Source organism: Aestuariispira insulae (assembly GCF_003385955.1).
Classification (GTDB): Bacteria; Pseudomonadota; Alphaproteobacteria; order UBA8366; family Aestuariispiraceae; genus Aestuariispira; species Aestuariispira insulae.
The window spans coordinates 1-56346 of record NZ_QRDW01000001.1 but is presented as its reverse complement, the minus strand read 5'-3'; the positions used below and the strand labels follow the sequence as shown (position 1 = coordinate 56346).

57 protein-coding genes (1 of these 57 only partly in view) are annotated in these 56346 nt (G+C 53.3%); 43 read left to right on the top strand and 14 right to left on the bottom strand.

The window, feature by feature from the left end; translation table 11 throughout:
* A protein-coding gene (gene trpE, locus DFP90_RS00285) for an anthranilate synthase component I (RefSeq protein WP_115934434.1) crosses the window boundary here: on the bottom strand, window positions 1-223 show its 5' portion. It extends 1289 nt beyond the left edge of the window; the window shows 223 of its 1512 coding nt (coding positions 1-223); the start codon lies at window positions 221-223; the stop codon falls past the left edge of the window.
* Between the two features lie 40 nt (window positions 224-263).
* A complete protein-coding gene (locus DFP90_RS00280) occupies window positions 264-2144 on the bottom strand; it encodes a SurA N-terminal domain-containing protein (protein ID WP_181905114.1) in 1881 nt (626 codons plus the stop codon).
* 272 nt (window positions 2145-2416) lie between these two features.
* Between DFP90_RS00280 and tpiA the strand changes: the two genes are divergently transcribed.
* From tpiA to DFP90_RS00210, 14 genes are all read left to right on the top strand, one after another.
* Entirely contained in the window at window positions 2417-3175 is a 759-nt protein-coding gene (tpiA, locus tag DFP90_RS00275) for a triose-phosphate isomerase (protein WP_115934432.1), read from the top strand.
* Window positions 3176-3352: 177 nt separating this feature from the next.
* Window positions 3353-3679, top strand: a complete 327-nt coding sequence (secG, locus tag DFP90_RS00270) for a preprotein translocase subunit SecG (protein ID WP_115934431.1) — start codon at window positions 3353-3355, stop codon at window positions 3677-3679.
* Window positions 3680-3757: 78 nt separating this feature from the next.
* Window positions 3758-5398 carry a CTP synthase gene (locus tag DFP90_RS00265; RefSeq protein WP_115934430.1) on the top strand — a complete coding sequence of 547 codons (1641 nt, stop codon included), beginning with the start codon at window positions 3758-3760 and terminating at the stop codon, window positions 5396-5398.
* 31 nt (window positions 5399-5429) lie between these two features.
* Complete coding sequence (gene kdsA, locus DFP90_RS00260; RefSeq protein ID WP_115934429.1) at window positions 5430-6275, top strand: 3-deoxy-8-phosphooctulonate synthase; 846 nt, start codon at window positions 5430-5432, stop codon at window positions 6273-6275.
* A gap of 95 nt (window positions 6276-6370) precedes the next feature.
* Window positions 6371-7642 (top strand): phosphopyruvate hydratase, encoded by a 1272-nt coding sequence (gene eno / locus DFP90_RS00255; protein WP_115934428.1) that lies wholly within the window; start codon window positions 6371-6373, stop codon window positions 7640-7642.
* Between the two features lie 343 nt (window positions 7643-7985).
* A complete protein-coding gene (locus DFP90_RS00250) occupies window positions 7986-8309 on the top strand; it encodes an FtsB family cell division protein (RefSeq protein WP_115934427.1) in 324 nt (107 codons plus the stop codon).
* Window positions 8310-8771: 462 nt separating this feature from the next.
* Window positions 8772-9797: a pyruvate dehydrogenase (acetyl-transferring) E1 component subunit alpha gene (gene pdhA, locus DFP90_RS00245; protein WP_115934426.1), complete on the top strand. Its 1026-nt coding sequence runs from the start codon at window positions 8772-8774 to the stop codon at window positions 9795-9797.
* 33 nt (window positions 9798-9830) lie between these two features.
* The gene (locus DFP90_RS00240; protein ID WP_115934425.1) at window positions 9831-11207 is read left to right on the top strand and encodes a pyruvate dehydrogenase complex E1 component subunit beta; all 1377 of its coding nucleotides are present in this window, start codon (window positions 9831-9833) and stop codon (window positions 11205-11207) included.
* A gap of 24 nt (window positions 11208-11231) precedes the next feature.
* Window positions 11232-12524 carry a pyruvate dehydrogenase complex dihydrolipoamide acetyltransferase gene (locus DFP90_RS00235; protein WP_115934424.1) on the top strand — a complete coding sequence of 431 codons (1293 nt, stop codon included), beginning with the start codon at window positions 11232-11234 and terminating at the stop codon, window positions 12522-12524.
* A 31-nt stretch (window positions 12525-12555) separates the two neighbouring features.
* Window positions 12556-13968: a dihydrolipoyl dehydrogenase gene (gene lpdA, locus DFP90_RS00230; protein WP_115934423.1), complete on the top strand. Its 1413-nt coding sequence runs from the start codon at window positions 12556-12558 to the stop codon at window positions 13966-13968.
* A 108-nt stretch (window positions 13969-14076) separates the two neighbouring features.
* Window positions 14077-14322, top strand: coding sequence for a hypothetical protein (locus DFP90_RS00225; RefSeq protein WP_115934422.1), 246 nt, complete (start codon window positions 14077-14079; stop codon window positions 14320-14322).
* Between the two features lie 33 nt (window positions 14323-14355).
* A complete protein-coding gene (lipA, locus tag DFP90_RS00220) occupies window positions 14356-15309 on the top strand; it encodes a lipoyl synthase (RefSeq protein ID WP_218044539.1) in 954 nt (317 codons plus the stop codon).
* 34 nt (window positions 15310-15343) lie between these two features.
* A complete protein-coding gene (locus DFP90_RS00215; RefSeq protein ID WP_115934420.1) occupies window positions 15344-15784 on the top strand; it encodes a type II toxin-antitoxin system RatA family toxin in 441 nt (146 codons plus the stop codon).
* 168 nt (window positions 15785-15952) lie between these two features.
* Entirely contained in the window at window positions 15953-16675 is a 723-nt protein-coding gene (locus tag DFP90_RS00210; RefSeq protein WP_115934419.1) for a helix-turn-helix transcriptional regulator, read from the top strand.
* On the opposite strand, the gene DFP90_RS00205 is transcribed toward DFP90_RS00210, so the two are convergent.
* The 3 genes from DFP90_RS00205 to DFP90_RS00195 are packed head-to-tail and all read right to left on the bottom strand — an operon-like array spanning window position 16672 to window position 18789.
* Window positions 16672-17160, bottom strand: coding sequence for a CinA family protein (locus tag DFP90_RS00205; RefSeq protein ID WP_115934418.1), 489 nt, complete (start codon window positions 17158-17160; stop codon window positions 16672-16674). The genes DFP90_RS00210 and DFP90_RS00205 overlap by 4 nt on opposite strands.
* Window positions 17153-17644 (bottom strand): phosphatidylglycerophosphatase A family protein, encoded by a 492-nt coding sequence (locus tag DFP90_RS00200; protein ID WP_115934417.1) that lies wholly within the window; start codon window positions 17642-17644, stop codon window positions 17153-17155. Before DFP90_RS00200 ends, DFP90_RS00205 begins: the two co-directional genes overlap by 8 nt.
* Window positions 17641-18789: a bifunctional 2-C-methyl-D-erythritol 4-phosphate cytidylyltransferase/2-C-methyl-D-erythritol 2,4-cyclodiphosphate synthase gene (locus tag DFP90_RS00195; protein WP_115934416.1), complete on the bottom strand. Its 1149-nt coding sequence runs from the start codon at window positions 18787-18789 to the stop codon at window positions 17641-17643. Before DFP90_RS00195 ends, DFP90_RS00200 begins: the two co-directional genes overlap by 4 nt.
* Before the next feature lie 74 nt (window positions 18790-18863).
* Between DFP90_RS00195 and ccsA the strand changes: the two genes are divergently transcribed.
* The 14 genes from ccsA (at window position 18864) to DFP90_RS00125 (ending at window position 34865) form a co-directional block, all read left to right on the top strand.
* A complete protein-coding gene (gene ccsA, locus DFP90_RS00190) occupies window positions 18864-19676 on the top strand; it encodes a cytochrome c biogenesis protein CcsA (protein ID WP_115934415.1) in 813 nt (270 codons plus the stop codon).
* Window positions 19677-19762: 86 nt separating this feature from the next.
* Complete coding sequence (dusB, locus tag DFP90_RS00185) at window positions 19763-20776, top strand: tRNA dihydrouridine synthase DusB (RefSeq protein WP_115934414.1); 1014 nt, start codon at window positions 19763-19765, stop codon at window positions 20774-20776.
* 1 nt (window position 20777) lies between these two features.
* Entirely contained in the window at window positions 20778-21902 is a 1125-nt protein-coding gene (locus DFP90_RS00180; protein ID WP_115934413.1) for a two-component system sensor histidine kinase NtrB, read from the top strand.
* Window positions 21899-23347, top strand: coding sequence for a nitrogen regulation protein NR(I) (gene ntrC, locus DFP90_RS00175; RefSeq protein ID WP_115934412.1), 1449 nt, complete (start codon window positions 21899-21901; stop codon window positions 23345-23347). The genes DFP90_RS00180 and ntrC overlap by 4 nt, the downstream gene beginning before the upstream one ends.
* Window positions 23348-23350: 3 nt before the next feature.
* Window positions 23351-25642, top strand: a complete 2292-nt coding sequence (locus tag DFP90_RS00170) for a sensor histidine kinase NtrY-like (protein WP_342767777.1) — start codon at window positions 23351-23353, stop codon at window positions 25640-25642.
* Window positions 25632-27032, top strand: a complete 1401-nt coding sequence (gene ntrX, locus DFP90_RS00165; protein WP_115934410.1) for a nitrogen assimilation response regulator NtrX — start codon at window positions 25632-25634, stop codon at window positions 27030-27032. Before DFP90_RS00170 ends, ntrX begins: the two co-directional genes overlap by 11 nt.
* Before the next feature lie 79 nt (window positions 27033-27111).
* Complete coding sequence (gene trkA, locus DFP90_RS00160; protein ID WP_115934409.1) at window positions 27112-28488, top strand: Trk system potassium transporter TrkA; 1377 nt, start codon at window positions 27112-27114, stop codon at window positions 28486-28488.
* Window positions 28489-28533: 45 nt separating this feature from the next.
* Window positions 28534-29397, top strand: coding sequence for a D-amino-acid transaminase (locus tag DFP90_RS00155; RefSeq protein WP_115934408.1), 864 nt, complete (start codon window positions 28534-28536; stop codon window positions 29395-29397).
* Window positions 29397-30089 carry an HAD family hydrolase gene (locus DFP90_RS00150; RefSeq protein WP_115934407.1) on the top strand — a complete coding sequence of 231 codons (693 nt, stop codon included), beginning with the start codon at window positions 29397-29399 and terminating at the stop codon, window positions 30087-30089. Before DFP90_RS00155 ends, DFP90_RS00150 begins: the two co-directional genes overlap by 1 nt.
* Window positions 30090-30247: 158 nt before the next feature.
* A complete protein-coding gene (hfq, locus tag DFP90_RS00145) occupies window positions 30248-30490 on the top strand; it encodes an RNA chaperone Hfq (RefSeq protein ID WP_115934406.1) in 243 nt (80 codons plus the stop codon).
* Window positions 30491-30503: 13 nt separating this feature from the next.
* Window positions 30504-31832 (top strand): GTPase HflX, encoded by a 1329-nt coding sequence (hflX, locus tag DFP90_RS00140; RefSeq protein ID WP_425452123.1) that lies wholly within the window; start codon window positions 30504-30506, stop codon window positions 31830-31832.
* 93 nt (window positions 31833-31925) lie between these two features.
* Entirely contained in the window at window positions 31926-32729 is an 804-nt protein-coding gene (locus tag DFP90_RS00135) for an inositol monophosphatase family protein (protein WP_115934404.1), read from the top strand.
* A 43-nt stretch (window positions 32730-32772) separates the two neighbouring features.
* Complete coding sequence (locus DFP90_RS00130; RefSeq protein ID WP_115934403.1) at window positions 32773-33645, top strand: NAD(P)-dependent oxidoreductase; 873 nt, start codon at window positions 32773-32775, stop codon at window positions 33643-33645.
* Between the two features lie 17 nt (window positions 33646-33662).
* Window positions 33663-34865 carry an adenylate/guanylate cyclase domain-containing protein gene (locus DFP90_RS00125; protein WP_115934402.1) on the top strand — a complete coding sequence of 401 codons (1203 nt, stop codon included), beginning with the start codon at window positions 33663-33665 and terminating at the stop codon, window positions 34863-34865.
* A gap of 22 nt (window positions 34866-34887) precedes the next feature.
* Here DFP90_RS00125 and DFP90_RS00120 read toward each other — a convergent pair whose 3' ends face one another.
* The 3 genes from DFP90_RS00120 to DFP90_RS00110 form a co-directional block, all read right to left on the bottom strand.
* Window positions 34888-35604 carry a hypothetical protein gene (locus DFP90_RS00120; RefSeq protein ID WP_115934401.1) on the bottom strand — a complete coding sequence of 239 codons (717 nt, stop codon included), beginning with the start codon at window positions 35602-35604 and terminating at the stop codon, window positions 34888-34890.
* 2 nt (window positions 35605-35606) lie between these two features.
* On the bottom strand, window positions 35607-35837 hold the full coding sequence (locus DFP90_RS22635; RefSeq protein WP_147300889.1) for a hypothetical protein: 231 nt from the start codon (window positions 35835-35837) through the stop codon (window positions 35607-35609).
* Window positions 35838-36296: 459 nt separating this feature from the next.
* Window positions 36297-36650: a VOC family protein gene (locus DFP90_RS00110; RefSeq protein WP_181905113.1), complete on the bottom strand. Its 354-nt coding sequence runs from the start codon at window positions 36648-36650 to the stop codon at window positions 36297-36299.
* 97 nt (window positions 36651-36747) lie between these two features.
* Between DFP90_RS00110 and DFP90_RS00105 the strand changes: the two genes are divergently transcribed.
* Entirely contained in the window at window positions 36748-37443 is a 696-nt protein-coding gene (locus DFP90_RS00105; protein ID WP_115934398.1) for a helix-turn-helix transcriptional regulator, read from the top strand.
* 7 nt (window positions 37444-37450) lie between these two features.
* On the opposite strand, the gene mazG is transcribed toward DFP90_RS00105, so the two are convergent.
* A complete protein-coding gene (gene mazG / locus DFP90_RS00100; protein WP_115934397.1) occupies window positions 37451-38248 on the bottom strand; it encodes a nucleoside triphosphate pyrophosphohydrolase in 798 nt (265 codons plus the stop codon).
* 84 nt (window positions 38249-38332) lie between these two features.
* Between mazG and DFP90_RS00095 the strand changes: the two genes are divergently transcribed.
* The 3 genes from DFP90_RS00095 (at window position 38333) to DFP90_RS00085 (ending at window position 40749) form a co-directional block, all read left to right on the top strand.
* On the top strand, window positions 38333-38659 hold the full coding sequence (locus tag DFP90_RS00095; RefSeq protein ID WP_115934396.1) for an NIPSNAP family protein: 327 nt from the start codon (window positions 38333-38335) through the stop codon (window positions 38657-38659).
* A gap of 136 nt (window positions 38660-38795) precedes the next feature.
* Window positions 38796-39956 (top strand): homocitrate synthase/isopropylmalate synthase family protein, encoded by a 1161-nt coding sequence (locus DFP90_RS00090; protein ID WP_115934395.1) that lies wholly within the window; start codon window positions 38796-38798, stop codon window positions 39954-39956.
* A 79-nt stretch (window positions 39957-40035) separates the two neighbouring features.
* Complete coding sequence (locus DFP90_RS00085; protein WP_115934394.1) at window positions 40036-40749, top strand: DEAD/DEAH box helicase family protein; 714 nt, start codon at window positions 40036-40038, stop codon at window positions 40747-40749.
* Here DFP90_RS00085 and DFP90_RS00080 read toward each other — a convergent pair.
* Genes DFP90_RS00080 through DFP90_RS00065 form a run of 4 tightly spaced genes read right to left on the bottom strand, consistent with a single transcriptional unit; the run spans window position 40732 to window position 47031 of the window.
* On the bottom strand, window positions 40732-43122 hold the full coding sequence (locus DFP90_RS00080; RefSeq protein ID WP_115934393.1) for an MFS transporter: 2391 nt from the start codon (window positions 43120-43122) through the stop codon (window positions 40732-40734). The two genes, DFP90_RS00085 and DFP90_RS00080, sit on opposite strands and share 18 nt — an antisense overlap.
* Window positions 43119-44033 carry a TauD/TfdA dioxygenase family protein gene (locus DFP90_RS00075; protein WP_115934392.1) on the bottom strand — a complete coding sequence of 305 codons (915 nt, stop codon included), beginning with the start codon at window positions 44031-44033 and terminating at the stop codon, window positions 43119-43121. The genes DFP90_RS00080 and DFP90_RS00075 overlap by 4 nt, the downstream gene beginning before the upstream one ends.
* Window positions 44030-45847: a PP2C family protein-serine/threonine phosphatase gene (locus DFP90_RS00070; protein ID WP_115934391.1), complete on the bottom strand. Its 1818-nt coding sequence runs from the start codon at window positions 45845-45847 to the stop codon at window positions 44030-44032. Before DFP90_RS00070 ends, DFP90_RS00075 begins: the two co-directional genes overlap by 4 nt.
* Window positions 45844-47031 carry an ABC transporter substrate-binding protein gene (locus DFP90_RS00065; protein ID WP_115934390.1) on the bottom strand — a complete coding sequence of 396 codons (1188 nt, stop codon included), beginning with the start codon at window positions 47029-47031 and terminating at the stop codon, window positions 45844-45846. The genes DFP90_RS00070 and DFP90_RS00065 overlap by 4 nt, the downstream gene beginning before the upstream one ends.
* Before the next feature lie 163 nt (window positions 47032-47194).
* Between DFP90_RS00065 and DFP90_RS00060 the strand changes: the two genes are divergently transcribed.
* From DFP90_RS00060 to DFP90_RS00045, 4 genes are read left to right on the top strand one after another with little or no spacing between them, the layout of a single operon-like run.
* Window positions 47195-48322 carry a hypothetical protein gene (locus DFP90_RS00060; RefSeq protein WP_115934389.1) on the top strand — a complete coding sequence of 376 codons (1128 nt, stop codon included), beginning with the start codon at window positions 47195-47197 and terminating at the stop codon, window positions 48320-48322.
* Complete coding sequence (locus DFP90_RS00055) at window positions 48315-48767, top strand: ATP-binding protein (RefSeq protein WP_115934388.1); 453 nt, start codon at window positions 48315-48317, stop codon at window positions 48765-48767. The genes DFP90_RS00060 and DFP90_RS00055 overlap by 8 nt, the downstream gene beginning before the upstream one ends.
* The gene (locus DFP90_RS00050) at window positions 48754-49092 is read left to right on the top strand and encodes an STAS domain-containing protein (protein WP_115934387.1); all 339 of its coding nucleotides are present in this window, start codon (window positions 48754-48756) and stop codon (window positions 49090-49092) included. Before DFP90_RS00055 ends, DFP90_RS00050 begins: the two co-directional genes overlap by 14 nt.
* A 57-nt stretch (window positions 49093-49149) precedes the next feature.
* Complete coding sequence (locus tag DFP90_RS00045; RefSeq protein WP_147300888.1) at window positions 49150-51111, top strand: CASTOR/POLLUX-related putative ion channel; 1962 nt, start codon at window positions 49150-49152, stop codon at window positions 51109-51111.
* Here DFP90_RS00045 and DFP90_RS00040 read toward each other — a convergent pair.
* A complete protein-coding gene (locus DFP90_RS00040; protein ID WP_115934385.1) occupies window positions 51108-51488 on the bottom strand; it encodes a GFA family protein in 381 nt (126 codons plus the stop codon). The two genes, DFP90_RS00045 and DFP90_RS00040, sit on opposite strands and share 4 nt — an antisense overlap.
* A 236-nt stretch (window positions 51489-51724) precedes the next feature.
* Between DFP90_RS00040 and DFP90_RS00035 the strand changes: the two genes are divergently transcribed.
* The 7 genes from DFP90_RS00035 (at window position 51725) to DFP90_RS00005 (ending at window position 56054) form a co-directional block, all read left to right on the top strand.
* On the top strand, window positions 51725-52123 hold the full coding sequence (locus DFP90_RS00035; protein WP_181905112.1) for a toxin-activating lysine-acyltransferase: 399 nt from the start codon (window positions 51725-51727) through the stop codon (window positions 52121-52123).
* Complete coding sequence (locus tag DFP90_RS00030) at window positions 52120-52599, top strand: 3-hydroxyacyl-ACP dehydratase FabZ family protein (RefSeq protein WP_115934383.1); 480 nt, start codon at window positions 52120-52122, stop codon at window positions 52597-52599. Before DFP90_RS00035 ends, DFP90_RS00030 begins: the two co-directional genes overlap by 4 nt.
* On the top strand, window positions 52596-53879 hold the full coding sequence (locus DFP90_RS00025) for a beta-ketoacyl-[acyl-carrier-protein] synthase family protein (protein ID WP_115934382.1): 1284 nt from the start codon (window positions 52596-52598) through the stop codon (window positions 53877-53879). The genes DFP90_RS00030 and DFP90_RS00025 overlap by 4 nt, the downstream gene beginning before the upstream one ends.
* Window positions 53876-54604, top strand: a complete 729-nt coding sequence (locus tag DFP90_RS00020) for an SDR family NAD(P)-dependent oxidoreductase (RefSeq protein ID WP_115934381.1) — start codon at window positions 53876-53878, stop codon at window positions 54602-54604. The genes DFP90_RS00025 and DFP90_RS00020 overlap by 4 nt, the downstream gene beginning before the upstream one ends.
* Window positions 54601-54855, top strand: a complete 255-nt coding sequence (locus DFP90_RS00015; RefSeq protein ID WP_115934380.1) for an acyl carrier protein — start codon at window positions 54601-54603, stop codon at window positions 54853-54855. The genes DFP90_RS00020 and DFP90_RS00015 overlap by 4 nt, the downstream gene beginning before the upstream one ends.
* A gap of 40 nt (window positions 54856-54895) precedes the next feature.
* The gene (locus tag DFP90_RS00010; protein ID WP_115934379.1) at window positions 54896-55465 is read left to right on the top strand and encodes a toxin-activating lysine-acyltransferase; all 570 of its coding nucleotides are present in this window, start codon (window positions 54896-54898) and stop codon (window positions 55463-55465) included.
* Window positions 55466-55733: 268 nt separating this feature from the next.
* A complete protein-coding gene (locus DFP90_RS00005) occupies window positions 55734-56054 on the top strand; it encodes a hypothetical protein (protein ID WP_115934378.1) in 321 nt (106 codons plus the stop codon).
* Window positions 56055-56346: the final 292 nt, after the last annotated feature.

Here is a 56346-nt window from a genome sequence, read left to right as displayed (position 1 = left end):
ACCGCCATATCAAGTCCGGATGCATTCCGATAAAGGAATAGCGGCCTCGAATAGCGCCGCCTTCCACGGACTCCAGCAGGAAACTGTTTGCACGGCCTTCCGCCAGCTTCATGAAAGCAGAAACCGGCGTTTCAAGATCTGCGACCAGGCTGGTCCATATCACTTGGGATTCCCCGGACTCATATGTTGCCTGGAAAATGTCGAAATCCGGGAAGGAATCCATGCGCTTCGTCTCCGAGACGGGCCCAAGGGCCCGCCGCTATTTATTGCTGTTGTTGCGCCAGCAGTTGGCTGACCAGGGGTTCGTTTACGTTGATGCCATGTTTGCTGCGCAGAGCAGACAGATATTGCTCAAGCAAATCGTTGCGGATGCTGTTGCCGATATTGGCCTGCAGGCTCTCAATCTCTTCCTGGTGCTGGTCCAGCTCTGGCTGATGTATTTCTGCGACAGTTGCAATGGTTACCGTTTTGTCATCGACATTTGAAGTTGCTTGGCCTTTTGCAAGTGTAAATAAATCGGAAATCATCGGTGCAAGCAGCGGAACCGAATTACCGGAACGGTCCGTTTTCTTGGCGGCGATAAACTGCACACCACGGGCTGAGGCGATTTCTTCAATCTTCGCGCCGGTATTGAGGTCCTGTACGAGCTTTTCAGCCGTTGCGACGGCTGCGTCCCGATATTGTGCGTCTGTCCACAGGGCGTGAACTTCTTCACTCACCTCATCAAAGGTTTTGATGCGGGATTCTTCGATGCTGTCCACGCGCAGGATATAAAACCCTTCATTCCCATTGGACTGCATGAGGCTGTCGAGACCCTGTTCTGTCGTGAAGGCGAATTCCAGGAATTCGGAGCGGGCAGGTAGATCTTTTACTTCGGTGCCAGCGGCATCTTCGCCCCTGCGGTTCAATTTTTCAATTGTGCGAATGGGAAGATTCAAGGCACCGGCAGCTTCTTCAAAAGTGGCACCAGAACCGACCCGGTCGTCGAAGTCCTGGGACAGGTCGTAAGCGAGTTGACCGGCTTCTTCAATTGCCAGGGACCGCTTAAGCCCGTCCGCCACGTCCGCCAGCGGGGTCACGGATTCTTCAGACACTTCAGCGGCTTTCACGATGTACCAGCCAAAAAGCCCTTCCTTCGGTTCGGAGAAGCTGTTCTTTTCCAGGGAAAAGGCGGTTTCTGCCAGGCCTTCATCCGGGATGTCGCTCAAGCTGACAGATCCCAGAAGCAGGTCGCCTTCACCCAGGCCGGCAAATTCCTTGCCCACTTCGATGAAATCTCCGCCCTGTTGCAGGGCGGCATAGGCCTTGTCTGCGGTTGCTTTATCCGCAAGCGGCATCTGATAAATCTTGCGGGTTTCTTTCTTCGTGTACTGATCCAGGCGCTGGTCATAGGCCTCTTTTACCTGCTCTTCGGAAATTTCAATGCCAGAAGCGAGTTTGCTGGGCGTGATCTCGACGAAGGTAATGGACCGGTATTCCGGAGCGCGAAAGGCTTCCTTGCGCTCTTCATAAAAGGACTCGAGCATTTCCGGGGTCGCGGGTTCCAGGGCAATCGTGCGGTCGATCGGGAAACTAAGATAGTTAATGTCCCGGGTTTCGCGCAGGTATTTATATAGCGTGGAAGAGATCGTCTTGGGTGCTTTTGCGCTGCTGTCTACGGCGCCGATCAAGGAGGAAATCGCAAGTTCGCGTTTGCGGTTGTAGGTATAATAGTTCTCGTTCATGCCGGCCCGGTCCAGAATGGCCCGGAACACATCAATATCGAATTTACCGTCGGATCCGGCAAACTGTTCATTTTCATGTGTGTCGCGGATGTAAATTTCATCAGAGCTCGAGATTGACAGAGCTTTGGTTTCTGCTTCGAAAAGGGCCTGGTTTTGCAACTGACCCAATACCTGACCTGCGATTAATTCTTGGGGAAGGCGGCTGGTGTCGATACCCTGTTGGCGCAAAGCGGCTACGCGGGCACGGTAGGCTTGTACGAATTCGGTGGGGCTGACTTCCTGGTCACCCGCTTGAACGACAGCTTGGCCGGTTGACGAAAAATCAAACTGAATCCCCCAGATGGCAAAGCTGCCGACCAGCAGGAGCAGGATGATCTTGGCGGCCCAGGACCCGACGGAACTACGCAATGTTTGCAGCATGAAACACTCGATTCTTAAATCAATTTTACATTCTAAAACCGGAAGAAACTCCCGAAAGGCGCGGCATGATAGAAGGGGTGCACCGGGCAGGCAATAGCGAATTGGCATGAAACCCAGTGGGCCGTTAAGGAGGGGCTACCCGATTTCCCGAAAGGATACTACCCGGCTGTGTGGTTGGCTGTTGCAAGGTGACATGCTATTGAGCATTCAGCATTGATAAACCTACCTACGGCATTAATGTGCCGCTGCGGAACTATAAGGGAATATGGAACATGACAGAGCCGCGTCGTCCGGTGATTGCAGGGAACTGGAAAATGAACTGTCTGCTGGATGCGGGGCTGGATCTGGCTCAGGCGGTTGAGGACGGCGCTGGTGGTCGTGATTGCGAAATTGTCATCTGCCCGCCCCATGTTTTGCTGCATCCCGTGAATGTCGCATTGGAAGATAATCTGCTGGGTCTTGGTGCTCAGGACTGCCATGTGGCTGAGAAAGGCGCCCATACAGGTGATGTCTCGGCTGCGATGCTGGCGGATGCGGGATGTGGTTATGTCATTGTGGGGCATTCCGAGCGTAGGGTCGATCATGGCGAGAGCGACGATTTAGTGCGTGCCAAGGCCGAATCGGTTTTTGCGCAAGAGCTGGTTGCTATCATCTGCATCGGGGAAACCGAAGCCGAGCGTGACGATGGCCGTACAGAAGCCGTGCTGGCCAAGCAGCTTGATGGCAGTGTTCCTGCGGGCTCGAACGCGGCGAATACCATTATCGCCTATGAGCCGGTATGGGCGATTGGCACCGGCAAGACCCCCACAGCGGATGAGGCTCAAAACGTGCATTCCTTCATTCGCCGGTATCTGGCGGAGAAATTGGGGGATGACATCGCGTCTGGCATGCGGATCCTCTATGGCGGTTCCATGAAGCCGTCCAATGCGGCCGAATTGCTGGCGCAGGCGGATATCGATGGCGGCTTGATCGGCGGCGCAAGCCTGAATGCCGGAGATTTCCATGGTATTGTTGAGTGTCTGCCTGGTTGAGCGGCGCGCCGGTAACCGGTTTCGGCCTTTTTCATGCCAAATGAAAACGTGTATTATATAATTCATAAAATGGCTGGCCAAAGCCGGTCGAACGGATTAAAACCGTTCGGACCGCATGGAACTGTTCTTTGCGGTCCATCAGACATTGTTGAAAAGTAAATGGGATGAGGCCGGATTATGGAAGCGGTTCTGCTGGTTGTGCTTTTGTTGATCACGTTGGCGATGATCGTTGTCATTCTCCTGCAGCGCAGTGAAGGCGGCGCGCTCGGTATGGGTGGCGGCGGCGGCGGTGGCGCTGGCGGGGGCATGTTCACTGCCCGTGGCACAGCGAACCTTCTAACACGTACGACCGCTTTTCTCGGTGCGGGTTTCATGTTGACCTGCCTGGCGCTTGCGGTCCTGGCCAGCCAGACGAGGGAACCCACCTCGATTCTGGAGCAGGCACCGGTGACGGCACCGGCCGAACCCCAGACGGATGAACCGACAGTTCCGGTATCGGAATAACGGTTATCCAGCAAAGAAGGCGGCAGAATAGCCGCCTCTTTTTATGGATATTCCCTAAGTGAGGTACGTATAGCGGCTATGACGACGCGATATATTTTTATTACGGGTGGTGTTGTTTCCTCTTTGGGCAAGGGGCTGGCCTCCGCGGCATTGGGTGCGCTTCTTCAGGCGCGTGGCTATAAGGTTCGCCTGCGCAAGTTGGATCCCTATCTGAATGTGGATCCGGGCACGATGAGCCCTTATCAGCATGGCGAGTGTTTTGTGACGGATGACGGTGCCGAGACCGATCTGGATCTTGGTCATTACGAGCGTTTTACCGGTGTGCCGGCCCGCCAGTCCGACAATGTGACCACTGGCCGGATCTATTCCGATGTGATCGCCAAGGAACGCCGTGGCGACTATTTGGGCGGAACGGTTCAGGTTATTCCCCATGTGACCGATGCGATTAAGGCCTTTGTTTTGTCCGATGTTACGGATGAAGATTTTGTTCTTTGTGAAATCGGTGGCACCGTGGGCGATATTGAAAGCACGCCCTTCCTGGAAGCCATCCGTCAGATTCGCAACGAGTTGGGCCGTGACCGCACAGCCTATTTGCATTGTACGTTGATGCCCTGGATTGCTGCGGCCGGGGAGCTGAAGACCAAACCGACCCAGCATTCCGTGAAGGAGCTTTTGTCAATCGGTATTCAGCCGGACTTCCTGTTGATCCGAGCAGATCGTGAAATTCCGCGCGGCGAGCGCCGCAAGGTCGCATTGTTCTGCAACGTCCAGGAAAGCTGTGTCATTCCGGCATTGGATGTGGATACCATCTATGACGTGCCGAATTCCTATCATAAGGAAGGCCTGGATGTTGAGGTTTTGCGCTATTTCCACCTGATGAAAGAGGGTGAGGAAGATGCGGTTGACCTTTCCCGCTGGCATGAGGTTGTGCGCCGTTTCCGCATGCCGGAAGGGGAGGTAACCATTGGCGTGGTCGGCAAATATGTAGAGTTGCTGGACGCCTATAAATCCCTACATGAAGCAATCATTCATGGCGGCATTGCCAATAATGTGCGCGTGAAGATCAAATGGCTGGAATCGGAAGCGCTTGAAAAGGGCGACCCTGCAGAAGTTCTGTCCGGCTGTCACGGTGTCCTGGTGCCGGGTGGTTTTGGTGAGCGTGGCGCTGAAGGCAAGATTGCTGCGGCCAAATTTGCCCGGGAACGGAATGTTCCCTATTTCGGGATTTGCTTTGGCATGCAGATGGCGGTCATTGAGGCAGCTCGCAATATGGCGGGTATTGAAGGTGCCGGCTCTTCCGAATTTGGTCCCTGCAAGGAGCCGCTGGTCGGTCTGCTGACTGAATGGAAGCGTGGCAACACCGTTGAGGTGCGTGGCGAGGATGATGATAAAGGCGGTACCATGCGTCTTGGGGCATATCCCTGTAAACTCATGGAAGGCAGTCGTGTCCGCGAAATTTATGGCGAGGAAGTCATTTATGACCGTCATCGTCATCGCTTTGAAGTGAATATCGCTTACAAGGAAAAGCTCGAAGAGGCTGGACTGAAATTCTCCGGCATGTCGCCTGATGGCGTATTGCCGGAAATTGTTGAGATCCCGGAACATCCTTGGTTCATCGGTGTTCAGTTCCATCCGGAACTGAAATCCCGTCCCTTCGAGCCGCATCCGCTTTTCTCAAGCTTTATTGCCGCTGCGACCACGCATTCGCGCCTGGTCTGATTTAGGTCGATCGAGAGGATTTATAGAGGAGATGACAACAGTGCATCATGTGAAAGTCGGTGACTTGACCATCGGTAATGATCTGCCCTTTACCCTGCTGGCCGGGCCTTGTGCCATGGAAAGCCGGGATCATGCCATGGACATGGCGCAGGGGATTAAGGAAATCACCGACCGGTTGGGGATCGGCCTGATCTATAAATCCTCTTTCGACAAGGCGAACCGCACGTCAATCAACAGTCCGCGCGGCATTGGCCTGGAAAAGGCGCTGGCGGTATTTGAAGAAGTGAAAAACAAGGTCGGCATTCCGGTGGTGACAGACATTCATGAGCCCGGCCAATGTGCCGAAGTGGCGACCGTTGTGGATGTCCTTCAGGTGCCGGCTTTCCTGTGTCGCCAAACGGACCTGATTGTTGCCGCTGCTGAGACCGGCAAGGCGGTCAATGTCAAGAAAGGTCAGTTCCTGGCGCCTTGGGATATGGCCAATGTGGTCAAGAAATTCGAAGAAGTTGGCAATCCGGATGTGATGCTCTGCGAGCGCGGTGCCAGCTTCGGATATAACACGTTGGTCACCGATTTTCGTGGGCTGCCGACCATGGCGCAAACCGGCAAGCCGGTTGTGTTTGATGCAACTCATTCCGTACAGCAGCCGGGCGGGCAGGGTGGTACCAGTGGCGGCCAGCGTGAATTTGTGCCGGTGCTTTCACGCGCCGCTATGGCGGTTGGCGTGGCAGCTGTCTTCATGGAGGTGCATCAACAGCCGGAGATTGCCCCATCCGATGGCCCGAACATGATCCCGCTGCATAAATTGGAAGAATTGCTTTCCGTGATGAAGGCTTTTGATGGGCTGGCAAAAGCCCATCCCGTCTCCATTGCATAACAAAACCATAAAATAACAAGAATAGACTGCGGGGCTTCCTCACGCCGACTAGGTGTGAGGCCCATCTCAAGACCCTTACCTGGAGTGTGACGAACATGACCGCAATTGTTGATGTAAAAGCCCGTGAAATTTTGGATAGCCGCGGCAACCCGACCGTTGAGGTTGATGTGTTGCTGGAAAGCGGCGCATTTGGCCGTGCCGCAGTACCGAGTGGTGCTTCCACCGGCGCGCATGAGGCACATGAGCTGCGTGACGGTGGCGAACGTTACCTGGGCAAAGGCGTTCAGGAAGCTGTCAATAATGTTAATTTTGAAATGTTTGATGCGCTCTGCGGTCTGGATGCCACCGAGCAGGTTGATATCGACAATAAACTGATTGCGTTGGATGGGACGGAGAACAAATCCCGACTGGGTGCCAATGCCATCCTCGGTGTGTCTTTGGCGGTTGCCAAGGCCGCGGCGCATGATTGCGGCCTGCCGTTGTTCCGCTATGTTGGTGGCAGTTTTGCCAAGACCCTGCCGGTGCCGATGATGAATATCATCAATGGTGGCGAGCATGCGGACAATCCGATCGACATTCAGGAATTCATGATCATGCCGGTTTCCGCCGGCAATGTGAAAGAAGCCGTCCGGATGGGTGCGGAAGTGTTTCATGCCCTGAAATCCGGCCTGAAAAAAGCCGGTCACAACACAAATGTTGGTGATGAGGGTGGTTTTGCCCCGAATCTGGGCTCTGCGACCGAGGCGTTGGAATTCATCATGAAGTCCATTGAAGCCGCCGGGTACAAGCCGGGTGATGATGTGGCTCTGGCACTGGATTGCGCCTCAAGTGAATATTATAAGGACGGCAAATATGTGTTGGCAGGTGAGGGTAAGACTCTCGATGCCGCTGGTAATGTTGATTATCTCAAGGGACTGGTCGACGCATTCCCGATCATTTCCATTGAAGATGGCATGCATGAAGATGATTGGGACGGTTGGAAGGCTCTAACCGAAACCATTGGTGATCGTGTGCAGTTGGTCGGGGATGACCTGTTTGTAACCAACCCGGCGCGCCTGTCCCAAGGGATCGAAAAGGGCATTGCCAACTCCATTCTGATCAAAGTGAACCAAATCGGTACCCTGACGGAAACTCTGGCTGCCGTGGAAATGGCGCATAAAGCCGGTTATACCGCTGTCATGTCGCACCGTTCCGGTGAAACTGAAGACAACACCATTGCCGATCTGGCGGTTGCCACCAACTGTGGCCAGATTAAAACCGGTTCGCTGTCCCGCTCCGACCGATTGGCCAAATACAACCAGCTGATCCGGATCGAAGAAGAATTGGCGGATGCAGCCCAGTATGAAGGTCGTGGTATCCTGAAATAATCCACTGTCAGGATTGTTTTAGTAGTGTGTTGAGCCGGCTCTGCCTTGATTGGCAGGGCCGGTTTTCTTTTACAAATACTGAAGTTGCTTTTATTCAAGATATGGTTGCTTGAATACTTTGCCTGTGTAATAGAATACCGCGAAGCAAGTGTCTGTATAGTAAAAACAAGAAATCACCCAAATTAGTCATATTTCAGTGATACCCGCATTTTGGCAAATATAGTGGTTGGCGTTGGCTGCTATGGCAGATGTGGTGTTTTGGCCTGTTTCTTGCGTCCTCTCACTATTTCAAAGCATGCTTTTTATGATTGACCAGCCGATTCGGATGTGATTCGCTGCCCCTATGACAGTTCTTCGAGAAATACGCTATCGAGCCAGACAGGTGATCACTCCGGTAATCGGAGCCTGTGTGGTCGGCTATTTCGTTTATCATTCGGTTCAGGGAGATCGGGGGGTGCTGTCCTATCTGCGCTTAAATAACGAGGTTAAGCGTGCAGCGATCACACTGGCGGCCGTTAGCCAGCAGAGAGAAGATCTTGAGCAGAAAGTGGGGCTTTTGCATCCGCTTAGTCTCGATACGGATATGCTGGAAGAACGTGCGCGGCTCAGCCTCAATATCGCCGATCCGAATGATGTTGTGATCATGGGGGCGGCCTCGGCCAATTGATCGTCGGCACATTGGTCGTTATTCGGCGTTTCGTGTTTCTTCTCAAGAGATCTTATTCGTTTTTTTGATAATGCTTGGTTTGCTGCGTTGCAGCGAATTGGTGCTGTTGGTAATGCCTTTTTGAATCAAGCTGTTAAGCAATTGAAAACATGTGATAATTGATTTTTGCCCTGCGACATTACTGCAAGATCGATGTGTTTTTTGCAATAATTTAATAAAAATGATGCAATGACGTAATATAATTGCGCTCAATGGGTGTTTGTGCGGTGCGGCTTGCTTGAATTGCATTTTAACCATATATTGGTTAATATCAATTTTGTTGTTTTATAACAATAATATAGCTTGGATTGACTTGAGTGAGCATCCTGTGCGAAGAGTGTTATACAAGAATTCAGTCGATCATCGCTTTTCTGTCTGATGGTCAATTTGGTGCGTACCAACTCTCAATAAACGGGGACTCAGATGGTGAAATCACCTGCCAAGAGGAAAGCCGTGAAGCCTGCGGCGCGCAGAGCCTCTAATGTCAATCCGGAACAAACTCTGGAAGATTATCGAAACATGCTGTTGATCCGCCGCTTTGAAGAAAAAGCGGGCCAGCTGTATGGCATGGGTCTGATTGGTGGTTTCTGCCATCTCTATATCGGTCAGGAAGCTGTTGTTGTCGGCATGCAATCCTGCCTGAAGGAAGGTGATGCCAATATCACTTCCTACCGCGATCATGGCCATATGCTGGCCTGTGGCATGGACCCCAAAGGGGTCATGGCGGAGCTGACCGGCCGTGAGGGCGGATATTCCAAAGGCAAGGGCGGTTCCATGCATATGTTCTCCCGCGAGAACAACTTTTTCGGCGGTCATGGTATTGTCGGCGCCCAGGTGCCGCTGGGTACCGGTGTGGCCTTTGCGCAGAAATATCGTGGTGAAGATACTGTGTCCCTGGCTTATCTTGGGGATGGCGCGGTGAACCAGGGGCAGGTCTATGAAGCCTTTAACATGGCGGCCCTTTGGAAACTGCCGGTCATTTATGTGATCGAAAATAACAAATACGGCATGGGCACCTCTGTGGAGCGTTCGTCGGCCGGTGGTGCGGAACTGTTTAACCGCGGCAAGGCCTATGGCATCCCCGGTGTCGCAGTTGACGGTATGGAAGTGGAAGAGGTTCGGGCTGCCGGCGAAAAGGCGGTCGCACATTGCCGGGCGGGCAAAGGGCCCTACATCCTGGAAATGAATACCTATCGCTATCGCGGCCATTCCATGTCAGATCCGGCGAAATATCGCTCCAAGGAAGAAGTGAATACGGTCAAGCAGAAGCATGATCCCATTGATCATGTGAAGCAGATCCTGATCACCGGCGGTCATGCCAGCGAAGAGGATCTCAAGGTGATCGACAAGGAAATCAAGGCGATTGTTTCTGAGGCCGCAGATTTCGCACAAACCAGCCCGGAACCGGATCCGTCCGAATTGTGGACCGACGTCCTGATTGACGCGTGACACCGCCTAAGATTTCTCCAGAGGATTAAATTAATGTCTATTCAGATTTTGATGCCGGCGCTGTCTCCGACCATGACCGAAGGCACGCTTGCAAAATGGAACATCAAGGAAGGCGACACGGTCGCCTCTGGCGATGTGATCGCTGAAATCGAAACCGACAAGGCCACCATGGAAGTGGAGGCGGTTGACGAAGGTATTGTTGGCAAGATCCTGATCGGTGAAGGCACGGACAATGTGGCTGTGAATACCCCGATCGCGGTTCTGCTGGAAGAAGGTGAGGATGCCGCGAATATCGATGCGGACGCTCCCGCACCGGCGGCCCCTGCGGCAGATGCACCGGCGCCTGCGTCGGAAGCGCCGTCAGAGCCCGCAACCGCATCCGCGCCTGCCACCGCATCTGTTGCTGCCGAGCAGGAATGGACCGGTGCGACCGTCAACCAGACAGTGCGTGAGGCCTTGCGAGATGCCATGGCCGAAGAGATGCGCCGGGATGAGGAAGTCTTCCTGATGGGCGAGGAGGTTGCCCAATATCAAGGGGCCTACAAGGTGAGTCAGGGCTTGCTGGATGAATTTGGTGACAAGCGGGTCATCGACACCCCGATCACCGAGCATGGTTTTGCCGGTATCGCGGTCGGTGCGGCCTTCACCGGTATGAAGCCGATTGTCGAGTTCATGACCTTCAATTTTGCCATGCAGGCGATCGACCACATCATCAACTCGGCAGCCAAAAGCCTTTACATGTCCGGTGGCGCGATCAGCGCACCGATGGTTTTCCGTGGCCCCAATGGCGCGGCATCCCGTGTTGCGGCCCAACATTCGCAGTGTTATGCCAGCTGGTACGGCCATGTGCCGGGCCTTAAAGTGGTCAGTCCCTGGTCCGCGGCGGATGCCAAGGGCCTGTTGAAATCCGCGATCCGCGACCCGAACCCGGTTATCTTCCTGGAAAACGAGCTTATGTATGGCTCTTCCTTTGATGTGCCGGACTCAGATGACTGGACCGTCCCGATCGGCAAGGCAAAGATCGTGCGTGAAGGCACCGATGTCACCATCACCGCGTTCTCCATCATGGTCGGAAAAGCCTTGGAAGCTGCTGAAGAATTGGCCAAGGCCGGTATCAGCGCCGAGGTGATCGATCTGCGAACCATCCGTCCGCTCGATACCGAAACCATCGTGAAATCGGTTATGAAGACCAACCGTCTGGTTTCCGTCGAAGAAGGCTGGCCCTTTGCGGGGATTGGTTCTGAACTGGCGGCACAGATGATGGAACAGGCGTTTGATTGGTTGGATGCACCGGTGATCCGGGTCCATGGCAAGGATGTGCCGCTGCCTTATGCGGCCAACCTGGAACAACTGGCCCTTCCGCAGCCCAAGGATATCTTTGAAGCCGCTAAAGCGGCTTGCTATCGCTGATTTCGGTGAGAGGAGACACGGATTATGCCCGTACAGGTACTTATGCCGGCGCTTTCGCCGACCATGACCGAAGGCACCCTGGCCAAATGGCTGGTCAAAGAAGGGGATGAGGTCAATAGCGGTGATGTGATCGCCGAAATCGAAACCGACAAGGCAACCATGGAAGTGGAGGCCGTTGATGAAGGGATTGTTGCCAAGATCCTGGTGAGTGAGGGCACGGAAGGTGTGCCGGTTAACCAGCTGATTGCAGTCCTGGCGGAAGAAGGTGAGGATCCCGCGGATGCAGCTAATGCCGCAGGCGATTCTGCGCCGGCCCCGGCGGCTTCTGCCGCGCCGGAGAAAACCCCGGCGGCTGCAACCTCTGTCGAGCCTGCCGCCAGCCCGGCCCCGGCCGCACCGGTTGCGGAAAGTGGTGAGCGCATCTTTGCCTCCCCGCTGGCGCGCCGCATCGCAGCGGATGAAGATCTGGATCTCAAGCTTGTTTCCGGTTCCGGCCCGCGCGGCCGTATCGTCAAGGCGGATGTGGAAGCGGCAATCGCCGGTGGCACGGCTAAGGCTGGTGCAGCTGCGCCTGCCGCTGCCACAGCTGCCGACGCTCCGGCACCTATGTCGACCGAGAATCCGTTCGAGCCAGAATTCAAATTGCAGAGCCTGAACAATATGCGCAAGACCATTGCGCGCCGTTTGACGGAATCCAAACAGAATGTCCCGCATTTCTACCTGTCGGTGGATATCGAGATCGACAAGCTGCTGGAGATGCGCAAGGAGCTGAATGCCCGGGCCGACGGTTCTTTCAAGCTTTCGGTCAATGATATCGTGATCAAGGCGGTCGGTATTGCGTTGCGTAAGGTGCCGGCGGCCAACGCCTCTTGGGCCAACGAAGGGCTTAAGCTCTACAAACGTGCTGATGTCTCCGTGGCAGTCGCTATTGATGGGGGCCTGATCACCCCGGTTGTCCGCGATGCGGGCGGCAAGGGTCTGGAAACCATTTCTAATGAGATGAAAGAGCTGGCGGCTAAAGCCCGCGACGGCAAATTGCAGCCGGAAGAATTCCAGGGCGGCACTTTCTCTGTTTCCAATCTGGGCATGTTTGGAATCGATAATTTCCAGGCTGTGATCAACCCGCCGCAGGCCTGCATCCTGGCGGTTGGTGCCGGTAAACAGAAGGCTGTCGTGAAGGATGGCGCCCTGTCGGTAGCCACAGTCATGACGGCCACGCTCTCTGTTGACCATCGGGCGGTTGACGGTGCGGTCGGTGCGGAATTCCTGAAGGTCTTTAAGGGCCTGCTGGAAGAACCGCTGTCCATGATGCTTTAAGCGCCAACATTAAACGCAAGGGAAATGATCAATGGCTGATAGCTCTTTTGATGTTGTTGTTGTCGGCGCGGGGCCGGGCGGTTATGTCACCGCCATCCGTGCGGCTCAGCTGGGCATGAAAACCGCTGTGGTAGAAGCCAATCACCTGGGTGGGATTTGCCTGAACTGGGGCTGTATTCCCACCAAGGCGCTGCTGAGGTCGGCGGAAATCTACCATTACATGAAGAATGCAAAGGCCTATGGCCTGAGTGCGGAAAAGGTGGATTTCGATCTGGAGGCGATCGTCAAACGGTCCCGTCAGGTCTCTTCGCAGTTGAATAAAGGTGTCGGTGGCCTGCTGAAAAAGAATAAGGTCACGATCTTTGACGGCTGGGGCAAGCTGGCCGGTGGTACGGGCGGTGCCCGGAAGGTCACCGTCGAAAAAGACGGCAAGGTTTCGGATACCCTGACCGCCAAACATGTGATCCTGGCAACCGGTGCCCGCGCCCGTGAGCTTCCGGGCCTGGAGGCGGATGGCAAGCTGGTCTGGACCTACAAAGATGCCCTTGTGCCAAAAGAAATGCCCAAGAGCCTGCTGGTGATCGGTTCAGGCGCTATTGGCATTGAATTTGCCAGCTTCTTCAATACCCTGGGTGCCAAAGTTACTGTTGTTGAAGTGATGGATCGCGTGCTACCGGTAGAGGATGAGGAAATCTCCGCCTTTGCCAAGAAGAGCTTCGAAAAGCAGGGCATGACGATCATGGCCGGTGCCACGGTCAAAGGGCTGAAGAAATCCGCCAATAATGTCACCGTCACGGTGGAGCAGGGCGGAAAGAGCCAGGAAATTATTGTTGATCGGGTGATTTCCGCTGTCGGTATTGTCGGCAATGTGGAAAATATCGGTCTGGAAGGCACCAAGATTAAAGTCGATCGCACCCATGTGGAAATCGACGAATGGTGTGAAACCGGTGAGAAGGGGATCTATGCGATTGGCGACTTGGCCGGCCCGCCCTGGCTCGCTCATAAAGCTGAGCATGAAGGCGTTATTTGCGTCGAAAAGATTGCAGGCCTGAAAGATGTTCATCCGCTTAATATCCGCAATATTCCTGGCTGTACCTATTGCCATCCGCAGGTGGCCTCTGTCGGCTTGACGGAGAAGGCGGCCAAGGAAGCGGGCTATGACATCAAGGTTGGCCGTTTCCCGTTCATCGGTAACGGCAAGGCTATCGCGCTGGGTGAGCCGGAAGGGCTGATAAAAAGCATCTTTGATGCCAAAACCGGGGAATTGCTGGGTGCGCATATGATCGGTGCGGAAGTGACAGAGCTGATCCAGGGCTATGGCATCGCCAAGACCCTGGAAACCACAGAAGCCGAACTGATGCATACCGTATTCCCGCATCCGACATTATCAGAAATGATGCATGAATCGGTACTTGATGCTTTCGATCGTGTTATCCATATGTGATTGACCGACGGATAACCGGCTAATTTAAGTCTAATCCGCTTGAATTCACCCGGATATTGTGGAGGAATGGGATAAGCAGGGGCAAATTTGTTTTAAGGCGTCGTTTCTATGGAAATGGAAGCTGTGGAGAAGATGGCTACATTGCGTCATCCAAGGATCAGGAAAGTGGTCCGGCAACTGGAATGGGATGGCGGTGATTGGAAGCATATTCTTATCATCAAAACGGATTTGTCTCTGAATACCCAGTCGGCTGACTATGACAAGGAAGCTGTGAACCAACTGGTCACGGCGATCAGTACCACGTTAAAAAATGCCAAGGCAGGCTACCATAAGATCAAGATCGAAGAGGTCTGAGCCGTATCTGGCCTGGGTATGAAGGAAGTCTCAATGAGTGAAAATTCCGAAACGCGCCAATTCCGCCATCCTGAAAAACGGAATCGCCCAGATAATCCGATCCAGCGCAAGCCGGAATGGATTCGTGTGAAAGCACCGGTGAGTAAGGAATACAAGGCGACGGCGGGTTTGGTGCGCGAGCATAACCTCACGACCGTTTGTGAAGAGGCTTCCTGTCCCAATATCGGTGAATGCTGGTCCAAGCGGCATGCCACATTTATGATCATGGGGGAGATTTGCACACGGGCTTGTGCCTTTTGCAATGTTGCGACCGGCAAGCCCGGTCGTCTGGACCCGTTTGAACCTTTCCGGGTCGCGGATGCAACCGCCAAGCTTGGCCTGGAACATGTGGTGATTACTTCCGTTGACCGGGATGATCTGGAAGATGGCGGCGCTCAGCATTTTGCGGAGACCATCGCAGCGATCCGCAAGAAAGCTCCGGATACCACGATTGAGATCCTGACACCTGATTTCAAGGATAAGCCCGGTGCGCTTGAGGTTGTGGTAGAGGCCAAGCCTGATGTGTTTAACCATAATATGGAAACCGTGCCACGCCTTTATCCGACAATCCGTCCAGGTGCGCGCTATTACCATTCCCTTAATCTGCTGGACCGCGTAAAACAGCTGGATCCTTCCATCTTTACCAAATCCGGTATCATGGTCGGGCTGGGTGAGGAAAAAATCGAAGTCCAACAGATCATGGATGATTACCGGGCGGCTGATGTGGATTTTCTGACGATTGGCCAATATCTGCAGCCGACCCCGAAACATGCGGCGATTGACCGGTTTGTCACTCCGGAGGAGTTTGACGCATACGCGGTCATGGCGCGGTCAAAAGGCTTTCTGATGGTGTCTTCGTCACCGCTGACCCGGTCAAGCTATCTCGCGGGCGATGATTTTGCCCGCTTGCGCGAGGCTAGACAAAAGCAGCTCGCAAATGCTAGGTGAGCCCGGTAACGGACCATTTTAGTGAGTTAGCGCTTTGCCTACCCATGCAAAGATAGAATTTGTCCCCCATAGCCCGGAACAGCTTTTCGATCTCGTTGCGGATATCGAACGCTATCCCGAATTTCTGCCCTGGTGTTGCGGTGCGCGTATTCGTAAGCGCGTTGAGGATGTCGTGGTGGCGGATTTGATCATCGGATTTAAGGGGATCAACGAGCGCTATACCAGCCGGGTGCATTTGGACAAAGAGAATCTCATAATTGATGTTCAGTATGAGAATGGTCCGTTCAAGCATCTGAAAAACCATTGGAAATTCTTGCCTGCAGATGGCGGATGCAATATCGATTTCTATATCGATTTTGAATTCAAGTCACGAATCTTGCAGGCGCTTATTGGGGCACTTTTTAACGAAGCTGTTCATAAAATGGTCTCGGCTTTTAAAGCGCGCGCTGATCAGTTATATGGGTGCGAACATTAAAAAACTTCATTTGTAGTTATGATTTGAGGTGATTCGAATCGGCTGCGAATCGAAATCTGAGTCTTGTGTTCGTCGAATTTCTTCCTACCAAATCTCGTGTTTCATTCATCCCGAATTTGATATAAAACTGACTCTATTAGGTTTTAAGCGTAATTTCGGGATGGGCGAGTGATCACCTCTGCACAAATCAGGGCCGGACGCGCCTTGATCAATGCCAAGCAAAGTGAGCTTGCCAAGGCGGCAGGCGTCTCGCTCGCGACGCTCAATAATATTGAACGTGGCCTTGGTGATCCACGGGCCAGCACCCTGGAAGCAATCCAGCGTGCCCTGGAATCTGCCGGGGTTACCATGGAAAGCGACGGCGTTCACGAAACCGTCTCCTTGTCGACCTTATTGCGGCCCACCACTTACGACACTTATGCAGCCAGCCAACGTGTGTTGGAGCTTCTCACCCAGGATAAGCTGTTCAAATTGGACCGGCTGCTGTTTTTTGTGCGCTGGGCGCATAATGTGCATGAAGGGGATGAGCCGCACCGCATCTGCCTTCTAGCAGAAGGGAAAAGCCGGTCGATCCTGTTTGATCAGGTTGATTTCAACCTTTCCGGCGGCGCCCGCGTTGCCGAGGTTGCTGGAATCATGCTGGTCGCATTTGCGAAATATGGCGCTGATTTGGAATATATCCCCGACATTCTGGATGATACGACGATCAATCCAGCGGATGAGGTGGCGGCTAGGTTGCGCAATGCTGATCGGATGGTACTGTCACATCCCAAGGACCTTGTCGATCTGATTGGCAATTGGGAGGGGCTGGTTGCCCATTTTGGTGACCGGCAGGGCCATCCAATGCAAAATCTGGTGCAATTCCTGAAAGTGACTGGCCGAACGGGTTAGAGACTCAGTCTTTCAAGAGTTTGGCTCAAGGCCTTCCTGACGGTTGCGAGGCGAACGTCGGAACGATCGCCTGTAAAGTTACTTTTTATCACCGTGCATAAACCGTCGCGGGTTGCGATCCCGATATAAACCAGACCGGTGGGCTTGGCCTCGGACGCGCCGGGTCCGGCAACTCCGGTCACGGAAATGCTGATATCGGCGGCAGAATGCGTTAGCGCGCCAAGCGCCATTTCATGGGCCACCTCATGGCTGACGGCCCCTACGGCGGGAAACAAATCTTCCGGCACGTCCAGCATGTCGATCTTGGCGTCGTTGGAATAGGTGTTAAAGCCGCGGTCAACCACATCAGAGGATCCGGCGATTTCTGTGAGTGCGCCACAGATCAATCCGCCGGTACAGGATTCCGCTGTGGCTAGCTTCCAGCCTCGCTGGCGGCAGGCTTGAAGAACGTCTGTTGCTAATTGCAGTATGGTCTCGTCAAACATAGGGAAGCCAGCCGTAATCATTGATGTAATAGAGGGCTATACCGGCATAGAGGCCGGCAATCATATCGTCGGTCATAATCCCGATGCCGCCGGGAAGGCGCTTGTCTGCCATATTGGCAGGAAAGGGCTTCACGATATCCATGATCCGGAACAGGAAAAAGCCGACCACCAGTGATGATAAAGAGAGCGGGATAGCGGCCAAAGTCAACCAAATGCCGGCCACTTCATCAATGACGACTTCACTGGCGTCATGGGATTGTGTCATCTGGGAATATAGCCCGGAACTCCAGATGCCGACCCCATAGGCCATCAGGGCCATGATGAACAGGCCTGTCTGGCCGAAGGATTGGCCAATTGCCCAGGCAAAGGGCAGGGCGGCCAATGTACCCCAGGTGCCTGATGCGGGGCGCAGATAGCCTGCGCCGAACCAGGTGGAGATCCAGTTGGCGGGATGGAGAAAGGGCGGTCGGTTTGTCTTGGTCATGCCAGCACCATGGCGGTTGCTTGCGCGGCGATTCCTTCCTTCCGACCGGTAAAGCCGAGCTTTTCCGTTGTGGTGGCCTTGATGCTGACCCGGTCTTCCGGAATTTCCAGAATTTGGGCGATCGATATTGTCATGGTTTCCCGATAGGGGCCGACTTTAGGTGCCTGGCAAATGATGGTGATGTCGACATTGGCGATTTCACCACCGCGTTCCCGGATCAGTTTGGCTGCGTGTGACAGGAACTTGTCCGAGGCGGCGCCTTTCCACTGCGGGTCACTGGGCGGAAAATGGGTTCCAATATCACCGGCGGCGATTGTGCCAAGCAAGGCATCGGTCAGGGCATGCATGGCGACATCGGCATCTGAATGGCCCTCAAGTTTCTGGTTGTGCGGGATTTTGACGCCGCAGAGGATCACATGATCGCCATCAGTAAAACGATGCACGTCAAACCCATTGCCGCAGCGTGGAAGTCTGGATTGGTTCATGTGAGGGCCTGTCTTTATAAAGTCTTCCGGCGTTGTGAGTTTGATATTCGATTCTTCCCCAGGGACGATCAAAACATCAAGCCCTGCTTTTTCGGCGACGGCCGCGTCATCCGTGAGAATCTCCCCTGCGTACTGTCGGTGCGCGGCGAGAATTTCCACAAATCTGAAGCCTTGTGGTGTCTGGGCGCGATACAGGCTGGCACGATCCAGTGTCTCAGCAATATGGCCGTTTTTATCGGTGCGTTTTACGGTGTCCACAACCGGCAAGCCAGGAATGGCTGCGACATGATCCTTCAGGGCTGTGATGGTTCGGCTGATGAGATCAGCGCTTGCAAAAGGACGTGCGGCATCATGGATCAAGACCAGATCGGGATTGATATCTTCAAGGGCTTCCAGACCGTGCCGAACAGAATCCTGCCTCTCGGTCCCACCATGAATAGGGGCGGCCAGTTCCAATCCTTTTACCGCTTGCTGGTACAGCTCCTGGTCGTCCGGGTGAATCACCACATGGACACTGTCAATTACAGGATGGGCGTTCAGGCTGCACACGGTCCTTCGCAACAGCGGCATGCCTCCGGCATCCCGATATTGCTTGGGGATACCGCTTCCGGCACGCTTTCCGCGGCCTGCGGCGACGATCAATGCCACACATCCCGGCATGATTTTTTCAACCCTTTTGCTTCTATGCCAGAAAGGAACTGGCAGTGACGATTTAGAGTGATATATATCGCGGGATGAACCAGATGTCTCAAGTCCTAACCTATTCGCTGCCCGTGTTTTTTGCGCTGATTTCCCTTTATGCGCATGCCCGTTGGCGTAAACGCGCTGTGATGGCGTGTCTGATCGGCGTGATTTCCGGGTTATCGCTGTTCCAGGTTTGGCTGGCAATGCGGGGTGGTTGGTCTGGGGATTTTGTGCACACCATTTGGCTGACGGTTGCGGCAAGCATCGCAATTTTTGCCCTAATCCTTCCTGTTAACAAGACGGTGTATGACCTTTCCGGATTATTTCTGCCTTTGGTGACGGCAACGGCTTTTTTTGCAATGGGATGGTATATTTTTGCACCCGCACCGTCTGTCGCTGTTGCGCAGGATTTTAACGGAACGGCTTGGATATTCGTTCATATTGGCACAGCGGTGGCCACTTATGCGATGCTTACCATTGCGGCATGCGCTTCCCTGGCTGTCTGGATCAAGGAACATGCCCTCAAAAGGAAGATGCGCAATATCCTGGCGGATGGACTGCCACCCGTGATGGCGGCGGAAAGTCTGCAGATGCGAATGCTCTCCCTTGCCGAAGGGGTGCTGGCGGTCAGTCTCCTGTCTGGTATGGCGGTTGAATATACATCCAAAGGTGTCTTGTTGAGCTTCAGCCATAAAGAAGTGCTCTCGCTGTTGGCATTTGTTGTCATCGGCTTTCTTCTGTTGGCAAATCACCGTTTTGGAGTGCGGGGTAAGCGGGCTTCGCGGTTATTGCTGCTGGCTTATTTGCTTGTTGTGCTGGGCTATCCCGGGGTGAAGTTGATCATCGGGCTGCTGGTTTCTTAAGCAGGGATCAAAAAATCTGGCCTTGCGGGCTGAACTCCGCTATTGATTGCCTAAATTTTAATCGCTGTTTTTAGATTGCGTAATTCATGACCTTATCGTCGATCAATATCGGTGATGTCACCATCGCCAATCCGGTGCTTTTGGCACCGATGTCCGGTGTGACGGATCTGCCGTTTCGTAAAATGGTGCGTCGCCAGGGTGCTGGGATGGTGGTTTCTGAAATGGTGGCCAGCAATGAGGCGCTGCGCGAGACCAAAGGCACCATGAAGCGCCTCTCACGAGAACCGGACGAGCAGCCTCAAGTCGTGCAACTGGTGGGGCATGATCCCTATGTCATGGCGGAAGCCGCCAAATTCTGTGAAGATTTGGGCGCAGACATAATCGATATCAATTTTGGTTGTCCCGCCAAGAAAGTCACCAACAAACTATGTGGTTCCGCCATCATGCGGGATCTGCCTTTGGCAACGGATATCCTGACGGCGGTTGTGGGGGCGGTCTCACGCCCGGTCACGATGAAAATGCGCACCGGCTGGGATATGGATATGAGAAATGCGCCAGAACTGGCGCGGATCGCAGAAGACTCTGGCATCCGGATGGTAACAGTCCATGGCCGAACCCGTGAGCAGAAATATACCGGCCAAGCGGACTGGTCCTTCATTCGCAAGGTCAAGCAGGCGGTCTCGCTTCCGGTCATTGCCAATGGCGATATTACTGACCGTTCCAAGGCAGCAAGATGTCTGGAAAAATCCGGGGCGGATGGTGTGATGATTGGTCGTGGGGCCCAGGGGCGCCCCTGGTTTTTGGCCCAGGTGATTGCGTTTCTGGATCGTGGCGAGAGGATTGATGATCCGGATATTGTGCGACAGCGGGATCTGTTGCTGGAACATTATGATTTGATCCTGAGCCATCATGGCACTTACAGCGGTGTCCGTATGGCCCGTAAACATCTTGCTTGGTACATCAAGAATTTGCCGGGTGCGGCCGCGGTTCGGAATGATTTGGTCAAAATGGAAGAGCCACAAAAAGTTGTTGATGCCATTTGTGACTATTACGCACGCATGTCAGACCTGATGTGCGCATTACCCGCCGGAGACGTTTGATATGGATGGCGGTGATCTAAAGGGCAAAGGTCCGGGATTGGGGTTCGATTCTATTCTAAGTTCATTGCCGGATCCAGTGCTGGTGGTCGATTCCAGTGATGATGTGGTTTATGTGAATGGCGCGGCGGAGCAGTTTTTCCGCGGCAGTGTCGCGATGCTGCAGCGATCCAATCTTCAAGATTTGATTCCCCATGACAGCCCGATGATGGCACTGCTTTTCAAAGTGCGCCGTTCGGGAAACAGTATGACCGAGCATTCAGTGCCGCTTTCCACGCCCAGGACGGGGGAGAATATAGTCTCAATTGATGCGGCCCCCATTGTGGATGATACCAGAAAGGTGGTGTTGGTTCTGCGGCCTGAAACGATTGCTGGCAAGTTGAATGACAGTCTGTTGCAGCGGGGTGCCGCACGCTCTGTATCCGCGCTTTCCGCCATGTTGGCACATGAGGTGAAAAATCCCCTGTCCGGTATTCGCGGTGCGGCTCAGCTTCTTGAGGCGATGGTCGAGCCGGAGGACCGGCAGTTGACCAAACTGATCGTTGAGGAAACAGACAGGATTGTGAAACTGCTCGATAGCATGGAGGTCTTTTCCGATAACCCTGGCCTGCAGCGAAGCCCGGTCAATATCCACGAAGTTCTTGATCATGTCATACAGCTGTCAAAAGCTGGTTTTGGAAAAGGGGTTAAACATGTCATCAAATATGATCCCTCGCTGCCGCCGGTATTTGGCAACCGGGATCAACTGATCCAGATCTTCCTGAATCTGGTCAAGAATGCGGTCGAGGCCGTAGAGTCTTCCGATGGGGAAGTGACGGTGACAACTTCCTACAGGCATGGGGTCCGGTTAACTGTCCCGGGTGTCGACAGCATGCTTTATTTGCCGCTGGTGGTCAGTATTCAGGATAACGGGCCTGGGATTCCAGATGATATGCGCCGGCATCTTTTTGATCCTTTCATATCGACCAAACAGGGGGGCTCGGGCTTGGGGCTGGCGCTGGTGGCTAAGTTTGTCAGTGATCACGGCGGGGTCATCGATCTGGATTCCCGTCCCAAAAATACTGTGTTCAATGTTTTGCTGCCGATGATCCGGCCGGAAAACCAATCTGAAAACAGGGGTGAGGAATGAGTGGGGAAACCATTCTGGTCGCGGATGACGACCGGGCAATTCGCACAGTGTTAGGACAGGCGTTAGGCCGGCAGGGCTATGATGTACGGCTGACCAGCAATGCAGCAACACTCTGGAAATGGGTGGAGGATGGGGCTGGAGCCCTGGTGATCACCGATGTGGTCATGCCGGATGGCAACGGTTTGGATCTGATCCCGCAGATCAGAAAACGCCGACCGGATCTGCGGGTTATTGCCATGAGCGCACAAAACACGCTGACAACCGCCGTGAAAGCCACCGAACGTGGTGCTTTTGAATATTTGCCCAAACCGTTTGATCTGAGCGAATTGCTGGAAACCGTCGAGCGTGCCATCAAGGCCGTTCAGGATGCACAAAGCGCTACCGACCAGGCGGAGATCGAAGACGAGCGCCTGCCATTGATCGGACGGACCCCGGCGATGCAGGAAGTTTACCGGGTCATAGCCCGCCTGACGGCAACGGATCTTTCTGCCCTAATCACTGGGGAATCAGGCACCGGCAAAGAACTGATTGCACGGGCCTTGCACGAATATTCCAAGCGCCGTCAAGGACCGTTTGTGGCTATCAATATGGCCGCCATCCCCCGGGATCTGATCGAAAGTGAGTTGTTCGGCCATGAAAAAGGGGCGTTTACCGGCGCGGTGAACCGGCAGGCGGGGAAGTTTGAGCAGGCGGAAGGCGGCACTCTCTTTCTGGATGAAATTGGTGATATGCCCATGGAGGCGCAAACCCGATTGCTGCGGGTGTTGCAAGAAGGCGAGTATTCAATGGTGGGCGGTCGTTCTGCCATTAAAACCGATGTTCGTATTGTCGCGGCTACCCACAGGGATCTGAAACAATTGGTCGGGCAGGGATTGTTCCGCGAGGATCTTTATTACCGGTTGAATGTTGTGCCGATCCGGGTGCCGCCCCTGCGGGAGCGCCGGGATGATGTTCCCGATCTTGTCCGCCATTTCCTGTCTCAGACTGTGGAAGATGGTTTGCCGGCCAAAACGTTGACCGCTGCCGCTGTGGATCGGTTGAAGCAGGCCCGCTGGCCAGGAAATGTGCGTGAACTTGAGAATGTTATCCGTCGGTTGGCGGCACTCTATTCCCAGGACCAGATTGATGTGGATGTCATTGAAGCAGAACTGTCGGATCAACCTGCTTACGAGACTCTATCTGGCGATTTCCTGGATAAAGAGAGTCTGAGTCAGGCCATTGAACGCCATCTTCGGAAATATTTTGAGGCGCATCGCAATGATTTTCCGGCGTCAGGCGTCTATGGGCAGATCTTGAGGGAGTTGGAGCGTCCCTTGATTTCCCTCTGCCTGGAGGCAACGGATGGAAATCAGGTGAAGGCTTCGGAAATCCTGGGCCTGAACAGGAATACATTGCGTAAGAAAATTCGTGAACTTGATATTCCTGTTGCGAGAGGGCGGCGTTAAGCGATGAATAGCGGTTTGGTTTCATCAGAAACGCATGTAACGGCACAGAAACCTCAGGGCACCGAGAAAACGGGACGTTTGCGACTATCGTTGCGGATGGAGCGTGTTTTTTCTTTCATTCTGCTTGGATTGGCAGCGGCCTCGGGGGTCGCGACCTATGCGGTATTAACCAGCTCCGACCTCAATGCCTCCCCTCAGGAGATCATGAGCCTCATCTCTTTGGATCTGGTTCTTTTGCTGATGCTGGGCATTTTGGTGATCCGGAAGATTGTCAGTATCTGGTCTGCCCGTCGGCGGGGCTCGGCCGGCGCACAATTGCATGTCCGCCTAGTCGTGATGTTCGGCGCACTTTCGGTTGCGCCAACGATAGTTGTATCGGTCTTTTCCCTGCTGTTTTTTGATTTGGGCTTGGAATCCTGGTTCTCGGATCGGGTACGTACAGCTTTGTCCGAAAGCCAGGCGGTTGCGGAAGCCTATTTGAAAGAACATCAGAAGAATGTTCAAAGCGACGCTCTCAGGATTGCACGAGGAATCAGCCGGGATGCCTTCCAGCTTGAAAATGACACGAATAAGCTGCACGCGGCGCTAAATATCCATTCCCAGCTCCGTGGAATTCACGAAGCCCTCATTTTTAATCCGGACGCAGGGGTGATCGCACGCTCTGGATTGACCCTCGTGCTGGAGTTGGAGCCGATCCCCCAGGAAGCCATCAAAGATGCGCGGGATGGGGAGGTTGTTCTCCTGGAAGCCAGTCAGGATGATCGTGTGCGCGCGCTGGTGCGTCTGGACAATTTTTTACAGGAACGGTTCTTGTTGGTGGGGCGCTATGTGGATTCAACTGTCCTTTCCAGAACCGAACAAACGAGAACCGCAGTCGCGCAGTTCGAACGGCTGGAAGGTGAGCGTTCCGGTATCAAGGTGATTTTCCTGTTAGCGTTCATCGTGGTGGCGCTATTGCTGTTGCTGGGCTCGGTCTGGATCGGCTTGATCTTTGCCTCCCGGCTGACCCAGCCAATCAGTGAACTGATTGCGGCGACGGAAAAGGTCCGGGGCGGGGATTTGAATACCCGGGTTCCTGAACTGGCCGCCACTGACGAACTTGGGGTTCTCAGCCGTGCCTTCAACCGTATGACCAGTCAGTTGGAATCGCAGCGTGGCGAATTGCTGGATGCCGCGCAGCAGATTGATGAAAGACGACGGTTTAGCGAAGCTGTTTTGACTGGGGTCTCTGCCGGTGTGATCGGACTGGATGCTAAGGGGCGCATAGATCTGCCCAACCGTTCCGCCTCTATCCTTCTGGGTATTGATTTGGAAGAGTTAACGGGCCACGAACTAAGCGCGGTTGTGCCAGAGCTTTCCGAGGTGATCAATCAGGCGCAGAAGCTTCGCGGTGGTAAGCATGTGGAAGAAGAAGTTAAAGTGGAGCGCGAAGGCGAAACAACCACGTTGTTTGTTCGTATCTCGAAAGAATCGAGCCAGGGTAAACTATCAGGATTTGTCGTGACCTTTGACGATATGTCCGATTTGCTTGCGGCACAGAGAAAAGCGGCCTGGGCGGATGTGGCGCGACGCATCGCCCATGAGATCAAGAACCCGCTGACCCCGATCCAGCTTTCCGCTGAACGGTTGAAACGAAAATATCTCAAGCAGATCCAAACCGATCCCGAAACGTTCCAGGGGTGCGTGGATACGATTATACGCCAAGTGGATGATATCGAGCGGATGGTTACGGAGTTTTCCAGCTTTGCCCGCATGCCGAAACCGACAATACAGCGGCAAAATCTCTCCGATATATGCCGTCAGGCCGTATTTTTGCAAAAAAATGCGAACACACATATTCGCTATGAGACAGAGATCCCGGAGGGAGCTCTGTATCTGGATTGTGACAGCCGACAGATTTCTCAAGTGGTGGTAAACCTGCTGCAGAATGCCCATGACGCGATTGTCGGGCGTCAGGATGATGCTGGCACAGCATATCAGGGAAATATCACGTTGCGTTTGCGGCAGGATGCGGACAAAATCCTGGTAGAGGTAATCGACAATGGTAAGGGGCTTCCTCAGGAAGGCCGCGACAGGTTGACCGAACCTTATGTCACAACCCGCAAGAAGGGGACCGGGTTGGGGCTGGCCATTGTCAAGAAAATCATGGAGGACCACCAGGGCGGTTTGATCCTGGAAGATGCGCAAGGCCCGGAAGGCGGCGCGCATGTGACCTTGTATTTTAATCGACGCCAGGAGACGGAACCTGGCCCAGAAGAGCAAGAAAGTAAGGAAAAACTGTCCCATGGCAGCTGATATCCTGATTGTTGATGATGAAGCCGATATCCGGATGCAAATGGCTGGTATCCTGGAAGATGAAGGCTTTGAGACCCGTGAAGCCGCCAACAGCGCGCAGGCCTATAGTGCGGTTGCCGCGCGCCAACCGTCTTTGGTGATTCTTGATGTCTGGCTGAATGCCAGTGAGCATGACGGGCTGCAGATTCTAGAGAATATTAAAAGAGATCATCCCAGCCTGCCGATCATCATGATCAGCGGTCACGGTACGTTTGATATGGCCGTGAGCGCCACGAAGATTGGTGCCTATGATTTTATTTCCAAACCATTCAAGACGGATGTGCTGCTGCATACCATTGATCGTGCTCTGAGTGAGGCAAAGCTCCGGCGGGAAAATGAAGAGCTGCAGAAACTGACCGGTGGTGGGATCACGGGACTAATCGGCGACAGTGTCCAGATCCAGGATGTGCGTAAAGCTATTGAGAAGGTTGCAGCAACGGAAAGCCGTGTGATGATCACAGGTGCACCCGGAGCGGGCAAAAGCCTGGTTGCACGCCTGATCCATAAGAATTCCACCCGTGCGGACGGCCCGTTTGTGGTTCTGAACTGTGCTAGCCTGGAACCGGAAACCATCGATGCCGCGTTGTTTGGCGTTGAAGCGACAGAGCATGATCGCCGAAAGATCGGTGTTCTGGAGGAAGCTCATGGCGGTACGCTTCTGTTGGATGAAGTGGCCGACATGTCCCTGGAAACGCAGGGAAAGATCGTACGCGTGCTACATTCACAAAAATTCCAACGCCTGGGTGGAGATACCTGGGTTGATGTGAATGTGCGCGTGCTGGCTACCACAAACCGGGACCTTAACGCTTTGATCGAACAAGGGGTGTTCCGCGAGGATCTCTATTATCGGTTGAATGTTGTGCCGCTGGCCATTCCGCCCCTGAGTGCCCGTCGTGGTGATATACCTGCCCTTGTAACCTATCTGATGGACCGTTCGGCAACAGCAAAGGGACGTACGGCACGTGCCCTGGGCGACGATGCGCTCGCTGCCTTGCAGGGGTATGGCTGGCCGGGCAACGTTTGGGAACTCAGCAATGTTCTTGAGCGACTGTTGATTCTGGCCCCTGGCGATTCCTGTGATCTGATTGGCGCGGACAGTGTCTCTGCGGCGCTGAACGAGAGCGAAGAAGAGAATCTGGTGGGATGGGGCAATGCTGCTGAGGTGATGAGCCTGCCTTTGCGTGAAGCGCGCGAGGCTTTTGAACGGGATTATCTGCTTTTCCATCTGACCCGGTTCGGCGGCAATATCAGCCGCACGGCAGAGTTTGTCGGCATGGACCGCGCCGCCCTGCATCGGAAATTGAAAGGGCTCGGCATGAATGGCGGTCCCAAACAAAAGGCGGTTGGTTGAAACATGTTTCTGGATCCGGCAAGCCCCGTGATATAGGGCTGTTGGCCAGAGACGGGTTTAACAAAGGGTATTTTATCCGATGAAAGTAGTTATTTGCGGCGCGGGTCAGGTTGGGTTTCACCTGGCCCGATACTTATCGAGCGAACAGAATGATGTGACCGTCGTTGACCAGTCTCCGGAGCTGATCGGCAAGATCAACGATCAGCTTGATGTGCAGGCTTTTGTCGGACATGCGGCCCATCCGGATGTCCTTGAGCGGGCAGGGGCCGAGAATGCGGACATGTTGATCGCTGTGACCTTCACCGATGAAGTGAATATGACGGCATGCCAGGTTGCGCATTCTCTTTTTAATGTGCCGACCAAGATTGCGCGCATCCGGCAGCAAAATTATCTCAATCCTATGTGGGGAGACTTGTTCGCGCGCGAGCACCTGCCCATCGATGTGATCATTTCACCGGAAAAAGAGGTAGCACGGGCCATTGGGCGTCGTCTGCGGGCGCCGGGCGCTTTTGACATCCTGCCCATGGGGGATGACAAAGTGAGGGTGATTGGTGTGCGTTGTACCGAAGACACGCCGGTGATCAATACCCCGTTGCGCCAGCTGACTTCCCTGTTCCCGGACCTGAATATCGTGGTCATCGCGATTTTGCGCGATGAACGCATGATCATTCCGACCTCCAATGATCAGATGCTGCCCGGCGATGAGATTTATTTTGTTGCCGATAAAGAGCATGTCTCCCGCGCCATGGCGGTTTTTGGCCATGAGGACAAGAAAACCCGCAGGATCATTATTGTCGGTGGCGGTAATATCGGCACATTCGTGGCGAAGAATCTGGAGGATTCTGACGAAGGCTATTCTGTTCGGATCATCGAGCAATCTAAGGCCCGGGCACGCATCGTTGCGGAGGAATTGCCGACCACCAATGTGATTTTGGGCGATGGCCTGGACAGCGAGATCCTGGAAGAAGCCAATATCCATCAGGCGGAAACGATCATTTCCGTTACTGATGATGATGAAACCAATATCCTGTCCTCTTTGCTGGCCAAGCGGTTTGGCGTTGAGCGTGCCGTAACTCTGGTGAATAAGAACAGCTATGCGCCGCTGATTACGACGCTTGGGATTGATGTGGTGGTTTCGCCGCGTGAAATCACGGCTTCCACAATTTTACAGCATGTCCGGCGTGGCCGGATCCGCTCTGTTCATTCACTGCGCGACGGTTTTGCGGAAATTATTGAGGCGGAAGCCCTGGCAACGTCACCGCTGGTGGGGAAGAAGATCAAGGAAGCCAAGCTTCCCAAAGGCATTTTGGTCGGCGCGATTGTCCGTGGGGATGAGGTTATCATTCCGCGACCCAGCACGGATATTCAGGAAAACGATATCGTGATCATGATGGTGGCCGCGGAATCCGTCCGGAAAGTGGAAAAAATGTTTGCGGTCCGACTGGAATATTTCTAAATCCAGTCAATGTGATCACAAATTAGTAAGAAGAAGGTTAAGTCGATGCCGCGTTACGCCTATGTCAACGGACGTTATTGCCATCATGGTGAGGCAACGGTCCATATCGAAGACCGGGGATATCAGCTTGGAGATGGTGTCTATGAAGTGGTGACTATCCTGAACGGTAAGATGGTTGACGAAGCCGGCCATTTGGATCGGTTGGAACGGTCCTTGTCCGAGTTGCGGATTGATATGCCGGTGAAACGGGATGTGATCCGCATGATTTGCCGCGAAATGGTCAAGCGAAACGGCATCGACAATGGGTTGGTTTATATGCAGGTCACACGTGGCGTCGCACCGCGAAACCATGCTTTCCCGACCAAACCGGTGAAACCTGCCTTGGTCATGACCACCAAACGGATGGATTTTGCCCGAATGGCGAAATTCACCGATGGCGTGGAAATCATTACCGTGCCCGAACAGCGCTGGGCGCGCCGTGATATCAAGACCATTGGATTGCTGCCAAACTGCCTGGGCAAGCAGGCGGCTGTGGAAGCCGGTGCTTACGAGGCCTGGCAGGTGGATGACGACGGTTACGTGACGGAAGGAACCTCTTCCAATGCGTGGATCCTGACCAAGGAGAAGAAGCTGGTGACCAGGCAACTGAACCAGGACATTTTGCATGGGATTACCAGAAAGACTGTTCTGGAATTGGCGGTGGAAAACGGCATTGAGGTGGAAGAACGTGCTTTCACCCTTCAGGAAGCCTATGAGGCGTTGGAGGCCTATGCCACCAGCGCAACATCTTTTGTGACACCGATTGTCAAAATTGATGACCATGTTCTGGGCAATGGCAAGCCCGGTTCTTTTGGTCTGAAGCTTCTTGCGGCTTATCAGGAATACGCCGGTGGCAAGGGGGCTAGTTGATGCGAGCGGAAGCCAAGATTGGCGGTGAGGTAGTCTCCTTGCCGAAACCGAAAGCCATTTTGTTTGATTGGGATAATACCCTGGTCAACAGCTGGCCGGTGATACACCAGGCTTTGTCTGAAACTTTCGTGGCTTATGGGCGGGAACCCTGGAGCCTGGAAACGGTGATGGGCAACGTTCGTTATTCCCTGCGCGACAGTTTCCCGGAACTGTTCGGAGAAAAGTGGGAAGAGGTGCGCGAATATTTTTACGGGCGTTTCCGGGCAATTCATCTGGAAGCCCTGATCCCCATGGCTGGTGCCGGTGAGATGCTGCAAGCGCTCTACGGTGACGGCATCTTTCTGGGGGTGGTCTCCAATAAAACCGGCAACTATCTGCGGGATGAAGCCGATCATTTGGACTGGACGGGCTATTTTGGCGAGATTATCGGTGCGGGCGATGCCGCCAGGGACAAGCCGGCTCCTGACCCGCTGACCATGCTGCTAGAGCGTGCGGGCCTAACGGCGGGACCGGAGATCTGGTTTGTGGGGGATTCCGGGGTGGATATGGAAATCGCTCATCGTACAGGTTGTTCTGCAGTTTTGATTCATCAGGATAATCCGGAGGCGGACGAGTTTCATAAGCATCCTCCGCAATTGGATGTGGTCAACAGTATCGGTTTGTTGAAGGCTGTCCGGGACCTGATGGACTAGAAAGAAACCTCTAGAGAGATGAAAATTCAATTTCCTTTGGGAATTATAGTGTTGCCATCTAACTCTGATATTGAATAGAAGTAATTGACGGGGTACCCTCGCGATGGAATGGGCAATGGTGGCGATTGCCTCAAACAATAAGAATACAGGGGGCATTAATGTCCGAAAAGAACCAAAACCTGCAAGACGTCTTTCTGAATAACCTGCGTAAGAATAAAGCATCCGTGACTGTTTTCCTGGTCAATGGTGTAAAACTGCAGGGCATCATTACTTGGTTTGACAATTTCTGTGTCCTGCTGCGGCGGGATGCGCATTCTCAGTTGGTGTATAAACACGCCATCTCGACGATTATGCCGTCGACCCCGGTTCAGCTGTTTGAGCCGGATAAAGAAGAAGAGTAAGTTAGGAACGAAATTGCCGACGCATTCCAGTGCGATCGGAGAGGGTGGGGGCCCGGCTGAACAGAGCCGGGCTCTTGTGCTTCATCCGGTCATCCGCCAGCGTGGTGAAAGATTGCGCGACCCTGAAAAACGGCTTGAAGAAGCGGTTGGCCTGACCCAGGCCATCGATCTTCATGTTGTGCATGCGGAAAATATCCGGGTGGACAAAGTCCAGCCAGGCACCTTGATCGGTGGCGGTGTGCGTGAGCGCATGGCCCATCTTGTGGAAGAGATGGAGATCGACCTGGTGATCATGGATTGTGCGCTGACCCCTGTTCAGCAGCGCAACCTTGAAAAGGAATGGGGCTGCAAGGTTATTGACCGGACCGGGCTTATCCTTGAGATTTTCGGAGCCAGGGCCCGCACCCATGAAGGCCGGTTACAGGTTGAATTGGCGGCGATGAAATTCCAGCGCTCGCGGCTGGTGCGTAGTTGGACCCATTTGGAGCGCCAGCGCGGTGGTCTCGGCTTTATTGGTGGACCCGGGGAAAGTCAGCTTGAAATTGACCGCCGTTTGATTGACGAGCGTATCGGCAAGCTGAATCGTGAATTGGAAACAGTAAAGCGCACCCGGGAGTTACAGCGTTCCGCCAGGCAGCGTGTGCCTTATCCTGTTGTGGCATTGGTTGGTTATACAAACGCCGGAAAATCCACACTTTTCAACTATATGACCGGTTCTGAAGTGTTTGCCAAAGATTTGCTCTTTGCGACTCTTGATCCCACCATGCGGGCGATACGATTGGAAACAGGGCGCAATGTCATTCTATCGGACACGGTCGGTTTTATCTCTGATCTTCCAACCGACCTAGTTGCCGCGTTCCGGGCGACGCTGGAAGAGGTTGTCGAGGCGGATGTCATCGTTCATGTGCGGGATATCGCCAGCGAGGACAGCGAAGAACAGCGCCTGGATGTGGAGGAAGTGCTGGAAAGCCTGTCCCTGGATTCCGATGTGCCGATTGTTCAGGTCTGGAACAAGGCTGATCTTCTGGATCAAGAAGAGGCATCCGCGGTTTTTGAACGGGCGGAGCGCGAGGACAATACCGTCGTATTGTCTGCTATCAACGGTCATGGCACTGATACATTCGGTTTGATTCTGGAGAAGCTCTTGTCCCGTGGAGAAGAGCGCATGACCCGGTTGGTCGCCTATGGAGACGGCAAACAGATCGCCTGGCTCTATGAAAATTGTCATGTGATTGAACGCCGGGATCTGAACGAAGGCATGGAGCTGACGATTTCGGTTTCAGACAAGTTGGTGGGACAGATGGAGAATTTGTTCGGGCCGGTGGCCGGGAAACCGGAATAATCCTGTTAACGGTCTTTAGAAAACCGGCAAATCGGTTTATACAGGGCGGCATACGGATTTTACTATTTTCGCCAAGCAGATAAGCCAGAAAACATGTCTCTTTCATCACCGGAACGTGTAACAGAACTGCTGGCCGCCGCCGCAGATGAATTTGTAATGCCGCGCTATCGCAGTCTGGCCGATGATGAAGTGCGTCAAAAGGCACCGGGAGACCTGGTTACCGTCGCGGATATCGAAACCGAGCATTTCTTGAGTGAACAGTTGCCGGCCATTCTTCCGGGCTCTGTGGTCGTCGGTGAGGAAGCACATTCCCGGGATCCGGAAATATTGGGGCATCTTGAAGATCATGATGCTGTTTGGTTGGTGGATCCTGTCGACGGGACGGTTAATTTCGCCCGTGGCAGTGAGATCTTTTGTGTCATGGTTGCCCTGATCATCAAGGGGCAGGCGGTTCAATCATGGATCTATCTGCCGCTTGAAAAACAAGCGGCATTTGCCGAAAGAGGCAACGGAGCCTACTGGGGAACGGATAAGATCAAGGTGCCGGAGGCACCGGAGGCAGGTGACTGGCTGGGGCAGGTCAATCTGGCCTATTTCCCGAAAGGGCAACGGGATCACGTCAAGCAGGCAGCAGGTCTTTTGGGCCGGATTGAAAGGCTTGGATGCGCTGGTCAGGATTTCCTGAAACAGTCCCGTGGCGAGCGGCAGTTTTCGCTATACCGCCGTCTGTGGAGCTGGGATCATGTACCGGGTGTCCTGTTGCTGCAGGAAGCCGGTGGTTATGTTGCCAGGTTAGACGGCCTGGAATATCGGGTGCAGGATCGTGTTGAGGGTTTGCTTTCGACACCTAACATTCATATATGGCAAGATATCAAAGGCAGCCTGTTAGGCAGCTGACCGACTATAGATTGCCGGGTTAGTCAAATGAAGGGACGTTTCTATGGCAAAGGTGGCATTTCTCGGGCTGGGCGTAATGGGTTATCCGATGGCCGGGCATCTTCTGAACAAAGGCGGCCATGAGGTGGCAGTCTATAACCGGACAACCGCCAAGGCCGAGAAATGGGTTGCCGAGTTTGGCGGCCGTTTTGAAACCACACCCCGTGAGGCCGCTGCAGGTGCTGATATCGTTTTTGCCTGTGTTGGCAATGATGACGATCTGCGCAGCGTTGTTCTCGGGGATGATGGCGCATATGCAGGCATGAGCAAGGGGGCTGTCTTTGTTGATCACACCACCGCCAGCGCCGATGTCGCGCGACAATTGCATAAACTGGGGCAGGAACGTGAAATAGGATTCATCGATGCCCCGGTATCCGGAGGCCAGGCCGGTGCTGAAAACGGAGTTCTGACGGTTATGTGCGGCGGGGATGCCGGTGTGTATGACAACGTTGAACCGGTGATTATGGCTTTTGCGCGCGCCTGTAAGCGCATGGGCGACAGTGGTGCGGGACAATTGACCAAGATGGTTAATCAGATCTGTATTGCCGGTCTGTTACAGGGGTTGAGCGAAGGCGTCAACTTTGCGCAGAAAGCGGGCCTTGATGTTGAACAGGTCGTGGATGTGATTTCCAAAGGGGCGGCTGGATCCTGGCAGATGGAAAACAGGGCGCCGACCATGGCGGAAGGCAAGTTTGATTTCGGTTTTGCGGTCGATTGGATGCGCAAGGATCTGGGAATCTGCTTTGAAGAAGCCCGCAATAATGGTGCCCGGCTACCGGTTACCACGCTGATTGACCAGTTTTATGCCCAGGTGCAGGATCGTGGCGGAAACCGCTGGGACACGTCCAGTCTGATCCATTTGCTGGCCAACAGTTAGGACAATGAAAGACACAGATGAATAAGCAGGCGGATTGTCGTGGCGACTTTGTGCAAGATATCAGTGACCAGGTGATTGCCTGGGCACTGGAAGGCACGTCTGTTGAGCGTCTTCTAAAAGGCTTTTGCGCGAAAATGCGCAAGGCCGGGTTCCCGTTATGGCGGGCTCACATGGCCTGCAGCTGGCTCCATCCTATGTTTCAGGCAATCAGCTTTACCTGGCATAGTGATACCGGCCGGGTGGAGCTGGTGCGTCACCTTCATAGTGAAAAAGATGATGAAGAATGGCTTCGCAGCCCGCTCAAAGCGATGATTGACAATGGTGAAAACGAGTTGCGCGCGCATCTTGAGACGGGTGAGGGCTGTAATCAATACCCTGTGTTCCAGTCTTTTCGGGAGCGTGGTGCCACCGATTACTTTGGTATGATGGTCTCTTTTGGGAAAATGGACGAGGCCAAGGATAATTTGGACGGTTTTATCTCCTCCTGGGCGACCGACCGAGAAGGGGGATTCACCGAGGACGAGATAAATGCCCTGCGCCGGTTGTTTCCGCGCTTGGCGCTGGGCGTGAAATCAATCATCCGGGAACAGACGGCCCGAAACGTGCTTTCCGCCTATCTAGGTCCCTATGCCGGACAGAAAGTGCTGGAAGGCCAGATTAAACGTGGCGATGGCGAACGTATCCGGGCCATTATCTGGTATAACGACCTGCGCAGCTCGACCCGGTTGGCCGACCAGATGCCCCCCGAAGAATTTTTAGCTCTGTTGAACCGTTATTTTGAGATGACGGCCGGCATTGTGATGGATCATGGTGGCGAAGTCCTACGCTTCGTCGGCGATGCGGTATTGGCGATTTTTGCCATCGAAGGTCCCGGTGGGGCGGAACGTGCCGCCAGAATGGCTCTGGCAGCTGCCAAAAGCTCGCTGAAGCTTTTGGAAGAAGACGAGGCCCAGGAAGATGGCATTCAGTTTGGGATTGGACTGCATGTTGGTGAGGTCATGTATGGCAATATCGGCGTGCCGGAACGTCTGGAGTTCTCTGTGATTGGACCGGCAGCAAATGAAGCAGCCCGGATGGAAGCCGCCACCAAGACCTTTGGTGAGCGTATGCTGGTTTCTGAGGCTTTTTCCGAGTTGACCCCGCGCGAACATTGGCGTGCATTGGGAGCCCATCGGTTTGATGGGGTTTCCCGCGAGATAAACTTATTCACTCTAAACTAATTATCTAATTTGTTTAGGTCAGCTAATAAAGGTATCGCACGCCAATAGGATACCCCTTGCTCTGTCGATAATAGCTGGCATGCATAACGGTGCTGTTGTCGAGAATGACGATCTCGCCGGTTCCCTCTGGCTCGCTCCAGGTTTGTTCCAGCAGGATATCACCGGTCAGGTTCTTTACATCGGTATTCTGGAATAGATCGTACCAGGGCTGCAAATGGCCATTCCATTGACCGGACCTCTGCGCCTCAAGCTGTATGACGGCGTTGGACGTGATCAGGGTGGATGATGTTCGTGGGGGACAGTGACTGGGATCTTCCGGATCCCGGAAAAACAGCGAATAATAATTTCCCTGGCTGATGGTTCGGTCATAGTGAAATTTCAGGTTCGGGAAAATATTGCGCTGACTGGCTGCAGTGTCTGTTTTTTCCAGGCGTGCGCGCCGTATGATTAATGCACCATATTTCTGCAAGAGCGGTTTGATCGTTGGATCAAGGGTTTCATTGGACTGCAACAGGTTTAAGAGGCAATCTCGGTTCATCGTGAGGACCAGACCAAAATCCTGGAATGGTGGATCATGATCCTTGGACCCTTGATCAGTTGCGTAATGGTTGCGAACTCTTTGATCAAATTGGGGGATCGCAACATTGACCGTGCAACTGGTGTCGCCATTCAATTCCAGCGAAATTGGAGAAGTGCCAAAACGATCCCTGGCAAGGGTGACAGGTTTGAGATCCGTCATGGTCAGTTCATAGCCGCCAGCATGGTTCTGGCCTGCTGCCGGATGGTTTCGGGCAGTTGCTCGGTGAGAATGCTGAGGTCTCTTTGCAATTGATCAAGCTTGACCGTTTCTCCCGCGACCGGTTTTAAACAATATGTGGTTTCTGGATCATCGGAGGCCGACCGGGTGATCGCCACTTCCCATTCCGATGCAATCGCCCGGTTACCCAGCAAGGTGCGTAATGCGTCTGCCATCAGTCTCGCTTGGATTTCGGCACCGACATAAAACCAAATCTGGGGCAGCTTCCATAGGGCCCCTGTTCCTGTTTCATGACCCTCGCAGGACCAGCAGGGTTGAAAGACACGCATCTTCGATAACTCATAAACCAAGGGGGCGATGCGTATTTCAAGCGGATATAGCACCGGGTCAGAAGACAGCGCGGTGCTGATCCCCGGGCAATCATGGCCGCATCTGTCTTTGCGTTCAGGGCAGGGGCAGGCCATCCAGCAACTAGGATTCTTATCGCCGCCAGAGACTTGCAAGACTTCTCTCAGGGATAACTTGACGAATTCAGCGGATTTGTTGGATTGGTCCGGTCGGTCGATTTTCACAATTCTTCCCCTGAATTGCTGGCTCGCTACGATGCTCTCTTAACTGGCCTATGATAAAACCGAATCCTTAAGGAATGGCTTAAATACGGTGTTTGATCCGGATCACTCAGTCTGGGTGAAAACCTCGACGGACTGTCCGTCAGGCGCCCGGATGGAAAATTGCCTGTGCTGCCAGGGCAGGTCTTCCAGTTCTTGTTCGATCCTCATGCCCTTATCTTTTAAAAGGGCATAGACTGCGTCGACATCTTCGACCTCCAGCGCCAGGATTCCATGGTTTGAGGGGCGCACGGTCTGGGCTTTTTTGAAACCAATCTGCAAGAGCGGGTTTTCCCGCCAGGAAAGATGGAGAAAGAAGTCATCTTCATAACTGATCTGAAAACCCAGATTTTGATAAAATTGCCGGCATTCCTCCAGGCATTTGGTGGGGAAGACTGGAAACAAACTGACAATCCTCATTTGTTCTTCCTTTGTTGCATCTTTTTCGTAACGGTTATAGAACAGGAGTGCTGACAGCATCTTGTCAGTAGGGGTGACGAATTAGGGGGAAAGCGCGATGCGCCGTGCCGACAGGCTTTTTGAGATAATTCAGATATTGCGGCGGCGCCGTGGTGTAACCACCGCGCAGGACCTGGCAGAAGAGTTGGAGGTTTCGGTTCGGACCGTTTATCGCGACATTGTGGCACTCCAGGCCCAGAGGGTACCTATTGAAGGTGAGGCGGGCATTGGTTATGTCCTGCGTCAGGGATATGACCTGCCGCCGTTGATGTTCACTCAGGATGAAATTGAGGCATTGTTGCTTGGCACCAGGATCACCCAGACATGGGGAGATCCGGAGTTGGCAAAGGCTGCAAAAAATGTGATCGCCAAAATTGGGGCGGTATTGCCGGATAACCTTCGGCCCAGCATCATGAGCCAGTCAATAGCAGCACCGTCTTCTGGATCACAAGTGCCGGTTGAAACTGATCTGGCTCGGGTCCGCCAATGGATTCGGGAAAAAAGAAAGCTACATTTTAATTACCAAACGGCAGAAGGCAAAGGCAGCAATCGCACTATTTGGCCACTGACATTGGCGTTTTTTGGTCCGGTTTGGAACATCCTTGGATGGTGCGAATTGCGGCAGGATTTTCGGGCGTTTCGTCCGGACCGCATGATTGGCGTGGATTTCCTGGATGACATGTTTCCAGATCAGCCCGGCCGTCGCCTGATTGATTTCCTCAAACGCGAAGGCTACGAATTGGAGGATTTCTAACCAAGGATTAGTCGTTTGCTGCAAGGCGTCGTTTAGCGGACTGCCAGGCTGCCTCCATATTTGCCAGAGTCTGATCCTTCAACTCTTCTCCTTGTTTCTTATATTCCTGTTCCATTTCTTTGAAACGTCGGGAAAATTTGTTATTCGCCCTGCGGAGGGCGAGTTCCGGATCAATCTTGAGATGGCGGGCCAGGTTCGCCATGCAAAAGAGCAGGTCACCCAATTCATCTTCCAGCCGGTCATGAGCGGCATTGATGTCCATCTCATGCTGTAATTCACCAATCTCTTCTTCGATTTTGTCAAAGATATCCCTGGCTTCGGTCCAGTCAAATCCGACACGGGCTGCGCGCTTGGTCAGTTTTTCAGCCCGGGTCAGGCTAGGCAGATTCACGGCGACCCCATCAAGCGCGCTCTTCGTCAGGCCTTTCTCCGCACGTTCCCTTGCTTTGGTATCTTCCCAGCTAACCCGGACTGCATCCGGATTGTCGGCGTCATGGTCACTAAAAACATGGGGATGCCGGCGGATCATTTTGTCCGCAATGCTGCCAGCGACATCATCAAAGGCGAACAGATTTTCTTCCTCAGCCATGCGGGCATGGAACACCACTTGCAATAGTAGATCGCCCAGTTCGTCACGCAGGTCATCAAAATCTCCGCGATCGATGGCATCGGCAACTTCATAAGCTTCTTCGATTGTGTAAGGGGCGATAGTCGAAAAATCCTGTTCCAGATCCCAGGGGCATCCGCCTTCGGGATTGCGCAGCTGCGCCATGATGCCGATCAGACGGTCGATATTCGCGGTCATGTTCAAATCCTGCTATTGCAACAATGCCTGTGGACACTAAAATCCCCGGCCTGTGATTTCAATTGCCAAGTGAGGGATTTCCCCGTGATCATCGACCACCGGACCTACAATATTGTTCCCCGGAAAACCAAGGAATATCTCAAGCTGTTTGAAGAGATTGGTCTGCCGGTTCAAAAGAAGCATCTCGGCAATCTTCTGGGATATTACGTCACGGAAATCGGCCCGCAGGATCAATTGGTTCATCTTTGGGGATACAGGAGCCTGGCAGACATGGAAGCGCGGCGGGCACAGCGGAATGCCGATCCGGCATGGGCTGACTTCCTGGTAAAGAGCGAAGGGCTGGTGAGGTCTCAGGAAACCAAAATTATCCGACCGGTGTCCTTTTCGCCGGATGCTGGTCAGCTGAGTTGAATCAGCACTGTTATTTCACTGTTTTCATACGGGTTTTCTGTTTTTCTTGATTTTATGGGGAAGAGCATCCCTGTGGCGAGCCGTTTCAGAGCGATCCATGCTACTCCTCTACACGTTCCTCTGTTAGGCTGATTCCATGACAGTTGCCCCGGTTGACCTTAGTCACCTTACGCTCATTGATACGACCCTTCGTGAAGGTGAGCAGTTTCAGACCGCCGATTTCACCAGTTCGGATAAGCGCCGTATTGCTGAGATGCTAGTCGGATTTGGGGTGAATTATCTGGAAGTGACAAATCCCGCAGCAAGCGAACGCTCGTTCAAGGATGCGGAGAAACTGGTGTCGCATCTCCCGCGCACCAAAATTGCGGCCCATATCCGCTGTCATCCGGAGGATGTGAGGATTGCCTTGGATAGCGGTGTGGGTGCGTTGCATATGGTGATGGCGGTCTCTCCAATTCTGAGATCCGTCAGTCATGGCAAAGGCATTACCGAGGTTATTAGGACCGCGGAAGAATGTGCCAAACTGGCAAGAAGCCGTGCTCCCGGCATTGAATTGCGCTATTCCAACGAAGATGCATTCCGGTGTGGCCGGGAGGACCTTGCCAAGGTATATGGCTCGCTTGCTCAGAGCGGCCTGTTTGATCGCTTTGGGCTGGCTGATACAACGGGTGTGGCAAGCCCGATGGATGTTCAGCAAATGGTTCAGTGGGTGCGGGAAGAGACCGGCAAAGCCATAGAATGGCACGGGCATAATGATACGGGATGCGCAGATGCCAATGCCGGTACGGCGGCATTGAGTGGGGCCAGCCATGTCAATTGCTCTGTTTTAGGGATAGGAGAAAGAAACGGCATAGCTTCTCTGGAGAGCATGATTGCTTTTCTTTATACCCGTTCGCCCGACCATATCCGTCAACATTATCATTTGGATCAGTTGCAGGACATTACACGGTTTGTGGCGGACTGCGTTGGTGTGGAAATACCATTTTCCCATCCGATCATGGGCAAGGCCGCCTTTTCCCATAAGGCGGGCATTCATCTGAAAGCCGTATTGCAGGATCCGGGCAGTTATGAGGCGATTGTGCCTGAGGAATTTGGGCTGGAGCGCCATTTGAACCTGGCCCATCGCCTGACCGGTTGGAATGCGATCCGGGTCCGGTCCGAAGCGCTGGGCTTGTCATTGAGCGTTGAACAGTTGAAGCAAGCAACCTTCGAGATTAAGCGGCTATCTGATGAACAAGAAATTGAAGTGTCCGATGTCGACGATATTCTTATGAACCTTGACCGAATTAATAAATGAAAGTGATAGGTCATTGTTATACCTGCATGATCCTTTTGAATCCGCGATATCATATGGAGTGGGGAGGTCGAACGGGTATTTGCCGCTTTCTGGTGAGGAAATCGTTATTTTTACCGGGCTGACCGGTGCCGGAAAGACAACAGCGGTTTCCCTATTCTTGGAGATGATGAATAAAGACGCGGTTTTGCTGCCGAACCGCCGGGAGCTGACAGACCGGTTGATCATACCTGAATTCGCCAATGGACCGGTTCAGGATAGAATATCCCGGTTTGAGATCACAGGACGCTTCAGGAATGCCCATCCAGGTGGCATGGCGGAAATCCTTGCCGGACTATCCATTCATCCGAACCTTCATGGTAGAATATTCCTGTTTGATAATCTACGCGGGCGCAATGAAGTGGATCATGCGCTCCATCAGTTTGGAAACGCGACATTTGTGCATGTTTCCGCACCTTTACAGGTAAGGCTTCACCGGTTGCTGACCAGACTGGACCCCTTCGATCAAGTGAAGGACAGAGTTGCCAATAGCGAAGGTTTGGCAGAACGATTACGCCAATCCATGCCCCGGCAAGCGGTGCAGGGGATCATGGAAAAGGTTGCCTGCAATCTTTATGATGCAACAGAAGTTGTTGATAAACTGGATATTCTTGAAAAAGAGGCTGAGAATTACTCTGATCAGGATTGTCTTGAGCTGCTACAATCGAACGCCAAATCAAGACAGGTCATCTATCGCACCGATGAAGAAACGCCAGAGGATTTCGCGATCCGCCTGCGGTTATGTCTCGGGATCTGATTCTCTGGCGGCGAGCCGGTAAAGACCGGCAGCCACCAGGAATACCAGACAAACCGGCAGCAATCCTGCCGCACTGCCGCCAGATGCTGCCAGCATAATGCCAACCAGAGCCGGGCCGCTCATATGTCCAACCCGTTCCAAAACACGATAGACGGCCAGGGTATGGGTATGGCCGGCATTGAGCGCGGCTCTGGTCGACGAAATCGCCGCCAGGGCCGGTGAAGCAGTTAACCCCTGTCCAACGCCCAGCAGGATGATGGATAATACTATTGTCGCTACCTGGGCCGGTTCATTGAACCAGGGATCAATCGCCCCCCGCATTTGCGTCCCAAATTCCGCAAGGAGAAAATCTTCTGGCATGCTGCCAGGATGCTGAACCGCCAGCATCAGGCCGCTGGCGCCCAGCAACAGGCAGACAAGACCACAGGAAATGAGCGCCCGTGAACCGCCCAGGCTTTTGTCGAGGCGAGGGGCGAGCTTGGTGGAACCGTAAACGATCACGGAATAGAACATCAGGGCTTGGCCCACGGTATCCGGGCCATATCCGGCCTCAATCATCAAGAATGGCAGGGCAAACATGACGATGCCGGTCAGGGCGAATTTCGAAACCACGCCAACTGTCATTAGAATCCAAAGAAACTGCCGGTCTTTCAGGATGATGCCTAGTTCGGGCTTGTTGCCAATTTCTAGTTCTGCGCCTGTGACCTTCATAAAATCTGTTTGCGGTGTTTTTACCGCAATCAATGTGTAAAAAAGCACTGCGCCGCTGGCGATGGCCGCCACTAGCATTGTTTCTTGATAGGGGTGGAAAGAAGCCAGCAGGCCGCCAAGCCCTGTTCCGGTAATGACACCGGCAGTATAGCCAAGGACCTGAATGCTTGCGGCTTGGGTTTTCTCCTCCGCGGGCAAGGTTCTCAGGGCGATATCCTGGATTGTGACCAATAGGAGGCCCTGGCCGAAACCGGTGATCATGCGTCCCACGCAGAATAACCAGAATTCGCCGGAAAAGGCGGTCAGCGCCAGACCGGACGCCACGCATATGGCACCAATTTCGAAAACAAATCTGTCGCCGCGCTTGTGGATCAGGCGTCCTGCCGGGATCAGGGCAAAGGTGAGGGCAATGAAATAACCGGTAAAGGGGGCTTGTGCCCAATAGCTCGATAAGCCTTCAGCTTGAGCAAGGCTCTGGCTTGCATCCGGTAGGATCGGCCAGATCATGGCATCAACCAGCAGAGACATCAGATATGCCGGCTGGATGATCTCCATCCTGCTATGGGCATCCTGATGAGGGGGAAGCGTTGCACTGCGCATGCGATAGGCGTGTGCGGCACCCATGAGGGCGCCGCCAAGCAACGTGCAGCCGAACAACAGGGTAAGCATGCCCCTGGCACCCTGCCAGACCGCGGAAAACAGGCTGGTAAAGGAAAGTTCGGAAACCAACTGGGCATCATCGAAGCCCAGAAGCCGCACTGGTTCACGCATGGCATAGGCTGTGGCATTTTCCTGAAAGACCGTGCCTGGCGCGCCAGAACCGGCGGAATGGAGGATCTTGCCGTTGCTGATTAAGCTGATCGCCGAGATATCCGGGTTCACCTGACGATATTCCTGCAGGATGTCTTCGATCCCTGAGACGCTATCGATTGAGATTCCTAGATCGGCCAGAAGATCCAGGCGATGGCTCATGGTAATTGCCAGTTCCTTCGCCTGGCCGCTTTTGCCTTCCAGATAGACCTGAAACAGATGAACGGTCAGCACCAGGATGATAGCGCCTTGAAAGACAAAAAATCCGTTCCGGATCAGGCGGCTGGCGCGGCGGCCTTCACGGAATTCCAGGATGACCGTGAAAACCCCGAAAATAACAAAGAATAACCCGCTCCAGATAAGCACCGAACGGAATTGTTCCGTGATAACTGTTTCCAGTTGGGGGGCATCAAGTTGCAGTTGAATGAAACCGACCTGAGAAAACTGGCCATGCACAGGAACGTTAAGGGAAGAGTAGTCTTTGTGTGAACTTTCAGGGTTTTTTGTTAACTCATTGTTTATAAAATTATTATTTTCGCAGGAAGATGCTGTTTGATCGAAGCAGTATATGCGGTTCCCGGCGGTATCAACCAGTTGTGCTTGGGAAACAGCCGGGTCGGCAAACAGGATCGTGCGAACATCTTTTTCAAAACCGCTATACTGATCCAGGTCCAAACCCTGTCGGGCATAATCTTCAACAGATTGACGGACCAGTTGGGTTAGCTGCGAGATGCGTTCTACCCGTAACGGCAGATAGGTTCGTTTGGCTTCGGTATGGCTGACATAGAGATAAAGGGAAAGGGTAGCCAAGGCGAGTGACAGAACGAGGAGAGATGCGACGAAGCGTCTCATGACGGCACATCCCCTTTGGTGGTCAATCTATACATGATCCGGTCTTCATCGGGCGGTGTGAAGGTGGCTGCGTGGATAACCGAGGCATTGTCCCATATAACAATATCGCCTTTCTGCCACTGATGGCGATATTGGAACTCCGGTTTGGTGGCATGCAGGCATAGCATTTTGATCAGTTCCTGAGCTTCTATGTCTTTCACACCTTCGATGCCGACCATCATTTCCGCATTGAGGAAAAGGCCTTTCTTGCCGGTGACGGGATGGGTTCTGACCAAAGGGTGTTTTTGTTCCGGCACCGCATTATCCATTCGCGCGGTTGGAGAGGGGGCTTTGGCCTTTTCTTCTTGTTCACGCACTTGTTGCAAGGCGCGGATGGCTTTTGCCTCGCTCCGGCTCACCGTATCATCGGCGGTAAATAGATATTCCTTTTTCTGGTACCGATGTATGGCGCGCAGTCCTTCCAGCCGGTCTTTCATCGGGGGGTCAAGTGCATCGTAGGAGGCCTGGCAGTCGGCAAAAAGTGTGTCACCGCCATTTTTCGGAACCTTGATTGCCTGGAGAAAAGTGGCAGCGCTGGGGCGGGGGGTGAAGGTGCTGTCGGAATGCCAATGAGTGCCGGCCCCGTCGCGCCCGAGCGGCGTGCCGTCCACGCGGACATTGGACAGAATATATATTTCCGGGTGGTCCTTTAGGCTGTAATCGCTGATGAAAAACGGTTCTAACTCTCCGAAGGATCTGGCCAATGCCAGATAGTCTTCCGGTGTGTAATGCTGCCCACGGATCAAAATGACCTTGTGTTTGTGCAATAGCCCTTTGAGTTTTTCATTCTCCGATGGTGACGATTTTCCTGGGGCCAAACCATCGATGCGCGCCACATATCCAGGGCCGATCAGTGTGTCTTGCAGGCTCATTCAGCCTTATCCTTGAAATGTGCGGTCATGCATGTGATGTCATCAGATTGTTCTGCGTTTGCAGCAAAGTCTTTCACTGCTTGCACGCAAGCCCGTACAATATCTTCAGCGCACGCCTCTTTTTGTGAGGAAAGGGCCGACATGAGCCGGTCTTCACCGAATTCTTCCTTTTCAAGGTTGAAGGCTTCGGTCAGGCCATCGGTATACAGAAAAAGGCTGTGGCCGTCACCGAAGTCGACCGAAGCCTGGCTGTAATCCATGTCCGGCATCATTCCTAAAACAAGATCGCCAAAGGAAGGGATGGCGGAAACGGAGCCGTCCGGCTTCAAAATATAGGGCGGATTATGCCCGCCGTTTGCATAGGTCATACGGCGTTGTTTAAGATCGATGATGCCTAGAAAGACGGTGACGAAAGCACTCATGTCATTCTGTTCTTCAAGAAGGTCATTCACTCTTTTAAGGCAAGCCGCTGGTTCGACCCCTGCCATCAAGGTCGCCTTGAGCAAGGTCCTTGAAACCATCATGAAGAGCCCCGCAGGTACGCCTTTTCCGGAGACATCGGCGATCACAACGCCGATGTGGTCTTCATCGATGTCGAAATAGTCATAAAAATCACCACCGATTTCCTTCGCGGGCTCCATGTAACCGCAGACTGTCATGCCGTTTCTGGAAATAGTATCCCGCGGCAGGATGGAGGCCTGCATGTCCCGCGCGAGCTGCAATTCCTGGCGCACACGGGCAAGATCCGCATTATCCCGGAACAGGCGCGTGACCGTACCGAACCAAGGAGCCCAGGCCGGCGGAATATCCGAAATATAATTCCGATGGCTTTCACCGCTCTGCTGAATATGGCTGACCAGTTTGGTGGCCGGATCAACAAATTCATGTCGGGTTAGGTGGTTGGCTACCAGCATCATCAATGTCAGCATAACCAGCAACAGGCTGTATTGCGGCGCTAGAGCCGCGGAAAGTCGAAGAATCAGGCTGTCTTTGTCAGCCAGATAGATCAATGTCCATGGGGCTTCCTCCAGTGCCTGCCAATAAAGAAGCTGGCCATTGACGCTGTGGACCTGCCGGGGGGCAAGGTCTAGATATTCCGGCAGGAACTGCTCTAGCCCCTCTGATAGAGGTGTTTCGGCTTGATCCAGTATCATTGTCTGCCCCAACGGATAGGCGAGGTCACTATTCACCTGATTCAGGTAGCGTGATGAAAGCTCGAGTAACAGCACGCCTGCGGGTGGCACATCGGTGGATGCGCGGACAGATACTGCCATGATCGGATCGTTGGCCTTGGGAAAATCGGACTTGGCCAGCCAGATGGGATGATCAATCTTATGCTGGCTGAAAATGCCCTTCAGCTTTGAAGCCAGTTCTTCCGTGCGCTTAAGAAATTCAGGGTCCGCATTGGCGGGGGGCTGTGTGACATGTTCGCCTATGCCGCCAATAAAGGTTAGGCGGTTGATCATGGGCAGTTCGCGCCGCAGACGGTCAAATGTGGATAGGAATGCGGTCGGTTTGGTTTCGTTAGATAGGATCATATTTTCTGATGCGGCTTCCAGGTCAGCCAGGCGATCCGCCAGGCCTGATGTCAGGGCGTCGAGAATCAGGATATGGGCCTGCAGCCTATCTTTGATAACGCCATATTCATGGTTCATGGATCGATTGAGATCGAAGGCAAAGAAACCACCCGTCAGGGTCAATAACACCGCATAAGTGACACCGATGATCACACGGTAGCGTTTGTAGAAAGAAAACCTGCCGCTTTGCTCGGCTTTTCCTTCAGGCTGGTTTTGCTGTGAGGATGAATTCGTCATTGATAGCGCGACTCGACCAACTGACCGTTGATCCGCACCGGATGGCCTTCATAATCGTAGATGAAGCTGGCTTGCTCCATGAAACGGAAAGGGATTTTCAGGCCAATCTGCCGTGCTTTTCGAAAGGAAATGGCAATTTCCGGCGGGGAGACAAAGCCGACCTTCAAATCACCCGGGGCAGAGACACCGCGGAGAATTTGCAAGGCGTAATGTGATGAAAGCCTGACCGTTGCGGCCATGGTTGAACCGATGGAGACAACCGCGCTGTCGTCACCTTCGCGAACCACATCGGGTAAAAGCGCAACGACCGGCAGGCCATCGGAAAGTGCGTTGACTAGCCTGATTTCCTGGTAAACAGATGTGGAGCCGGTAAGAAGAAACAGGCTGGATTTTAATTCGGGGTCGGTTTTACGCATTCGGGCAATGGCTTCAGGCATTATTGCGCGCAAGTCAGTCAGGACGGTATCCGGAGATTGCACCGCCAGTTTCAGTATCTGGTAATCCGCAGTTTCAGCGAATGCCACTAGGGGGGTTACCTGGGTCTCAATGGCGCTGTCATTGGTGTTGTCGTAGAGAACGGCAATATTTTTTAAGTTTGGCAGCAGTTGGGTCAAATAGGCGTTCAGCGTTCTGATCGGCACATTGATCGATGTATAGGCGATATTCGTTCCGCTGCCGCTCTCGTAATCCGGCATCTGGCCTCTTAAGACTGGGTCTTTTGCGGCCGCCGTAACAACGGGTAGATGGCCATTCTGGTAGTTCTTGTAAGCATATTTTGCTGCGCTCGAACCAATGGTTAAAACCAGATCAAAATCGTTTTCCTCGGCCCATTTTATCGCTTGATCAGCTTCTTCCTTGACCGAATCGTAATACCAGAGTTCCAGTTCCAAAGCCTCGCCGGCGCGTGTGAATTCGGATGTGAATGTATTGATCGTGGTGGAATAGGCGACAACAGATGCGCTGGGGATCAGCCCAAGGACTTTTCTGTATCCTGAAAGATTTTCATCGAGTGCTTTTGTTTTGAGCGTCAGGCGTTGCGGGCTGTCTGCTGTGGAGCGGAGCTCATAATGACTGAGGACCATGTCATCCAGTTGCAGCCAGTCAAGCCGGCTTTCCGCATGCAGGGGGGCGCTGAAGAAAAATACAGAAATCAAAAAAGACTTGAAGAATAGTCTGGCGGACATGTCTGGCCATTCCGGTACTGTCACAAACGAATAAGGGGTAAGAGTAATCTATGTGACCGTGGAATCAAAGGTCGGTTGAAATCAGGTGACCCTGTTTCTCATGCAAGATAGACTAAAGGGATCAATCAGTTGCATTAGATAGCGAATACCAGAGCGTTTTCATATGACACAGGACTACATTCAACCGAATGCCGGACAACCGGAGGGACGCACAGCGCGTTTGCATATGATCCGTGCCTATCTGGTCCTCTTGATATTGTTTTTTGCCACCACACTCTACGCCTGGTCACAGGTCAGCCATCATTTGCTGATTAAACGCGGCGTTCATGGCTTGGCGGCATTGGATGTGACGATGCAGGCCCATCTGCAGGCCGGGGTGCCTTTATCGGAATTTGCTGGTTTTGAGCGGATATCCGAAAGCATGCTGCGGGTAGCGCCAAAAATAGTTTCGATCGTGATCAGGACGGCCGATGATCGGCCGATATTCTGGAAAAACCGGACAGGTATAATAGAAACTCCGCCCATTGATGCTGATGCGCTTTTGACCATGAAAAATGGCCGGACCCTCGGGTTGGAGGTGGAGGATGATCTTATGCGCATGGCGATGCCGCTCCATGGTCCCTATGGCAAAGAAGGCAGCCTGGAGGTGGAATTACGCCGGGATCTCCAAGATCTCTTTGAACCTCTCTATTTCGGGATCTTTGCCGGTCTGCTCATCCTCATCGGTGTTGTTTATTGGTTCTTCCTAAAAGTGATCGCCACGGACCAGGAAGTCTGCCGCTGGTATCGAAAACCTGTTTCTGTTCTGGCGCAGGCTTTGTTGATTCTGGCCCTTGCGGCGGCTTTTCTCGGAATGCTGACGGAAAAACGGGCTTCAGACACCGCAGAGGCGATTGCCACATCTTTTGGCGCGAGAATTGATCAGGCAATGACAATGGGCATTGATCCGGGGGATTTGGCAGGGCTTGATCTCATTGTCGAGGAGATGCGCCAAAGTGATGAGATGGTCTCTCATGTGGCTCTGATCGAAGGCAGTGAGATTACAACCGCTGCCGGCGTTTCAGATGGGACAGCTGCGTTGCAACTAGTCGACAGACCTTTGACGGCCACATTCGAGCTTCGTCCACGCCAGATTTATCACCGTCAGTTCCAGGTGTCTGTGGGGATGGGCATGCTGCCGGTGTTGCGTCTCGTCGCTGAACAGGCCTGGCTGCTGTTGTTTCCAGCAATAGCTCTGTTGTTATTGATCTGGATCCAGCGGCGTGAAGGCGGGGAGGTGTGCCGTGGCTGACCTGGGAGCCGGATTGCTGGAATTTTCAATCGCACCGGATCTTTCGGAAATCACCCGTTGTGGCGAAGCATGGGGGCGGATGGCTGAGGCGGCGGAACTATCTGAAACGGAACGGTTTCAGGTTGACCTTGTGATCGACGAAATACTGAGCAATATCATCAAATATACGGTCGTTGGTGCGGATGAATTCAATGCGGGCCTGCGGATAGAGCTTTCTGATGAACGAATCATCCTTCATATCTGGGATCAGGGAGATCGCTTTAATCCTTTGACGCAGGCGGAGAAACCGGACCTGGATGCAAGTCTGGAAGATCGGAAAATTGGCGGGTTGGGCATTCATTTCGTTCGCGATTTGATGGATGACGTAACATATGTCAGGGAGGGCGGATATAACCGTCTATGTCTGATGAAGATGAGGAAGAGGGAGAAAGATGGAAATCCGTGAAGAGAGCTCGGACGGGGTTTTGGTTCTGGTGCCGGTCGATCGGGTTGATGGGGCTACGGCACAGGCATTCTCGGAAAAGCTCGACCAGGCGGCCGCACGGGGCGAGCGGTCTATTCTCCTCGACTTTTCCGAGTTAAAATATATCAGCTCCACTGGGCTGCGCGCGGTTTTGACCCTGGCCAAGAAATCAAAGGCGTCCGGTTCCGGTTTTGCCGTATGCAGTCTTATCCCGCATATCCGTGAAGTCTTCGACATGAGCGGTTTTTCTCGGATCATGACCCTGGCGGAAGATCGGGAAGCGGCCTATAGGGCACTTTCAAATTGAGGCGGAATAAAGAGACCGGAACAGCCTGAATTGGTTGGTTTGCATTGGTTTAACGTTATGAAAAAAATCCTCCACCGCTCCCAATACCGACTGGACCGAATTCTCTCCAAAGGTGTGATGGCGCAACTGGGCCTGTTGGCCTTGTTTGCATTTGTAACCGTTTCAATTGGCATGACGGTCATGTTTTTCGGTCTGTTTGATCCGGAAAACGCGAGTGTCGAGAGCATTCATCATAAGAGCCATGAAGATATCGCCGATGCTTTCTGGTGGTCGCTGACCCATGCGCTTGACCCAGGAACCTTCGTTTCCAACTATGGCGCCAGTTGGCAGGTAATGCTTTTTGCCTTTTCCCTGACAATCATTGGGATGGCGCTGTTTGGGGCTTTTATCGGCCTTGTGTCTGCTGGCATTCATGAACGGTTAAGGCTGTTGGATCAGGGCATTGGTCCGGTTGTGGAAGAGGGGCATATTCTGCTGCTCGGCTGGAATAACCTGGCCCCAGCTGTGATCTCCAGATTGGTCGATATTGCTGGTGACGCCCGTCTGGTTGTGCTGGCGGACCGGGATATTGAAGAGATGCGCCATGACCTGAGGATGAGTGTCGAGATTGACCGGAATCTAGCGAGACGCGTTATTTTTCGCCAGGGAAATGTTGTGGCTGATCATGAGCTTGAACGGGTTTCCTACCAAAAAGCATCACGTATAATCGTGCTTTCGAACGAGCGTTCGTCGTTGGATGCAACAGCCAATGACATTGATGCTATCAAGCTTTTATTGATGTTCGCGGACAATCGTCGCTGGTTGGAAACAAAGCCGCATATCGTGGCCGAGATTTCCGATGTTTCCAATTTCGAGATTGCCAACCTGGCAGGTAAATACCAGGTCCCTGTTGTTACCTCTGCCGACTTGATCAGCCGAATAATGGTACAATGCTCGCGGCAGCCGGATTTGTCGGCTGTCTATTTTGAACTGTTCTCCGCCAGTTCGAACAGGTTGCTAATGGAGCATATTCCAGAATGCACCGGTATGGCTTTCGGCTCCATTTTGAACGCATTCGGCCGTGCGACCCCTATTGGCGTGTGCGATATTCTCGAGCTGGAGGATCGGGTGGTCTATATTCCGGACCTCAATCCGCCGGCCGACCATATCATTGAAGAACATGAGAAAATCATCCTGATCGCCAGTGAGACAGAGGCGGAATTCACGCCCAACGGCACAGCCTTTGACGGGCTAGCGCCAGTACCAGGCGAGGCATTTGATCTGGACCGGATGAAGCAGGTCCTGATACTGGGCTGGAACCGCAATATCTATACCAGTCTCCAGCTCTATGACGATTATATGGCTGGCGGAGAAGTGGTTGTCGTTTCATCCCTGGATGAGAATGAGGCCCGTACCTTGTTGGACGAAAACCTGCCCAAGCCATTGGTAAATATCTCAGTGCGGGTGGCGCAGGAGAATTACCTGAAACGTGCTGTGCTGGAACGATACCTGGCAGACAGTCCCGATGCGGTTGTCATTCTTTCCGATGACAGCGGGGATACGGAAAATCCGGACTCGCGTGTGATCATGGCCATGGTCCTGCTGCAATGGATTCTCGAAACCCATGGGATGGATGCTGATCCTCATGTGATCGCAGAGATACTGGATCGTTCCAGCACCCATTCTCTGGAGTTTTTTCAAGGGTTTGAAATGGTGGTTACCCCGGATATCGTCAGTTTGATGCTGGCGCATATCGCGCGCCGTAATGATATCAGGACGGTTGTCACAGAGCTGCTAAGCCCCAATGGACAGGAAATCTATCTCAAACCCTTTGACCGATATGTTGCTGAAGGGGAGGCTTTCCGGTTCGGAGACCTTGTTACCCGAGCCAAGCAAAATGATGAAATAGTCTGGGGGGTGGTCCGTATGACGGGACCGGATGGTGAAAAGCTTGATAACTGCGATGTTCAGATAAACCCCGATCGCACAGAACCAATTGCCCTCTCTCAGCATGACCGATTGATTGTCCTGAGCCGTTAAGTCTCAGGGCATCGGTCTTTTTCGAAACGTTCACTAACGTCGAAAGGCGGCAGCCAGCTTTCGCGACGGATGGTCCAAAGTTCGTATTGGGGAAGGAACTGATCGGGTTCATCCATAATGCCTAAGTGTATTTCTATTTCACCAGGGCTGCATGAAAAGACCGACGAACCGCAGCGCGGACAGAAGTGACGTCCCTGGAACTGATGTGTTTTTCCCTGAAGCTTGACGGATTGCTCATCAAAGATAGCGGAAGCATGAAACAGGGCGCCGTGATGCTTTCTGCAATCCATGCAATGACAGATTCCAACCCGAAGCGCTTCCCCCTTTATTGTCAGGCCTATATCGCCGCAAAGACAGCTGCCGGAAAACTCTCGCATCGTTTCAGCTCCGGTTCCATTGGTTGTTTTATTCTACATCATGGCAGATTCGACCTGACTGGATCAGAAAAATCATAGGGTATTCCAGGATGGACAATCTTTGGGAACTGGTTATATGATCGATACAACCGCTGGATAAAGCGGAAAAACAGGGTGATGAAGATAGTATGGCGAGTGTCGGATCAGCTAAACCGGGCGGCCAGCCGGTTGAATATAGTTTTGCAGAATATGCGCGCTTGCTGGGGGCGGTTGGCCTGTTGAGCTCTCAGGCCAGATCCCATGCAACTATCGCGTTTGGTGACCTCTATCCCCGGCTTGTCCATACGATGGGCCGTCATCAATTTCGCCTTTTTGCAAACCGGAATGATTTTCCTGTCGCTTTTGTTCATTGGGGCTGGTTGGATGATGTGGCCTTTGATGGTCGTCTGGACGGTGCAGATTCCAAGACGGTGATGGATCTGCTTGCGAAGTATCCTGGTTGCAGGCCTGTTTGCCTGGATATGATTTATCTTCCCGAACACAAAAACCTCATTAAGCAGCAGGTCGAGGAAGGTCTGTTTGACTCGGTGAAACCTCCGTTGGTTCTGCGCTGGCGAAACGGGCGGGTCCACACAACTGCCGGAGATATGTTATGACCGACCCGGTATCCGTTGGGAGGACCCCGATTTGGCAAGATGGTGAAACAGGCGGTGAATTGCCTGATTGTTCGGTTCTAAGTCTGATTGATCAGCAACCGCCCTTTGTCTTTATCGATCAATTGACACGTTATGATCCAATCGGACTGCGCATAGAAACGTCAACGCAGGTGCGGCCGGATCCGTTCTGGATCGATGGGCATTTTCCCAGACAGCCCGTATATCCCGGGGTCTTCCTGCTTGAGCAGATGGCGCAGACCGCACTTTGCCTGCTGCGGGCTACGGGTGTGGGTGAAGGCGGTCAGGCCCGATTGGTTGGCTTGGACAAGATGGAGTTTTTGCAGCCCTGCATTCCCGATGACCGGCTTGTGACGTCTGCGCGCGTGATGGAAGACGGATTGCTGACCCTGTGCCATGGCCAGGTTCATCGGGATCACACGCTTGTCTGCCAGGGACTATTCAAGGTGATGGGATGACTGTGAAAGCTTGTGTAACCGGCATGTCGGCTATTTGCCCGCTAGGAGATGAGCCGGATCAGATCCTGCAGGCCATGCTGTCTGGGCGCTCCGCCATCAGCCATTGGCAGCATTATGATAAAGGGCCGCTTTATTCACATGTGGGTGGCGAGATGGATACCGCCCATATTGGTTCACTGCTTAAACAGGCGCTCGCACATCTGCCCGGTGATATGGCAAAGCGTCTTCGTCCGATGCTGATCCGCCTGCCCAGGCCCGTGCACTATTCCTTATGGCTGGCTTTGCGTGCCTGGCACGACCGGCGGGCGCGCCAGCAACATAATATGGATCCAGATCCTGATCGGATTGGCGTGATTGTCGCCGGGCATAATCTCAACAATCGCTATATCTATGATGAGATCCTGACTTATCAGGATAGTCCGGATTTTGTTGATGGCCTTTATTCCGCCAGTTCGCTCGATAGCATTCATGCCTCCGCCGTCAGTGAGTTGCTGAACGCCAGAGGCCCCAGTTATTCGGTGGGGGCAGCCTGTGCCAGCGGCATACATGCCCTGCGTGCAGCCCGCCAAGAACTGCTGTCGGGTGATCTGGATCAGGTTTATGTTTTGGGAGGCATTACGGAATCCGGCTTGACGGAACTGGACAATATGGTGGCCATGCAGGCGGTCGCGCCTGGTGATCGGGAAGGGGATCCTGCTGGGGTTTCCAGGCCATTTGACAAGGAGCGCACCGGTTTTGTTCCGGCACATGGTGGTGCCTGCCTGATCCTTGAACGTGAGGAAAAGGGGCAGGCATCCCTGGCCTGTCTGGAAGGCATTGGCATTTCCAGTGATGCCCAACATTTGCCGATCACCAGCCAGGAAGGCCAGGAACGGACCATGATGTTGGCCCTGGAACAGGCCGGTTTGACGATGGCCGATATTGCTTTCGTCAGCGCACATGCCACCAGCACGCCCCATGGAGACATGACAGAGCTTTCCGCCATCCGGCAGCTTGGCGCAGATCAGGGCGTCGGCCCGGTTAAAGTCAATGCGGCGAAAGGCATGATCGGGCATACGCTTTGGTCTGCGGCGCTGATTGAGACGGCCCTGGTAATCGCGCAATTGAAAGCAGGGACAATCCACGGCAACCTGAATTTAGCGGTTCCGGATGAACCATGGGTTCTGGATTATTGTTCAAATGGCAATAGTGAAATCTCGGGGGGAAAAGCGCTGAAGAATGCTTTTGGCTTTGGGGGCTATAACGGATCCCTGGTGATTTCCGTGGAGGAGCGGGCATGAAGATATTCCTGACCGGTGGCACGGGGGGGGTCGGTGCGGCACTTGTGGGCCATTTGGCGGCACAGGATCACCAAATTTGCTTCACCTTTTCAAGCCGGTCTGAGAAGGCGCTGGCCTTGGAGCAAGAAACACAGGACGGGGGTTGTGTCTTCTCGCTTCAAATGGATGTGCGCGACCCTGCTTCTGTGGATGCCGCTGTTGATGCCGCTTGTGAGAGGTTGGACGGGATTGATCTGGTCATTAACAATGCGGCGGTCAATAGCCCCAAATTGTTACTACAGCAGTCAGACCAAGATTGGCTGGAAATTTTGTCGGTCAATCTTACAGGCAGCTTTTTCCTGACCCGTGCTTTTTTGATGCCATTCCTGGCCCAGGGAAGTGGCCGCTTCATTCATATGGGATCTATCAGCGCCAAGGGGATGGCCGGGCAGGCGGCCTATAGCGCGGCCAAGGCGGGGCTTGAGGGGTTGTCAGCCAGCACAGCCCGGGAATATGGAGCAAAGGGAATTCGTTCCAATGTGTTGCGTCTGGGGCTTGCTGATGTCGGCATGGGCGGGGATATGGCCAGTGACCAGGTGACGGAGAGATGGTTGGATGCTTGTGCGTCAGGCCGATTAATGGAAATGCGGGATGTTTTTTCCGCGGTTGATTTTCTGGCCGATCCTGGATCAGATTTTATCAATGGCGCGGTTATTCCGGTAACAGGCGGAGTAGAGCAGATATGACAGATCAGACAGTTTTAGAAGCGGAAATCAGGGAATGGATCGCAGAGCAACTTGCAATGCTGCTGGGGCGCGAGCCATCGGAGATGGATCCGAACAGCGCTTTGGCAGAGATGGATGTCATTAGCCTGGATGTGGTTCACGTGATCGCAGCGGCGATGAAACAGTTTGGTATCAAGGTGCCGAGAGCCGAGTTTGAAGGCCATGACACTATTAATAAGCTGGCCGGACTGATGGCACGTCATGCTGGATGAGTAAGTCTCCGCTTGATGGGAATAGGGAAAGGACGACGGTTTGAACGACATCGCCCGTTTGCCGCTTGATGATCTGCTTCTGGATGCGGTGCACTCTATCGGTCATTCCGGGCGAGATATCACCCGGATAGTCGGAGGTGGAAACCTGCCATTGGATCCGAGCCGGGCGCAAGGCGTTGCCAGGATGCCCGAACCGCTGGAGATGGTGGATCTGATTGGGGCTTATCTCTTCTTGTGCAGCCACTCCAATCCACATCATCATTATCAAATGGGATTGATTGAAAACCGCCTTCTACCCTCGTTGGAATGGAACAGTTTCCGGCTTTACCTGGCTGATGATCTGCCGGTCGCCTTCGTGAACTGGACATGGGTCACTGATGTTGTGGATGCCAGGCTGAGCAAGGGGGAAAGCGCCTTATCGCCGGAAGACTGGCACAAAGGCGAGCATATGTGGTTCATGGAAATCCTGGCGCCATTTGGTCACAGCCTTGAGGTTATGTCGGATCTCCATGACCAGGTCTTTTCTACCCATCCGAGCGCTAAAGCGACGATTATGGATGACAATGGTGGAATCAAGGCGGTTCGTCACTACCGCCCGATGGTTGGATGAGCCTTTACGAATATTAGCAAAACCCTTGAAAACTGTCGCTTTTGTTATTTAGGGCAGATTATTTTCACTTTTGCGACATATGTTATTTTTTCATGACAAAATTCTTTAAAAACTGTTTACAGAAAATTCTACTAACCCTATGGTTGCCGGTATAAGGTTACCCACAGAGGTGCCAGGCCAAATAAGGTCCGCCATGAAAATGAGGGGGCCGACGGGAGACACATACCGGATTGAGGAAACCATCCGGCTGGGAGAGTGAGGGTACGGAATGACCAAACCTGTAACACGTGAAGAGTTTGTAGAAACACTGTCTGCGGTGAATTGCTCCAACGGGGTGGTGCGCCTGTTTTTTGTTGGGCAGGACCTTGAAGCAGTATCATCAGGGGAAATGGGCGAAAACCCCACGCCCGAATTACGCAAATGTGTAACCATGCCGCTGCCGGGATTTCTATATGCGGTATCCGTGGTTCAGAACTTCCTTGAAGATGACAAGATGAAGGAACTGATCCAGCGTTACCAGGATGCGGGCATGTTGCCCCCTGTCGAGGCAGGGGATGTGCCGGAAGCGTCCGCGCAGGTTGCGGAATAACCTTTAGCTTTTAAATCCGATCAGAATGTGTTGTGCGGCCGGGTGTATGCCTTTCGGTCGACGGGGACAGTTTGTTTTGTATTTGTGTTTAGCCTTTGGGCGAAGGTTCTGTCTTGGGGAAGGGACCATCTGATCTGCTTATAAGACCATACCACATGGGCGGAAGGACAAGATCCGCCTGATATCCGGGGAGATATGAGCCATGGGTTCGGTAGGTAAGTCGATCGAGTATTTTTTTACAGGCCGTTACAATGCCGGCAATGGCAATGACACAATCCATGCCTATGGGTTT

Bases quoted from the DNA above. Each gene is read 5' to 3' on its own strand.
- DFP90_RS00075 (WP_115934392.1), bottom strand. From the start codon at position 44,033: ATGAGCCTGCAAGACACACTGATCGGCCCTGGATATGTGGCGCGCATC.
- DFP90_RS00060 (WP_115934389.1), top strand. From the start codon at position 47,195: ATGACACAGGACTACATTCAACCGAATGCCGGACAACCGGAGGGACGC.
- DFP90_RS00090 (WP_115934395.1), top strand. From the start codon at position 38,796: ATGACAGTTGCCCCGGTTGACCTTAGTCACCTTACGCTCATTGATACG.
- DFP90_RS22635 (WP_147300889.1), bottom strand. From the start codon at position 35,837: ATGGCAGACGCATTACGCACCTTGCTGGGTAACCGGGCGATTGCATCG.
- DFP90_RS00020 (WP_115934381.1), top strand. From the start codon at position 53,876: ATGAAGATATTCCTGACCGGTGGCACGGGGGGGGTCGGTGCGGCACTT.
- DFP90_RS00030 (WP_115934383.1), top strand. From the start codon at position 52,120: ATGACCGACCCGGTATCCGTTGGGAGGACCCCGATTTGGCAAGATGGT.
- DFP90_RS00200 (WP_115934417.1), bottom strand. From the start codon at position 17,644: ATGACCAAGACAAACCGACCGCCCTTTCTCCATCCCGCCAACTGGATC.
- DFP90_RS00110 (WP_181905113.1), bottom strand. From the start codon at position 36,650: ATGAGGATTGTCAGTTTGTTTCCAGTCTTCCCCACCAAATGCCTGGAG.
- DFP90_RS00065 (WP_115934390.1), bottom strand. From the start codon at position 47,031: ATGTCCGCCAGACTATTCTTCAAGTCTTTTTTGATTTCTGTATTTTTC.
- DFP90_RS00155 (WP_115934408.1), top strand. From the start codon at position 28,534: ATGCCGCGTTACGCCTATGTCAACGGACGTTATTGCCATCATGGTGAG.
- DFP90_RS00250 (WP_115934427.1), top strand. From the start codon at position 7,986: ATGACAGTTCTTCGAGAAATACGCTATCGAGCCAGACAGGTGATCACT.
- DFP90_RS00150 (WP_115934407.1), top strand. From the start codon at position 29,397: ATGCGAGCGGAAGCCAAGATTGGCGGTGAGGTAGTCTCCTTGCCGAAA.
- DFP90_RS00125 (WP_115934402.1), top strand. From the start codon at position 33,663: ATGAATAAGCAGGCGGATTGTCGTGGCGACTTTGTGCAAGATATCAGT.
- ntrC (WP_115934412.1), top strand. From the start codon at position 21,899: ATGAGTGGGGAAACCATTCTGGTCGCGGATGACGACCGGGCAATTCGC.
- DFP90_RS00025 (WP_115934382.1), top strand. From the start codon at position 52,596: ATGACTGTGAAAGCTTGTGTAACCGGCATGTCGGCTATTTGCCCGCTA.
- secG (WP_115934431.1), top strand. From the start codon at position 3,353: ATGGAAGCGGTTCTGCTGGTTGTGCTTTTGTTGATCACGTTGGCGATG.
- DFP90_RS00240 (WP_115934425.1), top strand. From the start codon at position 9,831: ATGTCTATTCAGATTTTGATGCCGGCGCTGTCTCCGACCATGACCGAA.
- DFP90_RS00045 (WP_147300888.1), top strand. From the start codon at position 49,150: ATGAAAAAAATCCTCCACCGCTCCCAATACCGACTGGACCGAATTCTC.
- eno (WP_115934428.1), top strand. From the start codon at position 6,371: ATGACCGCAATTGTTGATGTAAAAGCCCGTGAAATTTTGGATAGCCGC.
- lpdA (WP_115934423.1), top strand. From the start codon at position 12,556: ATGGCTGATAGCTCTTTTGATGTTGTTGTTGTCGGCGCGGGGCCGGGC.
- DFP90_RS00225 (WP_115934422.1), top strand. From the start codon at position 14,077: ATGGAAATGGAAGCTGTGGAGAAGATGGCTACATTGCGTCATCCAAGG.
- hfq (WP_115934406.1), top strand. From the start codon at position 30,248: ATGTCCGAAAAGAACCAAAACCTGCAAGACGTCTTTCTGAATAACCTG.
- trkA (WP_115934409.1), top strand. From the start codon at position 27,112: ATGAAAGTAGTTATTTGCGGCGCGGGTCAGGTTGGGTTTCACCTGGCC.
- DFP90_RS00080 (WP_115934393.1), bottom strand. From the start codon at position 43,122: ATGAGACGCTTCGTCGCATCTCTCCTCGTTCTGTCACTCGCCTTGGCT.
- DFP90_RS00105 (WP_115934398.1), top strand. From the start codon at position 36,748: ATGCGCCGTGCCGACAGGCTTTTTGAGATAATTCAGATATTGCGGCGG.
- tpiA (WP_115934432.1), top strand. From the start codon at position 2,417: ATGACAGAGCCGCGTCGTCCGGTGATTGCAGGGAACTGGAAAATGAAC.
- mazG (WP_115934397.1), bottom strand. From the start codon at position 38,248: ATGACCGCGAATATCGACCGTCTGATCGGCATCATGGCGCAGCTGCGC.
- ntrX (WP_115934410.1), top strand. From the start codon at position 25,632: ATGGCAGCTGATATCCTGATTGTTGATGATGAAGCCGATATCCGGATG.
- DFP90_RS00130 (WP_115934403.1), top strand. From the start codon at position 32,773: ATGGCAAAGGTGGCATTTCTCGGGCTGGGCGTAATGGGTTATCCGATG.
- ccsA (WP_115934415.1), top strand. From the start codon at position 18,864: ATGAACCAGATGTCTCAAGTCCTAACCTATTCGCTGCCCGTGTTTTTT.
- DFP90_RS00120 (WP_115934401.1), bottom strand. From the start codon at position 35,604: ATGACGGATCTCAAACCTGTCACCCTTGCCAGGGATCGTTTTGGCACT.
- lipA (WP_218044539.1), top strand. From the start codon at position 14,356: ATGAGTGAAAATTCCGAAACGCGCCAATTCCGCCATCCTGAAAAACGG.
- DFP90_RS00205 (WP_115934418.1), bottom strand. From the start codon at position 17,160: ATGTTTGACGAGACCATACTGCAATTAGCAACAGACGTTCTTCAAGCC.
- DFP90_RS00050 (WP_115934387.1), top strand. From the start codon at position 48,754: ATGGAAATCCGTGAAGAGAGCTCGGACGGGGTTTTGGTTCTGGTGCCG.
- DFP90_RS00005 (WP_115934378.1), top strand. From the start codon at position 55,734: ATGACCAAACCTGTAACACGTGAAGAGTTTGTAGAAACACTGTCTGCG.
- DFP90_RS00265 (WP_115934430.1), top strand. From the start codon at position 3,758: ATGACGACGCGATATATTTTTATTACGGGTGGTGTTGTTTCCTCTTTG.
- dusB (WP_115934414.1), top strand. From the start codon at position 19,763: ATGACCTTATCGTCGATCAATATCGGTGATGTCACCATCGCCAATCCG.
- DFP90_RS00180 (WP_115934413.1), top strand. From the start codon at position 20,778: ATGGATGGCGGTGATCTAAAGGGCAAAGGTCCGGGATTGGGGTTCGAT.
- DFP90_RS00235 (WP_115934424.1), top strand. From the start codon at position 11,232: ATGCCCGTACAGGTACTTATGCCGGCGCTTTCGCCGACCATGACCGAA.
- pdhA (WP_115934426.1), top strand. From the start codon at position 8,772: ATGGTGAAATCACCTGCCAAGAGGAAAGCCGTGAAGCCTGCGGCGCGC.
- DFP90_RS00040 (WP_115934385.1), bottom strand. From the start codon at position 51,488: ATGCGAGAGTTTTCCGGCAGCTGTCTTTGCGGCGATATAGGCCTGACA.
- DFP90_RS00015 (WP_115934380.1), top strand. From the start codon at position 54,601: ATGACAGATCAGACAGTTTTAGAAGCGGAAATCAGGGAATGGATCGCA.
- DFP90_RS00070 (WP_115934391.1), bottom strand. From the start codon at position 45,847: ATGACGAATTCATCCTCACAGCAAAACCAGCCTGAAGGAAAAGCCGAG.
- DFP90_RS00170 (WP_342767777.1), top strand. From the start codon at position 23,351: ATGAATAGCGGTTTGGTTTCATCAGAAACGCATGTAACGGCACAGAAA.
- DFP90_RS00195 (WP_115934416.1), bottom strand. From the start codon at position 18,789: ATGCCGGGATGTGTGGCATTGATCGTCGCCGCAGGCCGCGGAAAGCGT.
- DFP90_RS00280 (WP_181905114.1), bottom strand. From the start codon at position 2,144: ATGCTGCAAACATTGCGTAGTTCCGTCGGGTCCTGGGCCGCCAAGATC.
- DFP90_RS00135 (WP_115934404.1), top strand. From the start codon at position 31,926: ATGTCTCTTTCATCACCGGAACGTGTAACAGAACTGCTGGCCGCCGCC.
- kdsA (WP_115934429.1), top strand. From the start codon at position 5,430: ATGACAACAGTGCATCATGTGAAAGTCGGTGACTTGACCATCGGTAAT.